This window comes from Paenibacillus sp. GCM10027629, assembly GCF_042676425.1.
Taxonomy (GTDB): domain Bacteria; phylum Bacillota; class Bacilli; order Paenibacillales; family Paenibacillaceae; genus Paenibacillus_K; species Paenibacillus_K terrigena.
The window spans coordinates 1803135-1860805 of sequence record NZ_JBHTGZ010000009.1 but is presented as its reverse complement, the minus strand read 5'-3'; the positions used below and the strand labels follow the sequence as shown (position 1 = coordinate 1860805).

The window sequence follows — 57671 nt, the reverse complement described above, 5'->3', positions numbered from 1 at the left end:
CGGTCGGCGTCTTCGTCTCTTGTGCTTCCTCAACGAGATGAAGTATGCGAGAGAGGGAAGAATCCGCATAAGCTTTATCGATTCGAACTTTCAAGACCCCTTCATTGTTGATGCTGCCGCCAAATACTGATTCGCCGACACGCTTATCAACTGGCAGCGACTCACCGGTGATGGCTGCTTCATTCACTGAACTGTGACCTTCCATGATCGTGCCGTCCGAGGGGATCTTCTCACCAGAGCGGACGAGAACGATATCTGAGACCTGAAGCGCTGCGATCGGAATGATGGATTCAACACCATCACGAATGCGTGTGGCTTGCTTCGGTGCGACTTGAAGCAGCGCCTCCATCGATCTACGAGCTTTCTCCATTCCGAGTCCTTCAAGCCACTCATTCAGACCGAATAGGATTGCAACGAGCGTCGCTTCTTTCCATTCCCCAATGGCAATAGCCCCGATTAACGCAATGGTCATTAATGTATCAATATTGAACTTCAAACGAAGGAGATTTCGAGCGCCTTGCATAAAGGTGCTGTATCCGCTGAGTACGATGGCAATCAGGTACATCCCGATGGATACGGCATTTCCCATGGCGCTGCCCCAAATTGCACTGATACCAAATAACAACGTAGAAGTAATGAGGATTATCGGTAAGCGTTGTCCGCCCGCATGCGAATGATCGTGATCATGTGCGTGGTCGTGCCCGTGATCATGACCTTTGTGATTAGGGGCATGGCCTGGATGTTGATGGTCTTCTCCATCTTCATGAGCATGGTGCTGATGATGATGTTCATGATCATCATGTTCCTTCGGTTCGATATGACTCGATGAATGTAGCGGCTCCATTCGTGCACCGTCACGACGTAGAATCTGCTCAACTTGATCGAGCGCTATATTCGAATTGACGGTTAATTTACCTGTGTTATAGCTTAGTGTCGCTTCAGCGCCATGCTCGAGCTTACGTATTTCTTCTTCCATTTCACGTGTGCAATTCACACAGCTAAGTCCACGTATGCGAAATTGTTGTTGTTCCATAACAGCTCACCTCTCATGCTATTCTTGGTTCTAGCTAGTCATGACATGCATGGTGTATCGCTTCAGATAGTAAATCCATGACGTGCTGATCATCATGCGAGTAGTATAGGGTTGTTCCGGCTCGGCGAAATTTGACGAGTCTTAGATTTTTGAGAAATCTTAATTGATGGGACACAGTTGATTGAAGTAAGGATAATTCTTCAGCGATTTCATTGACTGAGCATTCGCGCTGTGAGAGTAAATGGAGAATTCGGATTCGTGTCGTATCGGACAGCGCTTTGAATGTCTGAGACACCATGAATAGCGTTTCCTCATCCAAGGTCGTGCAGGGAAGGGATTCTTCGGAACGTTGATTAGGATCATGCATGGGTATGTACACCACCTTAATGAATATGTGAGTATCTATACATATAATGTAATACATCTTCTCGATGGATGCAAGAGATTAAGTGACTAGATTTCAACAACAATTACCATACTAAGGGTACACTTGGAACGAAATCCGAAAAAAGGAGGATCATTTTTGGATGGAACTTCGATCCCCCCCTACACTATATTTACGTCTTCGAAGACGTGTTTCACTTCAGCGAGGAAAATCGATAACCCTTGGCCATATCGCAGAGCTGCTCATCGATCCCATTTGGTACGACAGGCTGTCAGGGCTCGTGTTATATCATCCTCGGAAAGAAGATGGCAATATCATTATGATTGATATGTTGCGCATTGTGCGCGCCGTACATCAGATAGAGCCAGGAATGATAATTGAGTATTTTGGCGAGCCTCATGTGTTGATCGATATTGTAACCCAACCGAAGAAGCCAAGCGTTCTGCTGTTCATTCTAGTGTGGTTATTGCTATTCTTCGGCTCTGGACTCGCTATAATGAATTTCCATGCGGATGTGAGTATGCTCGAAGTACAACAACGCATTGTCGAGCTGATCTCGGGACAGAAGACGCAGCGGCCTATCTTGTTCCAGATTGCTTATTCGATTGGGATAGGTTTTGGTATGGTTGTGTTTTTTAATCATGTATTTAAGAAGAAATTTAATGAGGAGCCGACACCGCTTGAGCTTGAGATATTTCTGTATCAAGAAAATTTGAATCATTTTGTTGTGAGAGGAGAATATGATCGGCTTCAGAAACAAGGTGATTCGCGTGATTGATGCGCTTGTGATATTCAGTAATCTATTCATCGGATTGGCTGGAGGTATCGCAGTGGGAGGTGGGCTTGTTGCGTTATTTATCGTGCTGGATATTATACCGAGGCTAGCCCAACTAACGCGCTCTTACGATAAAGTACATTGGTTCGAAGGGGCGATGGTCTGCGGTTCATTATATTGGACAGTCGCTGACTTCTGGGATTTCAAATTCGGAATTGCGTGGCTCACACCGATATTGTCTGGATCGATAGGCCTTCTCCATGGATTATTTATCGGATTGCTCGCTGCAGCTCTAACAGAGGTACTAAATGTACTCCCGATTCTAGCCAAAAGACTAGGTATCGTACGTTACATGTTCGGATTATTAATGGCAATGGTACTTGGTAAAGTAACTGGGTCATTATTTGATTGGTTAATTTATCACTAAACAAGATTGAGATGAGGATAAAGGGAGATTTAGCATGCAGACGAATAACAACACACCCCATGAAAATGATTTTCCGAATGAAGCCATGAATCTCATGGGGAAAGATGCAGACCCGATTCCAGAACATTTGCGTTCCGACCACCACCGTAGCCAGGATATGCAAGGTCATGATCAAGGGAACCAGGACCAGAATAATGATCAGACTCATCATCGGAATAGCGAGAAATCGGATACCATTGAGGAAGCGATTATTTATTGGCAATCGGATGATCAAGTTGCAAAAAGGCTTGAACAAATAAAGAATACATTGCAGCATGTCGTTGGCCTTAATAAAAGCTTTGATGTCATATTTCGGGAGATGACCTTCGGAGATCGTCGAACGGGGCTATTCTATTTGAATGGATTTGCTAAAGACGAAGTGATGACCTTGGTATTGGAACGATTAACGTATCTTATGCCCGAACAATTGACCGCGAATGCGGTAAAAACAATTTTCGAACGCTATATCCCTCACATTCAAGTAGAGAAAGTGCATAAGATGAGTGAAACCATTAACAAAGTGCTTGCGGGTGGGAGTGCACTGTTCATCGAGCATGAATCTATTGCAATAGTGATGGATGTAAAGAACTTCCCCGGCAGAGGGCCGGAAGAGGCGTCACTGGAGCGGGTCGTACGCGGTGCGCGTGATGGGTTTACAGAGACACTGCTAACCAATGTCACGCTCGTGCGCCGCAGACTTCGGGATCCAGGACTTCATTACGAGCTTATTCAAGTGGGCCGAAGAACACGGACGGATGTTGCTATTGCCTTTATCGATGATATTGCCAGTTCCAGAGATGTGGAATCGATACGCAACAAGATAAAAGAGCTTGACATTGACGGTCTGCCGCTAGCTGATAAACAGCTGGAGGAAGCGATCATTAACAAGAGCTGGAATCCCTTCCCCCTCGCAAGATATTCGGAGCGACCCGATGTTGTTGCAGCTCAACTATTAGAAGGCAACATCGTCTTATTCGTGGATACTTCCCCTTCTGTGATGATCCTGCCAACGACCTTTTTCGATTTGTGTCAACATGCGGAAGAGAACCGGCAGACGCCATTTATGGGGACCTATTTGAGGTTGGTGCGATTCATTGGTATATTCGCGTCACTTTTCGTGCTGCCGATGTGGTTGCTGATGGCCACGCATCCTGAATTTAAACCAGCTGTGTTTGATTTTATTGGAGCGCAAAAAGCGAGTAAGCTGCCTTTAATAGTCCAGTTTCTCATTGGAGAAATCGGGGTAGACCTGATGCGGATGGCTGCCGTTCATACGCCAACACCGCTTTCGACAGCGATGGGGTTAATGGCGGCGATTCTCCTCGGTGATGTCGCGGTGAAGGCAGGGTTGTTCGTTCCCGAAGTTATCTTATACATGGCCGTCGCCGCCATCGGGATGTTCGCGACACCGAGCTATGAATTGTCCCTTGCCAACCGGATTGTTCGATTGCTACTGTTGATCGCAGTGGCTATTTTTGGAGGAGCTGGATTCGTTGTCGGATCAACAATCGTCATCTTGTTTCTTGCGGTGCATCGGTCTTACAACTCATCGTACCTGTGGCCGTTCATACCATTTAATGCAAAGGCGATGCTCAATATTATCATCCGTAAGCCTGTGCTAAATATGAAAAAACGCCCGAGTTACAACCAAACTGTCGATAGTACGAAAATGAGAAAGCAAAAATCCGAATAAATAAAAATACAAATGATCTGCAAATTAGTCCATTCTTCTTCTACAGATTATTTGCTATAATGTTGTAAAATTTGGAACGTAAACATTTCCAATCCGACATATAGATGAAAAAGTAGAGGAGATATGATATGTACTTACATGGCACAAGTCAGATTAATTCCCAAGGACATTTAGAGATCGGCGGATGCGACGTCACGGATTTAAAAGCGCAATTTGGAACCCCCTTATATATTGTGGATGAGGAATTAGTTCGCAAACGTTGCCGTGAGTATATTGCAGCTTTCCGTGAATCCGGATTGAATTTTCAGGTTGCATATGCATCCAAGGCGTTCTGTGTCATGGCGATGTGCCGTCTAGCTGATGAAGAGGGCTTGTCCCTTGATGTTGTATCTGATGGTGAGCTCTATACAGCGCTTCAAGCGGGTTTCCCTGCACACCGTATTCATTTCCACGGAAATAATAAGACGGTCGAAGAGATCGAGATGGCGATTGATGCACGTATCGGTTGCTTCGTCGTTGATAATTTCATCGAATTGCATTTGCTCAATTCCATCGCAGCTGAGAAGGGTCAGCGTGTGAACGTTCTCTTGCGTGTAACACCTGGCGTTGAAGCACATACCCACGAATATATCTCGACTGGCCAGACGGATTCGAAGTTCGGATTTGATATTGGTAATGGGTCTGCGTTTGTTGCTGTACGTGAAGCTTCAAGCCTTACGAATCTTGATTTGTTGGGCGTTCATTCGCATATTGGCTCGCAGATTTTTGAGGTGGAAGGATTCCAGATGGCGGTTGAACGTGTTGCGCAGTTCGCGCTTCGAGTGCGTGATGAACTGAATAAGATTTTTAAAGTGGTGAACCTCGGCGGAGGTTTTGGGATTCGTTATGTGGAAGGGGATACGCCTCTTCAAGTTTCGCAATATGTTAAAGCCATCACGGATGGCGTGAAGACGCATTTCGCTGCATTAGGCGATACGCTTCCTGAGATCTGGGTCGAACCAGGCCGCAGTATCGTCGGGGATGCAGGGACGACGTTGTACACCGTGGGTACGAGCAAAGAGATCCCTGGTGTACGTAAATATGTCGCTGTTGATGGCGGCATGACGGACAACCCGCGCCCAGCGCTGTATGAATCCAAATATGAAGCGATTCTAGCGAATCGTGCTAATGAAGAGACGGTTGAGACCGTATCAATCGCTGGGAAATGCTGCGAGAGCGGTGATATGTTGATCTGGGATTTAGACCTGCCAAAAGTGAACAGCGGGGATCTGCTTGCTGTTGCTTGTACAGGAGCGTATAACTATGCGATGGCGAGCAATTATAACCGGATTCGTCGTCCGTCTGTTGTGTTCGCGAAGGATGGGCAAGCAGACATCGTGGTTGCGCGTGAATCGTTCGATAATATCGTCGGGAATGACATGATTCCTGAGCGGATGAAGAAAGTAGCTCTAACGAAGTAATCGTAATTGAGAGCTTGCAGGGTCTCCCTTCGGTAGAAGGGAGGCCGTTTTATGTTTTTCAATGGAACTTTCATAGAAGTTTTGCTTCTCCAGCATTTTCATAGTACACTAGGGTTTAGTTGTTGACATAATGATAAGGAGTGTTCTATACAATGGCTAAACAAGCAAACATCAAAATGGCGAATGGCGCAGAAGTTGTAATTGAATTATTCGAAAAGGATGCACCGAATACAGTAGCGAACTTCGAAAAATTAGCGAATGAAGGGTTCTATAACGGACTTACGTTCCACCGTGTTATTCCTGGATTTGTCGCGCAAGGCGGATGCCCAAAAGGAACAGGAACAGGCGGCCCTGGATACACAATCAATTGCGAAATTAATCCGAACAAACACGAGCGCGGTGCCCTTGCTATGGCCCATGCAGGCCGTAACACAGGCGGCAGCCAATTCTATATCGTGTATCAACCACAACCGCATTTGGATGGACAACATACTGTATTTGGTAAAGTTGTATCAGGTATGGAGCATGTCGATACATTCAAAGGCCAAGACCGTATGGAAACGGTTCAAGTGACTGAAGTCTAAATTTTACGCATACATAAGATCCCGTAGGCATTGGCCTGCGGGGTTTTTGTTTTATATGGAGGCTTGAGGATCAGCTCTCTATAACATGGTTCAGGCCTTCAAGCAGTGATGGATGTGCTTGCTTTTTGTAAGCGCAGATGATAAGCTGTGTGAGAAAATGTGATGTTCCTTCGGGGTAGGGTGAAATTCCCAACCGGCGGTGATACGAGCGTAAACCTCGTGAAGTCCGTGACCCGGATCCATGTCTTGGCAGCAAGACGGGTGAAGGCTGACTCGGTGTAAATCCGAGACCGACAGTAAAGTCTGGATGGGAGAAGGAAACGAAAGACACAGAATCGAATCTGCGGGAGTTCACGCGCTTTTTTTATAAAAGGCTATTGCGTTGACTCTATTTGGTGACGTCTATTTAAAGATGAATCAGGATTCGTTTCATAGGTATGAGTCTGACGTTGAACCGAACTTCTAACCCCTTGGGCATGCACCAAGGGGTTTTTTGCCATGCTAAGAAGAGAACTGGAGAGAGAAAGGTGGGGATGAGGGTGGAAGTCATGAATGATGCATTCTATATGCGACTTGCACTTCAAATGGCTGAGAGAGCCGTTGGCCAGACGGGAATTAATCCGGTTGTTGGATGTGTTGTTGTCAAGGACGGGCGTGTTGTCGGGCTCGGTACACATCTGCAGCGCGGCACGGGGCATGCTGAAGTCCATGCACTGAATATGGCGGGAGCAGAAGCTGCAGGAAGTACCGCATATGTGACGCTGGAGCCTTGTAGTCACTATGGGAAGACGCCGCCTTGCAGTGAACGGTTGATCCGTGAAGGCGTGAAACGCGTCGTTGTCGCTTGTCTAGATCCGAATCCACAAGTTGCGGGGACAGGGATCGAAATGCTACGTTCGCAAGGAATTGAAGTTGTAGTGGGTATCTTGGAAGCTGAAGCGATCAAACTCAATGAGAAATTTATTAAATATATAACGACAAGACGTCCATTCGTAACGCTGAAGACAGCGAGCACATTAGATGGCAAAGTTGCATCAAAGACTGGCGATAGCAAGTGGATCTCGAACGAGGCCGCTCGCGAAATCGTACATACACTTCGCCATCAGCATCAAGGCATTATGGTCGGGATCGGAACCGTACTCGCGGACGATCCAAGTCTAACGACTCGACTGCCCGTACCAGGTCTGCATCCAACACGAATCGTTGTAGATTCGAAGCTTCGTATTCCGAAGGATGCTAAAGTCCTTCAGGATGGAGTTGCGGCAACGATAATTATTACAACGGATCAGGCAAATCCTGAACGAGTACGAGAGATTGAAGCGCAAGGGGCTACCGTGCTTCGCTGCGGCACAGGAGACCATGTCGATGTGGCACTAGCGATGGATCGATTGGGCGAGCTGGAGATCAGCTCGATATTGCTCGAAGGCGGCGGACGCTTGAATGGCTCGATGCTTGAGGCAGGTTGTGTTGATAAGGTCATGCTCTTTTTTGCACCGAAGATTGTTGGGGGCTTCACAGCACCTGGAAATATCGTCTTCGATGGATTTGAGAAGATGAGTGAGGCCATCACATTAAAGGAAATAACGGTGGAACAGCTCGGAGATAATGTATGTATTACAGGATACCCTGCTCGCGGTTAGTCTAACGAATTGAATGGAAGGGAGGGAGAATACGATGTTTACAGGATTAGTCGAAGAGATTGGAACTATGAGGCGCATCTATCGCAAAGGAGAAGCCATGATTCTACACATTGAGGCATCCAAGATTATGGATGACGTGCAGCTCGGGGACAGTATTGCTGTAAATGGGGTTTGCCTGACGGTGATCGCTTATGATCAGGCGTCCTTCTCCGTGGATGTGATGCCACAGACATTCCGACATACGAACTTGAGTCAGCTGAAACCAGGGAGTCGGGTTAATCTGGAACGAGCGATGAAGGCGAATGGCAGATTCGGCGGCCATATCGTTCAAGGACATGCGGATGGAATAGGAACGATTATCGGTCGGTCTGAAGATGCGAATGCGGTCGTATTCGAGATCAAGCCGGATGAAGATGCGATGTTCAAATTTATTATCCCGCAAGGCTCCGTTACATTGGATGGCATTAGTCTAACGGTGGTCAAGGCTGACCCAGCGGATAGCGTCTTCTCCGTATCAATCATTCCTCATACCTTGGCAGAGACTGTGCTGCAAGAGAAGAATTCCGGGTCAACCATCAATATCGAATGCGATGTGCTCGGCAAATATGTCGATCATTTGCTGCACTACCGTTCAAGTGGAGAACAGACTAAACCTGGTAGCCGAGTGACCGAACAATTTCTAGCAGAGAATGGGTTCATATAAATCTGGAAGAAAACGAAGGTGATTGGAAGATGAGTGAAGAACGCTATCGGTTCGATCCAATTGAGGAAGCCATATATGATCTGATGATGGGTAAGGTCGTTATTGTCGTAGATGATGAAGACCGTGAGAATGAAGGGGACTTCATTGCGCTTGCGGAGAAGGCGACCCCTGATGTGATTAACTTTATGATTACGGAAGGGCGTGGTCTTGTCTGTGTGCCGATTACGGAAGAGCGTGCAGAGGAACTAGACTTGGCACCGATGGTATCTCATAATACGGACTACCATGGCACAGCCTTTACGATATCCGTCGATCATATCGATACGACGACAGGGATTTCGGCTTTTGAACGTTCCAGTACGGTGAAAGGTCTGATCAATCCAGCGTCAAAGCCGGAAGATTTCCGCAAGCCTGGTCATATGTTCCCGTTGGTTGCGAAGAAAGGCGGGGTTCTGCGTCGTGCCGGGCATACGGAAGCGGCTGTTGATTTGGCCCGTCTATGTGGATCTTACCCTGCAGGTGTCATCTGCGAAGTGATTAAGGAAGATGGCACGATGGCAAGGCTGCCGGATCTCGTAGAAATCGCGAAAAAGCATGACCTGAAGCTCATCACGATTGAAGAACTGATCCATTATCGGAATGAGAAGGATAAATTGGTTAAACGTGAAGTTGAAGTGAAGCTCCCAACAGATTTCGGTGAGTTCCATGCAGTTGCCTACACGAATGAAGTGGACAGTAAAGAACATGTCGCGCTCGTGAAAGGCGAGATTGATCCCTCGAAACCCGTGCTCGTGCGCGTGCATTCGGAGTGCCTGACCGGCGATGTATTCCATTCCCATCGCTGTGACTGCGGACCGCAATTCGAAGCGGCAATGCGTCAAATCGAACAAGAAGGACAAGGGGTATTGCTCTACATGCGCCAAGAGGGCCGTGGGATCGGGCTCATTAATAAGTTCCGTGCGTATAAACTGCAGGAGCAAGGGCTGGATACCGTGGAGGCGAATCTAAAGTTAGGCTTCCCTGCCGACCTTCGTGAGTATGGTATTGGCGCACAAATTCTGAAGGACCTGGGAATCCGCCAAATTCGTCTTCTAACGAATAATCCACGCAAGATTAAAGGTCTGGAAGGGTATGGCCTTGAAGTCATTGAGCGCGTTCCTATTCAGATGCAAGAAAACAAAGATAACACCAAATATCTGCATACGAAGCAAGCGAAGCTAGGGCATATGCTAAATTTCGATGATGTCGAGCAGAATGAAGTGAAATAATATAAAAATCGGAGACAAAGAAAGGAATGTTGGAGCATGGCGAACATTTTCGAAGGACATTTAGTATCTAGTGGATTAAAATACGGGATCGTTGTAGGACGGTTCAATGAATTTATTACGACAAAACTGTTAAGCGGTGCGTTAGACGCACTGAAGCGTCATGGTGCAGAAGACAATGAAGTTGATGTTGCTTGGGTACCAGGCGCATTCGAGCTTCCATTAATTGCACAGAAAATGGCGGAGAGCGGCAAATATGATGCGGTGATTACCCTTGGTACCGTTATTCGCGGTTCTACACCCCATTTTGACTTCGTGTGCAGCGAAGTAGCGAAAGGTGTAAGTGCAATTAACCTGAAAACAGGTGTTCCTACAATCTTTGGTGTCATCACAACTGACAGCATAGAGCAGGCTATTGAGCGTGCAGGTACCAAAGCAGGGAACAAAGGTTGGGAAGCGGCTGTGACTGCGATTGAAATGGCGAACTTGACGAAACAGTTCAAATAATGCTTATCTATTAATAAGAAGATAAGCGGGAGGAAGTCATTTTGACGACGGTAACGTATAAGCTGGAGACATTTGAAGGACCGCTCGATTTGCTGCTGCATCTCATTGATAAAGCGGAAATTGATATCCAGAACGTGTCAATCAGTGAAATTACGGATCAATATATGGAATATTTAAATACGATGCAGGAGCTGGAGCTCGATGTGACGAGCGAATTTCTTGTGATGGCGGCGACGCTCCTCTCCATGAAAAGCAAGCTGCTGCTACCGAAACCTCCGGTTATTGAATGGGATGAAGAGTTTTATATGGATCCTGAGGATGAGCTTGATCCACGTGCGGAATTGATTCAGAAGCTGATTGAGTATCGGAAATACAAAGGAATTGCAGATCATCTCCGGGAGAAGGAGCTCGAGCGGAGTCTGATCTTCTCGCGTGAACCCGAGGATTTGACGCCTTTTATGCCGACGGTGCAAGAAAATCCAGTCGAAGGTCTTCATACAGCGGATCTGATCAAGGCCTTTCAAAAGGCATTGCGCAAAGCAACGCGCCGAAACACCGTTGCAAGAATCCATCGTGATGAAATTTCGGTGAAAGATCGCATTCGAGATGTCGTTTCTACTTTACATCGGGTAGGCAGAGGCGGTAAAGTATTATTCTCGAAGCTGCTAAATGAAGAGATGGACCGGCATGAGATAGTCGTAACCTTTCTAGCCATCTTAGAGCTGATGAAGATGAAACAGATCCGATGTTATCAAGATCAATTATTTGATGATATTGTGATCGAATGGAAGGGGGACGAGAGCATCGATGGACTTCAAGTTAATGAAATCAATTATTGAAGGACTATTATTTGTTGCAGGCGACGAAGGGTTAACAGCAAGGCAAATCGCCGAAGTCGTCGAACAACCGCTTGATTTAGTGCTTGATGTGATCCATGATTTAAAAGGGGATTATAAGCGTTCCAAGCGAGGTATTCAGATTACAGAGATCGCAAATGCCTTTCAATTGACGACAGTACCGGAGCATGCACCTTATTTCGAACGATTGGCCTATTCGCCATCGCGTTCCACATTATCCCAAGCGGCGCTGGAGACGTTATCCATTATTGCGTATAGGCAGCCGATTACACGTGTAGATATTGAAGAGATCCGTGGTGTGAAATCCGATCGTGCACTGCAGACCTTGATGTCTAAAGATCTAATTGAGGAAGTAGGGCGTGCTGAAGCCATTGGCCGTCCAATCCTCTACGGGACGACGAAATCATTTTTGGATTATTTTGGACTCGATAGTCTCAAAGGGCTGCCGGATTCTTCTCAATTTGAGAGTGACATGGATCTGGATGAAGAGACACAATTGCTCTTCGAGAAGCTCGATGGTCGTCAAATGACGATTGATGATATGAAATAGCTTATAACACCCAAGACAGTCTATCTCGGTTGAACCGAGATAGGCTGTTTTTGTCATGAAAAGAAGTAATATCAGCCATACTATCCGAAGGGAAAAAGAGTCAGGGGGTTCTTGCTTGTGTGGATCTGGATTGTACTAGGAATAATAGGCTGTATCCTTATCGCCGTGCTGATTGCAGCATGTACATATATCGATATTAAAATTTTGTTCAATAAGGTGGACAGAGACGACTATCTTTCGATTAAAGTACGAATGCTCTTCGGTCTTGTAAAATTCAATTATCAAATTCGACAAATTAAGTTCAAGGGGTTCGATCAAGGATTCCTTATGAAGCGGGAGAAGAAGGATAACGTGTTAGGGCACTCCCATGATCATATTCATCTAAATATTGATTTCATTCAGAATATCTACAATCATATTTTGCTAATCATTCGGTTTACGGCGGATTTTAGACGTTGGGTGCAAAAGCTGCTTCGACGTGTGCATTGTGATGTTCTCACCTGGGAGACGCATATCGGGTTTGAGGATGTCGTCGAAACCGGGATGGCTACAGGGATCATTTGGGCCCTAAAAGGAACGATTATGGGGTGGTTGTCGCATACGATTCGGTTAGAGCATATGCCTGGGCTAAAGGTGAATACGCATTTCAATGACCCGCAATTTACCACTGAGTTGCGTTGCATAGCGAAAATTCGCTTCGGACACGCTATGATTGCAGGCGTTGTTCTTCTTGTACGCATTGTGAAAGTGAAAGGAGGACTCAAGTTATGGCAGAACATCCTATTCAAGGTTTGATGCAAACTTCGATGGAAAATATTAAGAAAATGGTGGAAGTGAACACCATCGTAGGAGAGCCGGTTCAGACACCGGATGGCAGTGTTATTCTTCCGATCAGTAAGGTTGGATTCGGATTTGCTGCAGGCGGTAGTGAGTTTCAAACAGAGGATCGTGCAAAATCCAAATCAAATGATCCAAAGAATGATCAAGCCGATGTAGCGCTTCCTTTTGGTGGCGGTAGCGGCGGTGGTGTATCCATCACACCAATGGCCTTCCTGGTCGTAGGGACACATGGTGTACGTATCGTATCGCTGGATAACCAGACACATCTTGTTGAACGGGTTATCGATTCAATTCCGCATGTTATGGAGAAGTATAAGACCATGACGGAGAATAAATCGAACGCGAAGTCGAGTGCGGATTCAACGACGAGTCCACCCGAACCAAGCGGATATATGCCTCCGAATTTCTCGAATTAACAAGAACACCGCTTCGCGGCAAAAAGATCGCGAAGCGGTTTTTTTGTACCATGAGCTTCCATTTTTAAGGATACAGTTCTTTTGAATAGGACATACTCTGATGTGGATAAGCATATAGATGAGAAGACAAGGAACCTATAACACGGAGGGCGAAAATGAGAAAGGCCATAAGTTTACCGAAGATGATGATATTCTTCGTATTGTTCTGGGGAATTACGAGTGGCTCTGCTTGGGCGACAGGTAACCGGACAATAGAAACCGAAGTACGGACGAATGCAAAGGCAGCTGCGCTCATTGATGTCACGTCGGGGCGTATTTTATGGAGCAGTCATGGCGATGAATCCATGCGTATTGCAAGTTTAACGAAAATTATGACAGCGATAGTTGCGATTGAACATGGACGATTGTCTGATAAGGTTGAGGTCAGTAAACGCGCATCAGGCAAGGAAGGATCATCGATCTATTTGAGAATCGGTGAGGAAATGTCCCTAGAGAACATGTTGTATGGGCTCATGCTTCGTTCAGGAAATGATGCAGCCACAGCGATCGCGGAGCATATCGGTGGCTCTGAAGAAGGATTTGTACTGATGATGAACCAGAAGGCAGAAATGTTAGGGCTGCATAACAGCCACTTCATGAATCCGCATGGTTTGGATGCGGAGGGTCATTATTCATCTGCGAATGACTTAGCTGTATTAACGGCATATGCGCTTAAAAATCCGATCTTCCGCGATATTGTAAAAACGAAGGTGAAAAAAGCGCCAAATCCGAATGATAATTGGGATTATAGCTGGCTGAATAAGAACAAGATGCTGCAAATGTATGAGGGTGCGGATGGTGTAAAAACAGGGTATACCAAAAAAGCGCTTCGCTGCTTGGTCAGCTCTGCTACCCGCCAAGGACAACAACTTGTTGCTGTAACACTGAATGATGGTACGGACTGGGTTGACCATAAGCATATGCTCGATTACGGGTTTCAACACTTTCCGCTCAAGGATATTTATCAGAAAGGACAAGGGGTACAGAATTACCCTTATCAAATTGGAAAGTCATTCTCCTATCCTTTTGCAGAAGGGGAACTGGAGCAACTTCGGACGAAGCTCGTGGTAACGGTCCGCTCATCGATGGATTACACCCTTGGGGAACGCGGCAAACTGTATGTATTGTTAGGTGATAAACAATTAGGGGTCATTCCACTATATGAGAAGGACAGTACGCTGTTAATGACGAAGGATCGATCTGTGTTCGCGAATGAGCAAGTGAATGCAGCCTATGCAAGCCGTTCATCCCATCAAGCTCGGGGAAGCTTGGTTGATGTTGCTAGAGCGGTGTTCAACGCATTGTTCACAGCGTTCGATTGACGGATTGGGGGAGAGGAAGACGTGGTCAATTTTATTTGGTTATTTTTTATATTGGTTGGATTTATAGTTGCCGTACTGCAGGGCCGAGTGGATGATGTGACCAAGGCGCTGTTTACGGGGGCTGAGACAGGTGTAACGGTTTGTTTTGGACTCATTAGTATTCTCGTCTTCTGGCTCGGTATCATGCGCATCGCGGAAGATGCAGGGTTACTGCAGAAGATTGCGAAATTGTTAGGTCCTATTGTCCGTTTTCTATTCCCTGATGTCCCGAAGAACCATCCGGCGCTCGGGTATATCATGTCGAATATGAGTGCCAACTTGCTCGGGCTCGGTAATGCGGCGACGCCGATGGGGATCAAAGCGATGCAGGAGCTTCAGAAATTGAATCCGGACAAGGATGCTGCTTCGCCAGCGATGTGTACATTACTTGCCATGAATACGTCAAGTATTACATTAATTCCGACGACCTTAATCGCGATTCGATTGAAATTCGAGTCTTCGAACCCCGCTGAGATTGTCGGTACAACATTGATTGCCACGATGATTGCGACTTGTGCCGCGATGTTAATCGATCGTTGGTACAGGCATCGATATTATAAATCTAGACCGATCCCACCGCTACCGAAGACGCCACCACCACCACCGAATCGGTCTGCCCCGACATCGACGACATGAAAGGGTGATCTGACATGTATTCGATTATTTCAACGATTTCAACGTGGGCCATTCCTGCCATTATTGTGTTTATCCCATTATACGCGTTTTTCCGTAAGGTGCCGGTCTATGAGACCTTCGTAGACGGTGCGAAAGATGGATTCGATACAGCGATTCAGATTATTCCGCATTTGGTTGGGATGATGGTGGCGATTAGTGTATTTAGAGCCTCAGGTGCCATGGATTTGATGGTTGGATTCGTGCGTCCCTTATTCGATGCGATCGGTATACCGAGCGAGGTGCTTCCGCTTGGACTGCTTCGACCGATTACAGGTGCAGGCTCTCTCGCTTTTACGACGGATCTTATTCAACAATTCGGACCAGATTCTTTAATTGGACGTATGGCTTCGACGATCCAAGGAAGCACGGATACGACGATCTATGTCCTTACCGTTTATTTTGGCGCGGTAGGCATTAAGAAAGGACGGTACGCCCTTAAAGTCGGTTTGCTGTCCGATCTGATCGGCTTCGTTGCAGCAATATTAGTCTGTTTCTTGGTGTTCGCTTAGAGCATCAAGAGACGGGACACCAATAGATCATATCAACCATATACTGTAGCAGTTCTACTTCACGTAACGCGAGAAAAGAGGCGGACTGTATGCAGATTCAAGGATTTATTATTCATCATTCCGTTTGCCCCTCGATTAATGGCAAAGGGTTTGATTTTTTTATTTGTGCGGATGCCACGATTATTCCTGCTACCATTCCCATGGATGAGGAATACATCCATATTTGTTTTGAAGGTGATTATTCCAAGATCGTTGATCTGGCTCCTGCCCATCAGGAGCAGCTTTTTGTTGCCCAGAAACTCCTGGTCACGCTTGCCTCATTGTATCAGATTGATCCCACTCAGCTCTTTTCGCATACCGAATCATGCCCCGGATCCATTTTCCCATGGAATGAACTTGTGATTTCGGAGCAGGATAGGTATCATTAGATCGAGGTGAAGGATAAAGCATGGAAAGATTACAGAAAATTTTAGCAGCTGCCGGGGTTGCATCTCGTCGTAAATGCGAAGAATTAATCCTAGAGGGCAAAGTAGAAGTGAATGGCGAGACGGTAAAAACACTTGGGGTCAAGGCTGATCCAACGCAAGATGTGATTACTGTGAATGGACGAGCTATTCAATCCGAGAGTAAAGTGTATTTAATGATGAATAAGCCGAAGGGTGTCATTACGAGTGCTACCGATCCGAAAGGACGCAAAGTCGTTACGGATTACGTGACGGGGATCAAGGAGCGGGTATACCCTGTAGGCCGTCTTGATTATGATACAGAAGGTTTGTTATTGCTGACCAACGATGGAGAGTTTGCGAATCTGCTCACGCATCCGAAGCATCATGTACCTAAGACTTATCTCGCAACGGTTGAAGGCATTCCTCATGGCGATAAACTCGAGAAGCTTAAGGAAGGCATTATGCTGGAGGATGGCATGACGGCGCCGGCCGAGCTGGAGTATCAGGATATCAATGTTGAAGAGAAGCAGGCGACGATTCGGATTACGATCTACGAGGGTCGGAACCGTCAGGTGCGCCGGATGTTCGAAGCGATCTCTCATAAAGTCATCAGGCTCAAGCGGATCAAATTCGGCGATTTGTCGCTGATGAATTTGAAGCGCGGTAGAACGCGCCCGTTAACGCCGAATGAAATCAATGAATTGAAGCAGTTAGCCTTATCGAAAAAGAATAAAGAACGCCGGAAGTAACCGATCTCGTACACATAAATTTCAAAATTCCCCAGATGTCGATAACCGAATTTTAGCTATAATGTTCATAGGATATCTAATTAATACATCGCAAGGTGTGATGTACATCATTGAAGGGGACGTCAGATGAAGAATTCGAGAAGAATCGTACAGATTGTTATTTTGCTTGGCGTTTTCATATTGGGTGGTTATGCTATCGGGTCTGCCGTATTCAAATCGGATGATAAACCTGGACGTGGCAGTGAACCGCCCGCTTTTTCTTTAGTTGGTCTGGATGGCAAAGTACATAAGCTGGATGAGTACAAAGGGAAAGGCCTTGTCATCAATTTCTGGGGCTCTTGGTGTGAACCGTGCGTCAAAGAAATGCCGCTGCTCGAGAAAACGTGGAAAGCTATGAAAGATAAGAACGTTGAGATTATCGGTGTAAATGTTGGTGAAGATGAGCTCACGGTCAAAAATTTCGTTGGGCAATTCGGTGTAGATTTCCCGATCCTATTAGACAAGGAAAAGCTCGCTACGAAGAAATATGCGATCGGTCCAATGCCGACGACGTATTTTGTAAACAGCAAAGGGAAGATCACGGATATCTACGTCGGGATGCTGGACGAAAACACGCTTGAAGAGCGACTGAAACAGTTAAACTAAGCGGTAATTCAAAAAATCATCTTATGATCACGAAGAATAGTCGAGAGGTGGATTCGGCTTCGAATCTTGCACTCAATTTCGAACTCCGGTGCTCATTTAGGTTTCTCCTAAACTCCGCTCCTCTTTCTTCAATTTCATGCAACCTTCTTGGTGCTAATAAGCCGATTTTTTGAACATAGATTTTAACTGTTTCTTTGGCATGTTTTGAAAGGGTGTACATCATTAGTTCGAGTTATGGATAAGTAGGAGGTCTTCACAGTGTTTCAAAATACGAAATGTGAGTGCGGGCATCAGAATCATGTTGGCACGGTGCTCTGCGAATATTGCGGTAAACCGCTGAATGATGCGGAGGATGCGAATGAACCGCTGGAAATGCGCTATGACGGCGTCGCACGGAAATCTCAGAAAGCTAACCCGTCGCTTATCGACAAGGTTTGGAATTTCTTCTCATCGGTTAAGATTGCGGTCTATTTAATTATTACTACGCTGCTTGGTGCGACGCTCGGAACGATTTTCCCTCAAGAGAGCACCTTTATTAACGGGGATCCATCGACGTATTACGAAAAAACCTACGGGACGATCGGGAAAATTTATTACACGCTCGGTCTATCACACACGTATACGTCCTGGTGGTTCGTTGCGTTGCTGGTAATGATTGGGACTTCGCTCGTGATCTGTAGTCTGGATCGCGTTCTACCACTTTATCGCGCACTTAGCAAGCAGCAGATTCGTAAACATATGCGATTCTTAACGAGACAGAAGGTCGTCTATCAACAAGAGATCGCACTAACAGGGTCCGCTGAGGAATGGGTTGCACAAGCGGTGAAGCCGCTTCGCAAAAGACACTATCGCGTACATACAGATGGCTCTGCGCTGCTCGCAGAGAAGTATCGTTTTAGCCGTTGGGGTCCTTATATCAATCATATTGGACTGATTATTTTCTTATTAGCGGTACTCGCACGAGGAATTCCAGGCTGGTATATGGATCAATATATCGCTTTTCCAGAAGGGGAAGTGAAGCGGATTCCGGATACGAACTATTATCTGAAGAATGAGAAGTTTACGGTCAAGTATTATAAGGATTCCGAACTTCCGAAAGAAATGCAGGGCGAGAATCGGTTGATCGCCGAATTGTATGAGACGAATGCAGTGCTCTACGAATGTGTGGAGCAATGTGACGATCCGTCGAAGAAGCCGGTGCTTAAGGAAGTGACTCGTCATAATATCGAAGTGAATAAACCGCTGGATTATAATGGGTTTATGGCGTATCAGACGGATTATGATCCGACGCTGCGCCTGCGATCGGTCAAACCGGAATTCCGCAATAAGGAGACCGGTGAGGTCTATGGCGAATTCCAATTGGAAATGCGTGACTCCGCGCTATCCTATGACGTAGGGCCATATCATTTGGAGCTGAAAGAGAAATATCTCGATTTCGGATTAAATGAGGAAGGACAACCAGTGACCAAATCGCAGGAACCAAATGCGCCAGCCTTCTTGTTCCTCATTACAGGACCTGATCTCGCGAAGGAAGGTGAATTGTATTTCTACTTCCCGCTTCAGATTGACAAGGAACGGTTCGATCAAGAGGCTCTCAATGCCAAGTTAAGCGGAGATTTCGCCAAGAAATTCGAGATCAAAGTCAATGGTATGAAAAATGTTGGACTAAGCACGACGTCGTTCTTAACGATCCGCGTGGATAGTGCGATGCCTTTTATTTGGGTGGGTGCTGCGATCTCTATGCTCGGTCTCGTGATGGGCTTCTATTGGAATCATCGTAGAATTTGGCTGCGTTTTGACGGGAAGCAGTTAACACTCGGAGGACATACGAATAAGAACTGGTATGGCATGCGAAGCGATGTGGCGAATTTGCTGAAGCAAATGAATATCGAAGTGGATGCAAAATCGCTAGATAACGGAGGAGAAAATCGATGAAATCTTTATTAGACTTTAGTGGTGATGCTTTTTTAGCGGCATTTTTCTTATATTGCTTGGCCTTCGTATTCTACGTGATTACAATCTCCGGGAAGATGTGGAAGAAGTCGGATCCGGCAGCACATTTGAAGCGCTGGAAAGTGATATCGTTTACAACTTCAACGCTTGGTACGATCGCGCAAATTACTTATTTCTTTACGCGTTGGATTGGCGGAGGCCATATTCCGACCAGTAACATGTATGAATTCATGTCATTCCTCTCCATGATGATCATGGTTGCATTTACGATTGTGTATTTAATTTACAGAACTGCGGTATTAGGCGTGTTCGCAGTACCTGTTGCGATTATCGTCATGGCTTATGCGTCGGTGTTCCCGCAAGAAGTACAGCCGTTAATTCCAGCGCTCAATAGTATCTGGCTCAAAATTCACGTGACGACGGCTGCAACAGGGGAAGCTTTCTTCGCGGTTGGTTTTGCTGCAGGACTGATGTATCTTCTACGTACGGTGGACTTTGCTTCGAAGACCAAAAAAGCGGTTAGAGCGCAGCGCTGGGTAGAGATCACATTGTTGTCAGTACTCATTATTATTGGTTTTATCGCCTCTGTATTTACGTTCAGAGCGATGGGTTATGAAGCTGTCTTCAAACAAACGATTGTAACAGTTGACAGCCAGCAGCAGGAAAGTAGTAAAATAGAAGAGGTCAAATACAAGCTGCCTGCCATTGTAGCCCCTTATGATAGCGAAACCGTGAAATTCGACTCCTTCCTGGGGATGAGCAAACCTCTATTCGAAGCTCCATCTTGGATGAATGGAGCAAATGCGGGACGGAAGCTTAACACAGTCGTTTGGGCCGTAATCTCAGGTCTTGTCCTGTATGGTCTGCTACGACTTATTGTACGCAAATCGCTTGGTGCAGCGATTCATCCTGCGATGGACGGCATTGATCCGGAAGATTTGGATGAGATTAGCTACCGTGCTATTGCGATTGGATTCCCGCTCTTTACCTTAGGAGCACTTATCTTCGCCATGATCTGGGCGCAAATCGCTTGGTCGCGCTTCTGGGGATGGGATCCGAAGGAAGTATGGGCGCTTATTACTTGGTTGTTCTACAGTGCATATTTACATTTGCGTTTATCGCGCGGCTGGCAAGGAACGAAATCATCATGGCTTGCCGTCATTGGTTTCTTAGTCGTCATGTTCACACTTGTCGGCGTCAATCTTGTTATTGCTGGTTTACATTCTTACGCAGGAGTATAGAGGGGATAGGTCGAATATACTCCAATGCAGATAAATAGAGTTCTACATAAATTGTTGGAGGAGTGCCTACATGACGGATCAATTGAATCGGATTTTGGTAGTCGATGATGAAGAGCGGATTCGCCGCTTGTTGAAGATGTATCTGGAGAAGGAAGGTTATATTATCGAGGAAGCCGAGGATGGCGAGACGGCATTGCAGAAATCGCTCGACTCTGACTTTGATCTTATCTTGCTCGATGTTATGCTCCCAGGGATCGATGGGGTAGAGGTGTGCACACGTCTGCGTCAATCCAAAGCGACTCCGGTCATCATGTTAACTGCTAAAGGAGAAGAAATTAACCGTGTGCAGGGGTTTGAAGTGGGGGCAGATGATTATGTTGTCAAGCCTTTCAGCCCGCGAGAGGTCATCTATCGTGTGAAGGCCATTCTGCGCCGTTCTTCCGCAACTGCATTCTTATCGAAAGAAGCGAATTCAAGCAACAATATCGTATTCCCGCATTTGCTAATTGAGCATGATGCGCATCGTGTAACGGCAGGCGGACAAGAGGTCGGCCTTACACCGAAAGAATATGAGCTTCTGCATTACTTGGCGGTTTCCCCGGATAAGGTATTCTCACGGGAAGAGCTGCTTAAGGATGTATGGAATTATGAGTTCTTCGGCGACTTACGGACAGTGGATACCCATGTCAAAAGGTTGCGTGAGAAATTGAATAAAGTATCTCCTGAATCTGCAGCAATGATTACAACAGTCTGGGGCGTCGGTTACAAGCTTGAGGTGCCGAAATAACGTGATGTTGTGGAAAAGTGTCGTAGGTAAGCTATGGATGACCATCATTGGTCTTGTTGCACTGATTCTTATGATTTTGGGTGTCTTTCTGTTACCTTATATCGATGTGTATCACTTTAAGAATTCCTATGATGTTAAGCGGCTATTTATTTTTACAGGGATCGTCGGGTTTTCACTCACGACGGTCTTTGCTTTTTTCTTGTTCTATAAAATTACGCAGCCTCTACGGATGCTTAAGAAAGCTGCGGATCGGATTCGAAAAGGTGAGTATAACACCGATGGTCTGAATATCCGTTCTACCGATGAAATCGGGGAGCTGGCGCATACGTTCAGTCATATGGCGAAAGAAATGCAAGTCACCATCCAGGACTTGAACCATGAGAAGGAGCATTTGTCGAGCATTCTACGGAGTATGACTGATGCGGTCATTACCTTCGATGCTGAAGGCAAAGTCGTATTAGCAAATCCGAGGGGCGAAGATATTCTTCGCGCTTGGAACGACTTATCTTGGGATGGAGACATGGCGGAACGGGAAGATGATTCATTCCATATTCCTGAACCGTTGATAGCGTTATTCCAAGCCGTACTTGAGACGCGTAGTGATCTGACCGACAAGGTTCATGTGCAGCAAGGCGTGTTCTCCGTTGTCATGGCGCCACTTCATTCGCAGGAAAGTGTTCGTGGAGCCGTTGCTGTGCTCCGTGATGTAACCGAGGAAGTGAAGCTTGAGAAGTTACGTAAAGATTTCGTGGCAAATGTCTCTCACGAGATCCGAACACCTCTCTCTATGCTCCAAGGCTATAGTGAGGCATTGATGGATGACATTGCTGCATCGCCGGAGGAGCGCCAAGAGCTGGTCCAAGTCATTCACGATGAATCGCTGCGGATGGGAAGACTGGTGAAGGATCTACTCGATCTAGCGCGTATGGAAGCAGGACATATCGAGATGCAGCACGAGAGCGTCCAAGTGGATCAATTGATCCAGCGCGTATACCGCAAGTTCGCGGTACTCGCGAAGGAGCGTGACATCCAATTGCTGCTTGAAGCGCCATCGGTGCCGATGATCTTGGAGGCTGCTGACGAGGATCGATTAGAGCAGGTACTGACGAACTTACTAGACAATGCATTTCGTCATACGAATGCAGGGCTTCAGATACTTCTCTCGGCAGGTTATACGGAGACGTCGAAGGGCAGAATGTTGGTGCTTAAGATAGCTGACCAGGGACAAGGGATTCCTTCGGAGGATGTGCCGTTTATATTCGAGCGTTTCTATAAGGCTGACAAAGCTCGTACGCGCGGAGCGAATGGGGGAACAGGGCTTGGACTTGCAATTGTCAAAAATATCGTGGATGCACACCATGCCACGATTGCGGTTCAGAGCACCGTTGGTCAAGGCACGACATTCACAATTACGTTTCCTGTCGAAATCTAATTTGAAATGACAAACACTCTCGTTATGAGGGTGTTTTTTGTGTTTTTTGGTGAAGGAGGCAATAAAATCTTGTTGTTCGTGGAACATCGCGAATATAAGAAATGCCCTCCGACACCAGGGAGTGGTGCGTGGAGGGCATTGTATTAAGAACCTATTTAATTAAAGTGTAATTTCTTTGGCTTTCAGAATGCCGTCAATTTGAAGCAATTGTCCGATCACGTCTTTTGGTAATCTGCGATCAACAGACAGCGCCATAATTGCATTACCGCCAGCCTCAGAACGACCTACTTGCATGGTTGCGATGTTGACATCGTTATTGCCTAATGTTGTACCAACGCTGCCGATCATACCCGGTTTATCGGTGTGAGAAATCAGGATGAGCGTTCCTTCTGGAGCAACGTCTACGGTAAAGCGATCAATTTGAACAATGCGCTCACCATAACCGTTCAGTAACGTTCCGGCAACGAGACGTTCTTCCGTAGAAGACTTCAACGTAACTTGAAGCAGGTTCGTAAAGCCTTTTGTTGCTGCAGACTTCTGTACGACGACGTTCACATCACGGACTTTGGCAAGATGCATGGAGTTGATGATATTCACATCCGAACCGAGATGGAAAGATAGTACACCTTTAATAATATGACGTGTGATTGGTTGTGTATCGAAATCTGCCAAATCACCGGAGTATTTCACGTGAATTTCTTGTACTGGACCATGGATCATTTGGGCAACGAATACGCCCAGCTGTTCACCAAGCTTGAAGTATGGCTGCAACTTATTGAGCACGTTCGCAGGAACTTGCGGCATGTTTACGGCGTTCTTGTACGGCTCATTGCGTAGAATATGGAGTACTTGCTCCGATACATCGATGGCCACGTTCTCTTGCGCTTCGATTGTCGATGCACCTAAATGCGGTGTGACAACGATTTTCGGATGCTTCAAGAATGGATGATCAGCACGAGGAGGTTCTTCCTCGAATACGTCGAATGCGGCTCCAGCTACAATTCCTTGATCGATCGCTTCAACGAGAGCGAGTTCGTCAACTACGCCGCCACGAGCACAGTTGATGATACGCATTCCTTTTTTCATGACCTCAAATTGAGGTCCCGAGATCATATGGCGTGTCTCTGGTGTCAATGGTGTATGCACCGTCATGAAGTCTGCATTACGGATGATGTCATCCACTGTTGCAAGAGTCACTTGTAATTTCTCTGCACGCTCTTCCGTGAGGAACGGATCGTAAGCAAGGATCTCCATCCCGAAGGCTTTAGCGCGTTTGGCAACTTCACTACCAATGCGACCCATACCAAGGACGCCGAGTGTCTTGTTACGAAGCTCAACGCCGAGGAAGGACTTACGGTCCCATTCGCCTTGAACAGTCTTCATGTAAGCTTGCGGAATATGACGGGACAAAGCCATCATCATGGCGAAAGTGTGTTCACAAGTTGTAATCGTGTTGCCGTCTGGTGCATTGATGACGATAATTCCTTGTTTGGTTGCTGCTTCGAGGTCGATATTATCGACGCCGACGCCTGCGCGACCAACCACTTTTAAATTTTTGCCTGCGTCCATAATGCGAGCAGTGACCCGAGTTTGGCTGCGAACGAGTAGGGCGTCATATTCCCCAATAATCGCGACGAGCTCATCTTCACTGAGTCCCGTTTTCTTCTCTACCGAAATGTCGGCGGCGTCAACCAATTGCTGAATACCCATGTCACTGATCGGATCCGATACTAATACTTTGTACATTGTGTAAACCTCCCTTTATTGGTTAAAAAAAATAAAAACTCTCAATCCGCATACTACTACCGTAGTAAGGGACGAGAGTTCAATTCGTGGTGCCACCCTAATTCGCTGCTAATTCATCTAGCAACCTCAATCGGTCCAAAGACCATGAACGATAACGGATTCTGCCGACTGCACCTACTTCGATTCAATGCAATAACTCAGGACTGCTGAACTGACTGTTGCATACCGCCGATTTCCACCAACCATCGGCTCTCTGTAGGCTGCACTAGCGTTCGTTCCATCAATGCTTTTCACAATTTATTTCCAATAATGTATCATCGGAACTGAATAGTGTCAATAGGAACTTCCCGAACTGTGATGTTTGTCACACAATCTTCGATATTGGTAATGATATGTACCGTGAAGCCTTGATTCGAAGCGAACTTGAATAGTGATTCCTAGGTTTGTTATGATGCTATTACTGTGTTTCCCACTTATTCGTAGAAGAATGGGAGCTGTGGCAGCAGTTCATCTTTATAGTACCGGTTTTTATTTTTCTTAAACTCATTAGCTTTTATCGCATCGGTACGAAGTAGTAAATCGACGGATTGATGAATGTATTGGACATTCAACTCACCACTTTGTCCATTTTGAATCATTTGATCGATTTTCGTCGTAATATCTTGTGGGTAGTAAGGTTGATACATATTCTTCTCTAGCAGTATATTGGTGATGAGAAGATTCTTGACCGCAATCGGATAACTCTTCCACTCTGTAATCGAGACTTTCGGTTGGAATACGACTTGCTTAGGAATTTCCGAATTCATGGTAGAACTCCATTTTAATATGGCAAAATACATTTGTTCTTGAGCTCGTAAGGTGTAATTCATAGCGCTTTTGATATATTCGTCCTTCGCGAGTTGCTCTGCTACAAGTGACCCGGGGATGGAGTTCGCCTTGCTAATGTATTTTGATGTACCCGTACTGAATAATTTTAATGATTTGAGATAATTGGTCTGTGCATCTTGAAGTAATGGAGAAGTGCCATTGATCGCACTTTGATTCGCTTGTTTATATTGTTCGTCGGCAAGTTTGCCAAGTGCGCGAACGATCGAAGCATTATCCGTTGTTGGATCGCCTGCATTTAATTGGTCCATATCCTCGAACCACGTATTCTGAAATTCTCGATACGGCAGTAGAACTGTGTGATAGAATGATACTAGATCTTGCTGCGGATACGTTCCGACTCGCTTTATTTGCTTGGTGGCAGCCGTCTTCGCGTCAAATTTGGCTTCCGTCCGATCGGTCCCAACTTTCAAGCCATAAAAGAAGGATCCAACCGCACAAATGAGCATGAAGATGAATCCGAGACTGAAAAAGAGATAAATTCTAGAGGGTCTTTTTTCCATGTGAAGCGCTCCTTCGATTACTTTGAGTTTGATTAGAATACAATACTTAGAACAGGCAGGACAGTGATGAAAAAAATCAACTTTAAACGCTTCAAGCTCAGACAAGTCACGGTGAATGATCTCAATGACCGCTTATTATTGATTAATTTGTATATCACGCAAGCTCTTACTCTTATTATCGGTATTATATGGCTCATTTTTCAGAGAAGAAATCCGTTATCTCTATTATCATGGCCAGAGGGCATCGAATTTCTATATTGGGGTGTCGGTCTCTCTGTTCTTGTCTTGGCTGCAGATCTTCTGGCGGGGCGATTTGTCCCGGAGGAGGCCATGAATGATGGCGGGATTAATGACATGCTCTTCAAGAAGCGGCCGCTCTGGCATATTTTCATCATTGCGGCGGTCGTATCGATCTGTGAAGAATTGTTATTTCGTGGTGCGATTCAGCATACCTTAGGTCCTTATTGGACGAGTATTCTATTCGCTGTGATACATGTACGTTACTTGAGACATTGGATTCCGACAGGGCTCGTGTTCGCGATCAGTTACGGAATGGGGTACATTTACATCCAAGCAGGGACCTTATGGGCACCCATCATCACACATTTCATCGTCGATTTCGTATTAGGACTGATCATTCGTTACCGGAGGGATTCATGATTCATGAGCAAGCAGTTAAGTCGAATTGAAAAGTACGGGCGTCGTAGTACGCGCAAAGTTAATAGTGAGCGGAAAAAATCAAAAATAGAGCGTCCGTTAGATTCGGAACAATCCGCAGAAGTTGGATCGAGACGGGAACTTCATCCCTCGTATCGCGGGAGATTAACGCGGCTCTTCTATCACTCGCTTATCGTACTTTTCATTCTATTGTTAATTGGTTTACTATATTGGGGACGCAAGATGATGGCATAATCAAGAGCGAGGGGAAGAAGTTATTGTGTTCTGGGTAATCATTGCGATATTCATCTTATTGATCGTGTTCGTTCTGATTCGAATGAGTTATGAAGCAACACATACGGTGATTCAACAGGAACATATTGCGCTGTCCGACCTACCGGAACATTGGACCGATACGACGTTCATGTTCATCAGCGATATTCATCGACGCAAAATCTCGGAGGAATGGGTAAAAGCTTTGATTGTGAAGCATCCGCAGATTGAACTGGTGCTGATCGGAGGCGATTTGACCGAGCGTGGGGTGCCGCTTGAACGAGTGAGGCATAATATGCAGTTACTACGGAAGATCGCACCTATTTATGCAGTGCATGGCAATCATGATTACAATGCCGATTACAGACAATTGGATATTGTGCTTCGGGAGTGCGGCGTTCAAGTGCTTGATAATGAGGCGATATGGCTGGAAAAAGAAGATCAAGGTGTGTGGCTCGTCGGTTTAGATGATCTGCTCACGGATCGGGCGAATTTGAGGCTAGCTTTTGCTGAGCCGAGATTACAGCCTGCCTTTACGATCATGCTCGTTCATGATCCTGGCATCATTCAGCAATTGCATGACGAACCGATTCATCTGATACTGGCGGGGCATACACATGGAGGACAATTTCGTTTGCCTGGGATCGGACCACTTGTAACACATGGGATATACCGTCAATATTCGTGTGGATTATATACGCTAGACAGAATTATTCGTAAGGGAAGCGACAAGCTTATCCAGGTATTCATTAGCAGAGGGTTTGGTACATCCCATCTTCCACTTCGTTTATTTTGCCCTGCAGAGGTTCATATCATTACGCTCCACCAAGAAGAAAAGCAATCCAAAACACCTTAATAAGAGGTTCTGGATTGCTTTTTTTTATTTCATGTCCTTCTCGAAATCAATGGCTAGCGGGTTGACGAACGTGTAGCCCTTGTCTTCTAGTTTGGTCAGTAATTCATCCAAGGCTTCAACGGTCCAAGGCAATTCGTGCATCAGAATGTTGCTGCCAGGATGGAGCTGCTCTAATACATTTTTAATTACTGCATCAGGTTTGTTTTTGTTCTTCGAATCCCAATCGAGGGATCCATTCGACCATGTCATGAACAACATCCCGTTGTCCTTGACAATTTTGCGTACCGTGTCGTTACCGATACCGAATGGGGGGCGGAAGAACTTCGGTGCTTCTCCGATCGTATCTTTTACAATTTTCTGTACATCTTCAATTTGTTTTTTGATATTGGCCTCGGATTCCTTCTTCAGATTGATGTGATCCCAGCTATGATTGCCGATGATTTGTTCCCGGTCGTGGATTAACTTTAACAGCTCAGGATGTGCTTTGACACGATATCCATTGACAAAAAATATAGCTTTGGCTTGATGTTTGTCCAATGTATCAATCAGACTATTGATCATTTTCTCATCTTTTGGACCATCATCGAAGGTCAGCAGAACCACCTTCTTCTCAATCCCTTCCTGTGCAGGAACAATGTTATAGACTTTGTTCATGACGTAAGACTTGGCGATTGAGACTTCTGTGCTTGCAGGCTCGTCAGTAGGCTTCTCTGATGATGGGGTTTGGGTATCGTTCGCGGGTGCTTTAGTTTCAGTACTGGCAATTGGCTGCACCGGAATATTGTCTTGTTCAACACTTTTTTGGCCGCAAGCCGTGAGGCTGATGACGAGGGTGAGCAGAATGAACCATTTTGAGGTTGTAGGCTTCATATTTGTTAGCTCCATTTCCTTATTTTAAACGGGATGAGTTTTATCTGAAGGGTCACAATATGTAATGATCTTATCATAAAGAGGAGGTTTTCGTCGTGAAAATGACAGCTTTTATGATTGGCGGTGTGCTTGGTGCGGCTGCTGCCGTATATATTAGCAACAACAAGCAGATGATGATGGCCAAAGCAGGTGATATGGGTCAATCCGTGAATGACTGGATGAGTAAAGCGAAGGATAAAGTAATTGAAGTGACGCTAAGCCCAGCGTTTGGGGATGCGACAGCTTCCTCAACAACTTCAACAATGTCATCCTCAAGCCAAGCCCCAAGTAGCTTTGCATCGTCTACACCTTCATCATCAGCCACTTCCAGCTTTGCATCCTCAACTATGTCTGATACCGAATTCGGTTCAGATCAGTCGTCAGGAGCAAGCGCAAGCAGCCATACTCAGCTGAAGGATCTGATTAATAAATCAGCTTCTGTCAAACGTGAAGTGGACGCCATTCTTAAAGAAAATAACACCTCCTTATAAGATGCACCAAGAAGATACGCTTATCAGCCTTAGTCAGGCGATAAGCGTATCTTCGGATTTATAAGAACAGTTTATTCGTGCGTTGCGTAAAATCATATAGGTTGAAAAAGAATCATGTTGCACATGAGAAATGTGTGATATGATTCTTTTTTTGTGCGTTTTTATTTTATCCTCGGATCGAACTTAACTAGTGCAAACGAGGAAATTTAGTGTTACCATGATATCTGAGGGCGTTTGTAAGCACACATTATATGTAATTTCATAAGCTGTTATAACCGATGCTTTCAATGGTATAATGGAAGATACATTTAATGATTTCTATATTATCAGCATGATTGTTTAAGGAGGATCCTGTCATGAAAATAGAACGTCTAAGTACAAATAAGATACGGATTTTCCTTACGTTCGATGACTTGTCAGAGCGCGGAATCCAAAAAGAAGATATGTGGAGAGAAATCCCCAAAGTTCATGAATTATTCAGCGAAATGATGGATCAAGCCTATACAGAGCTTGGATTTGATCCAACAGGACCGTTGGCTGTTGAAGTGTTTGCACTGCCTGCACAAGGAATGGTGGTCATCGTGACCCGTGGAAAATATGATGTCCCTTCACTAGGTGTGAATTTAGAAGATGAGTTAGAAGAGGAAGTCTATGAGATGGAAGTAACCATGGAGCAAAGCGATACCATTATGTATGCATTCGCCGACTTCGAGCACCTCATCGATCTAGCCCATTTGATAGCGTCGCATGTCGAGGAGGAAGGAAAGTTATATTATTACAAAGATCGTTATATTCTACATCTAGAGCCCAAGGATTTAGAACAAAGCGCTTATAATGCGCTTATTGCTCTTCTCGCGGAATATGGAGAGGCGACTTCTGTGACCCCAGCGGTACTTGATGAATATGCCAAAGTCGTTATGCCTTCCAATGCGATTGGTACGATTTGCGCTCATTTCACACCGCTGCAATAATCTTACGAAGTCAGTTTTGCTTCGCAAAACTTGGCTTATGCTTACGAAGTCAAAGTTTTACTCTGTAAAACTAAGCTCATGCTTACGAAGTGAGTTTTACTTCGCAAAACTTTAGGAGGTCATATTCGGTGCCTTTGTTCTCAATTCTAACGGCAGCAATCGCGCCGGGTATCGCATTGCTTGTATATTTTTATCTCAAAGATCGATATGACAGTGAACCGATCTCCATGGTGGTCAAAATATTTTTACTCGGATTTCTCATTGTACTGCCGATTATGGTGATCCAACATGGTATGCAGCTGTGGTTAGGAAATAATCCTTACTTATTCTCCTTCGGTATTTCAGCCGGGGTTGAGGAAGCTGTCAAATGGTTCGTGATCTATCATATTGTCTATAATCATACGGAATTCGATGAACCTTATGATGGTATCCTCTATACTGTCGCGGTCTCGCTCGGATTTGCAACCATAGAGAATTTACTGTATGCATGGTATAGCCATCCTTCGTTTGGTACCTTGCTCGTTCGCGCTTTGCTGCCTGTTTCTGGACATGCACTTTTTGGTGTCATGATGGGGTATTATTTCGGTAAAGCGAAATTCTCAGAAGGAAAACGCAAGAGACGGTACTTACTCTATGCGGTGCTCATCCCGCTCTTCTGGCATGGTGTGTATGACTACGTCTTACTCACCGTCAAAACGTATTGGATTTGGTACATCGTTCCTCTCATGGTGTATCTATGGTATCGCGGAATGATGAATGTGAAGAGTGCGAATTCGCGTTCGCCTTTTCGTCTATTAAAACGTGAAGAAATACAAGATTAAACGATTAAAATCCGGTTATACTTCATAATGAGGTGATCGGATGCGGGTCAAAGTTAGAATTCGGTGCAAGAACTGCGGAGAGAAATTTGTCCTCCGAGGGAAGAAAGAACGCGGCCGTATTGAAACAGGATTCAAACAATGTCTTTGTAATAATACCCAAGATTTTGAAATCGAAGAAGACCGTTATTAGGGCGATCGATCGGGAAATGCATAAAGCTTCCTTTTTTGAATCACACTAACGTCAGTTTGTGATGAGAAAGGAGCCGTTTGTACAATGTATAAGCGAATAAGTGCAGTGTTATTTCCGATTGTCGCCCTTATTTTGATTGCGACTGCTTACTGGGGATATCAACAGTATAAGCAGAAAAATGCGGTCATTTTAAAGGCGGAAAGCCAGTATCAGAGAGCGTTCCATGATCTCTCGTATCATGTTGAGAAATTACATAGCGAATTAGGTAATGCACTCGCAGTAAATTCAGCTTCTCAAGGGATGCATCGTAAGAGTTTGGCTAATGTGTGGAGAATTACAAGCGAGGCGCAGAGCGAAATCAATCAACTTCCATTGACACTGCTGCCTTTTAGTAAAACGGAAGATTTTCTGTCCCATATTTCGAACTTCTCGTACAAGGCTTCGATGCGTGATATGACCAAGGAGCCTTTGACGAAGGATGAAATGAAAATGCTCAAGACACTCTATAGCAATTCGGAGGAGATCTCGAACGATCTTCAAAAGGTGCAGGCAACGGCGCTGAAGAACAATCTGCGCTGGCTGGATGTGGAGGAAGTCATGGCGAGCAAGACTCAGAAGCTGGATAATTCCATCATCGATGGATTTAAAACCGTTGACAAAAAGGTTGGAAATTACCCTGAGATTAACTGGGGACCAGCGGTGGCCAGCGTCTATAGCAAACGTTCCGTGAAAATGCTGTCTGGGCAGAACGCGACCACAGAAGAGATTAAGAAGAAGGCATCCACGTTCCTCGGCGATCATAAGATCACGGATGTCAAAGTGGTTGAGAACGGGGCAAAGACAGAATACGCCTCTTACTCGGTTACAGGGAAACGCAAAGATACGCAAACGGTCGTTCATTTGGATTATACGAAGCGTGGCGGACATTTGATCAGTTATATGGATACACGAGACATTGGCGCGAAGAAGATTTCGAAGGATCAAGCGATGGAAGCCGCACAGAAATTTTTGAATGAGCATAATTATCCGGAAATGGTGCCGGTAAGCTATGACGAATACGATAATATTGGCAGCACGATCTTTGCGCGCAAACAGCAAGGGATTATATTCTATCCAGAACGTATTACGGTACGTATTGCGCTGGACAATGGCGAAGTGACAGGGATTCAAGCGAGTGACTATGAATACAAGAAGCATGTATTTGATAAGAAAAATACGAAGCCGAAGCTAAGCGTCGAACAAGCGCGGAAATATTTGAACCCGGATCTCAAGGAGAGGTTCAACCGCTTGGTGATGATTGAGAACGAGCTAGGAAAGCCGACCCTCTGCTATGAGTTTGTCGGCGATATCAACAGCGCCACCTACCGGATCTATCTCAATGCGAATACAGGCATGGAAGAGAACATTGAAGAACTTAAAGGGATGAAACAGAAAAATCCCGCTTAATAAAAAGATCCTATAGAGCCTTTCGACAATCCTGTCGAAGGGCTTTTGCTATTGACGCAATATGTTATAATATGGCTAGATTTTTGTATTCATTGATCGAGGGTTAGACGAGAAGAAATTTAGATATGGCAGGTGATTCGGTTGTTACCTCGAGTAAGTGATCTGGTTTATATTCAAGTGGCTTCAACAGATGAACAGGAAGCGAACCACGAATATAAGTCCCGCATTGTAGAAATGGATGAGACGAATCTATTCATTGAAATTCCGTTAGATGAGCGAACGGGGCGATATAAGCCGCTTCATCTAGGCGATGAGCTCTCTGTATATTTTCTTACGGAAGGCGGCGTTAAGAACTACTTCAATACTTATGTGTGTGGGACACGTCAGGATGTTGTCCGAATGGTTGCCATTAAGAAGCCGGAACTCGAATCCATTTCGAAGATTCAACGTCGTAATTTCTTGCGCGTAACAGCTGAATTAGAGCTTGCCGTAAAATTAATGGATCAAGTGCAGTTCATCGCGATTACGGAAGATGTGAGCGGGGGCGGTATATCGTTTCGCTGTGACGCGAAATGGAATGTGAAGCCGGGTCAGCAAATATCTTGTTGGTTATTGATTCCTTATCGTAATGGCGCGGTTGAACACGCACAGTTCACTGCTGAGACCGTACGTGTCAAGCCACTCACGCATGACAAGCAGCTCGTGATGATGAAGTTTAGTGAAGTCAGCGAGACGGAACAGCAGAAGATCATTCGTTTTTGTTTTGAGAAACAATTTGATTATCGTAAAAAATAACAGGCATAATTCATACATAATTTGGAAACAATAGCCTCCAATTCGTGTTGGAGGGTGAATCAGATGCGTAGGAATAAAGATCAGCAAGCGGAACAATATGTGCAATTATTTATTCTATTTGCGAACCGTATTGAGAAGCATTTGAAAAGATGGCTGTGGATATGCTGCTGCTTGCTCATCGTGTGTCAAATTCTGCTTCGAATCCCTATGGTACGCGGGTTTATCTCAGGTGTCGATCGTTTGGAAGGGGTTCCGATTTCAAGCCAAAAAATACCGGACAAATCGCGTCCATAGCGGATTATTTTTTGCATCTCTCTTCTTTGTGTGGTATAATTTTCACGTCGCAGGCAACGCCTGCTTTTTTCTTGAAATTTAAGGATGAATGAAGTCGTTTCGACCTGAGGAACGTTTTGAGGAGGAGCAACCTGTTGTTGAATGCGCAGCAAGGTACACTAGACAAGATCAACATTGCAATTGATGGCCCTGCAGGAGCAGGGAAAAGTACGGTAGCTCGTCAGGTCGCGAAGAAGCTTTCTTATGTGTATGTTGACACAGGAGCGATGTACAGAGCTGTAACATGGTTTATGATGGGCCATGGCATTTCAGCAAGTGATACCGATCGTGTTCTTGGTGCCATGAAAGAGCTACATATTGAATTAATTCCCGGTGAACTGACACAACAGGTTATCGTGAATGGTGAAGATGTAACAAGCTATATTCGTACGAACGAGATTAGTCAGCATGCATCCAGTTATGCGAAGATTGGTCCGCTTCGATCCGTCCTCGTCGACATGCAGCGCCAGATGGCTGCGAGCAAAGGCGTTGTGATGGATGGCCGAGATATAGGTACACATGTGTTGCCACAAGCTGAACTGAAAATTTTCCTCACAGCAAGTGTTGAGGAGAGAGCTCAGAGGCGCTATCAAGAGATTAAAGATAGTCAACAGATTACGCTGGAGCAGCTCATGCATGATATTGCTGCACGTGATCGCCAAGATGAACAACGCGAAATTTCACCGCTCGTCTGTGCTGAAGATGCGATTTCATTGGACACAACCTCTATGAACATTGATGAAGTTGTGGATCAGATTATTGACTATTGCATAACCAAAACGGATGGAGCGAAGTAAATTATGTTGTATAATTTTTGTAGAGGCCTTTTACGCGGATTATATCGATTATTATTCCGTCTCGAAGCTATTGGCATAGAACATGTGCCGTCTGAAGGTGGCGTATTGCTCTGCTCGAATCATGTGAGTCTATTCGATCCGCCAACGGTGGGGATATGTTTGGAGCGCAAAGTGCATTTCATGGCCAAGCAGGAATTGTTCAAGATTCCGTTACTCGGGAAATTAATTCATGAGCTAGGTGCGTTCCCAGTTAAGCGTGGTGGAGTGAGTAAAGAGTCGATCAAGATCTCGCTCAATATCCTACGCGATGGCAAAGTAATGGGGATATTCCCAGAGGGTTCTCGGCATTCTGAAGGTGAAGGGAAGAAAGGGGCTGCAAGCTTTGCACTTCGAAGCGGCGCCGCTGTCGTACCTGTAGCTATTATCGGGAGCTATCGGTTATTCGGTAAAGTGAAGGTGGTATACGGCAAGCCAATTGACGTTACTCCTTTCCAGGAAGATCCGAAGACTGCAGTGGATACACTTACAGATGAGATCATGAATCGAATTGATCAATTAAAGCATCAATATCGATGATTTCATGCATGATTTTTTAATTTGGAAAGATACTACATTTTAATGGTTTTGAACGCTGCCCACTGTGGCAGGTTTAAATAAATGGGGCTTTGAACTGAGGAGGTATAACGAATGTCGGAAGAAAATGTGCAAGTTGAAGCAGTTGAGAATCAAGCAGATCTCGACAACATCGTATCCATCAAAAAAGGGGACACGGTGAAAGGAACAATCGTTAAGATTGAGGATAACCAAGCCATTGTTAGCTTTGGATATAAATATGATGGTATTATCCCGATTCGTGAGTTGTCTTCTGTACAAGTTGACAATGCAGCGGATGCGGTACAAATTGGCCAAGAAGTGGAGTGTAGAGTTGTGACAATTGATGATCAAAACGAAAAAATGGTATTATCCAAGCGTCAAATCGATAGCGAGAACGCATGGGAGCAATTGCAAGCAAAGCTTGACAGCGGAGAAGTCTTCGAAGTTGTTGTAGCAGATGTCGTAAAAGGTGGCCTTGTTGCTGATGTAGGCACACGCGGATTCATTCCAGCATCGATGGTTGAGCGTCATTTCGTTGAAGATTTCAGCGATTACAAAGGTAAGACGCTTCGTGTGAAAGTTAAAGAATTGGATCGGGAGAACAACAAAGTGATCTTGTCTCAAAAAGACGTATTGGATCAAGAGTTCGAAGCGAACAAATCAAACATCATTGCAAACATTAAAGAAGGCCAAGAAATTGATGGTACAGTACAACGCTTGACGCAATTCGGCGCATTCGTTGATATCGGCGGCGTAGACGGCTTGGTTCACGTGTCCGAGCTTGCTTGGACGCATGTTGAGAAGCCTGCTGATGTGGTTCAAGAAGGTCAAAGCGTTCGCGTTAAAGTATTGAAAGTAGATCCTGCGAACGGCAAAATTAGCCTAAGCATCAAAGCTGCTCAACCAGGTCCTTGGGATACAGCAGCTGGACAATTCAATATTGGCGATATCGTAACAGGAACAGTTAAACGTCTTGTGAACTTTGGTGCATTCGTAGAAATCGCTGCAGGCGTTGAAGGCCTTGTACACATTTCTCAAATCGCTCACCGTCATATTGGTACTCCGCATGAAGTATTGAAAGAAGGACAAAGCGTTCAAGTGAAAATCTTGGATCTGAACGTTGCTGAGAAACGTGTAAGCCTCAGCATCAAAGAAACAGAAGAAGCTCCTGCAGAAGCTCCTAAAGCTGAGAAGCAACCAAGATCTTCGGCTAGAGCGCCTAGAGAAGAAATTAAATTGAACAACCCTAACGTATCGCTTAGCAACGAAGGCATGAGCTTCTCTCTTGCAGAGAAATTCGGCGACAAACTAAGCAAATTCAAAAACTAGAACAATTCATACGGGGGGAATGGAGAGATGCGTGTTTCGCGCAAAGTTGAGCATTTGCAGCATGCGCTGCAAACGGGCCAGAGCGGAAAACACGGACTTTCGGATATCCGGTTTGTGCATCAATGTCTGCCTGAGCAGTCTCTCTCTTCCGTGTCACTCGAATCGTACATCGGCGAGCTCAAATTGAGTTCGCCGATTGTTATTAATGCGATGACTGGAGGAGCACGTGAGACAGAGTCAATTAACCGTGATCTAGCAATAGCGGCGAGAGAGACAGGTATTGCCATGGCGGTCGGTTCGCAAATGTCTGCGATTAAGCATCCGGAAGTACGGTCTAGTTATACGATTGTTCGAGAGATGAATCCGAGTGGTCTGGTATTCGCCAATTTGGGAAGTGAGGCAACCGTTGAGCAAGCGAAAATGGCTGTCGATATGCTTCGTGCGAATGCCTTGCAAATTCATATCAATCCGATGCAAGAGCTCATTATGCCGGAAGGGGATCGGGATTTTCGAGGTGTCCTTGAACGCATTGCTCAAATTGTGCGCGCCATCGATGTTCCTGTCATCGTGAAGGAAGTTGGATTCGGAATGACCGTTGAAGCGGGCAAGAAGCTTCATGATGCGGGGGTATCCGTGATCGATATCGGGGGATTTGGCGGAACGAATTTCGCTGCGATCGAGAACGCTCGGCGTGAGGAGTCGATAGGATGGCTGAATGACTGGGGAATTCCGACAAGTTGCGCTTTGTTGGAAATAGGACAGGCTATTCTACCGAACCGGATTATCGCTTCCGGAGGCATTAACAATGCACTTGATCTATGCAGAGCGCTGTCGATTGGAGCCGGAGCTGCAGGACTTGCAGGAACGTTCTTAAAGACATTGAACCAAGAAGGAATAGATGCGGTAATTCAGCAGATTACCAATCTTAATGATCAGCTATCGCTCATCATGACCGGGCTCGGCGCATCAAGAATCTCCGATTTGTGGCATGTACCGATGATCATTGGCGGGGAAACAGCACATTGGTGTTACGCACGAGGAATCGATATTAGGGCTTACGCCCAAAGGCAGGATCCTCGGTTAAAATAGACTCGATTGACAGATAATAGGAGCAGTTGAGGTGATCCTATTGAACGCTGGTACAATCGCGTTATTGGTGTATTTAATTGTTCTGATATTACTTAGCAGTGGTTGGAGAGAAGTATTTATTTCATCATTGTCCTATCGATCTTGTTTGTTGTTTATGATTTTTTTTCCCATTGCTGCGTTATTTACGATACCTATTCACTCTACCTTGACCTTGAATATGGGGGTGATGGTTCTGCTTGTAACAGCAGTATATTGCTTGGATAAGCTGGACCCATGGTATCGTAAAATCTATGTCATAACGGTTACCTTATTAATTGGCGTCGTATATGCGTTGTTCGGGCATTTCGTCATCTTGGATCCGATCTTCATCTGGGTGTCATCGCGATGGGATCCCGTTATCGTATCGGTGGCTTGCGTTCTTCTTGCGGTACAAACCATTGAAGAACAGCTAGTCATTATCACGGTTGGTTTCTTGTTTGGTGATGCTATTATGCAAGGATTGACAGGTGGGGCTGGAATCACATTGGGGACGGCTGCATGGTACGATCAATGGTGGATTTCAATCATAACAGCAAGATTATGTGCGTGGTCTTTGGAGAGCGTCATGCTGCTCGGTAAGAATACGGCTGGTTTTTTCTACGACCGGCTTAAGAGCTGGAAGAAATAAAAAAAGACCCATCAAAGTGAAGAGAAGCTTTGCAGTTGATTCCGAATACTTTGGCGTGGATCAGAAAATTTAGAAGGAATTTAGCTTCATGATAACAGTGAAGCATTCGATATAGGAGGAAATGGATTATGTCTAGACCCGTAGTAGCCATCGTAGGACGTCCTAACGTTGGTAAATCGACGATTTTCAACCGAATTATCGGGGACCGTCTTGCAATCGTTGAAGATAAGCCTGGGATTACACGTGACCGTATTTACGGTACTGCGGAATGGAATGGTGTTCCGTTCAGTGTAATTGATACAGGTGGTATCGAAATCGATGGCGAGGATGTTATTTTGAAGTCGATTCGTGTACAAGCTGAGCTTGCGATCGAAGAGGCTGATGTGATTGTATTTATGTGTGAAGCGAAGAGTGGCCTTACGAATGCAGATGAAGAGGTAGCTCAGCTATTGTTCCGCTCCGGTAAGCCAATTGTTTTGGCCGTTAATAAAGTCGATAATCTAAGCCGTATGGATGAGATTTATGAATTCTACAGCCTTGGATTAGGCGATCCTGTTGCACTATCGGGTTCGCATGGAACCGGGCTAGGCGATTTGCTCGATGTCGTTGTAGAGCTTCTACCTGAGAAAGAAGAAGAAGTATATGAAGAGGATGTCATCCGCGTCGCATTGATTGGGCGTCCGAATGTCGGTAAATCATCGCTCGTGAATGCAATTCTAGGGGAAGAACGCGTTATCGTTAGTGATATTGCGGGGACTACTCGGGATGCGATTGATACACCATTTGAACGTGATGGACAGAAGTATGTTCTTATCGATACGGCAGGTATGCGTAAACGAGGTAAAGTCTACGAATCGACAGAGAAATACAGTGTCATGCGTGCGATTAAAGCCATTGAGCGAGCGGATGTTGTACTCGTCGTCATCAATGGGGAAGAAGGAATTATCGATCAAGATAAGCATATCGCAGGATATGCGCATGATGCGGGGAAAGCGTCAATCTTTGTCGTGAATAAGTGGGATGTTGTCGAGAAGGATGATAAGACCATGCAACAATTTACGCAAAAGATCCGTGATCATTTCCTATTCATGACGTATAGTCCGGTTGTCTACTTGTCCGCGCTGACGAAACAGCGCCTTCACAAGCTTCTGCCTGTTGTTCAGCATGTATCCGAGCAGCATGCACAGCGCATCCAGACGCATATTCTGAATGATATTGTCTCAGATGCGATTGCGATTAACCCTCCACCGACAGATAAAGGTCGCAGAATGCGGATTAATTACGTGACACAAGTGGCCGTGAAACCACCGACCATTGTCGTCTTCGTCAATGATCCTGAACTTATGCATTTCTCATATGAACGGTACCTTGAGAATAAGATTCGGGCTGCATTTACGTTCGAAGGCACACCGATTCGTATCTTTACACGGCGGAAGACCGATCAAGAATAGAGGATTAAAGGGAGGAGAACCGTGGTTCTAGCGATTATCTCAATCATTCTAAGTTATCTCATCGGTGCGATTAGCTTCAGTGTCGTCATTGCCAAATGGCTGAAAGGCATTGATATTCGCCAGCATGGCAGCGGCAACGCAGGTGCAACAAACACGTTACGAGTCCTTGGTAAAGGGCCGGGAATTTGTGTATTATTGTTGGACATGGCCAAAGGTGTCTTAGCAGTATGGCTAGGCAAGTGGATGGGCGATATTTCGGCCTGGGTTCCCGTTCTATGTGGTATTGCGGCGATTGTCGGACATAATTGGCCTATCTATTTTCGGTTCAAAGGCGGGAAAGGAATTGCGACGACGATTGGTGTCATGGCAACCCTTGCCTTCTTGCCATCCTTATTCGCGGGAATTACGGCGATTATTGTCATTGCTGTGACAAGGTATGTATCACTTGGTTCATTAATACTCTCCGCGGTATTGCCTATTCTACTCATTGTGATGAATCGTCCGTATGAAATATTATGGGCGAGCCTACTCTTGTGTGTATTCGCATTCGTCAGACACCGTTCGAATATCGTGAAGATTGTTCAGGGGAAAGAGAACAAGCTGGGTGCGAAGAAAGGGGAACGTCGCGTTGTCTAAAAAAGTAGCTGTCCTTGTAGCAGGAAGCTGGGGTACTGCATTAGCCAGCGTCCTTGCCAATAACGAGCATCATGTCATGTTGTGGTCGCGAAATGCCGATCAAGTGAACCAGATTAATGAACAGCATCGGAATGAACGTTATTTGCCCGGGGTTGATTTATCGCCTCGGATCGAAGCGACGACTTCGATGGAAGAAGCTGTTCGTGATGCGGAGGCTGTCTTGATTGTTGCTCCGTCATCTGCGATGAGAGCTGTGGCACGTGAGTTGAAGGCTTATCTTCAGGCTGATACCTTGGTTATTCATGCGACAAAAGGCTTCGAGACGGAGACGCTGAAGCGTATGTCTACCGTGATAGCTGAAGAATTAGAATGCGATGCTTCAGATATTGTTGTTTTATCCGGGCCAAGCCATGCGGAAGAAGTCGTACGGTTGTGTCCGACAACAGTTGTCGTCGCGTCGGCGAATCTTCAAGCAGCTGAAGAAGCACAAGATTTATTCATTAACTCCTTTTTCCGCGTCTATACGAACCCGGATGTGCTAGGAGTCGAGTTATCGGGTGCGCTCAAGAATATTATTGCGCTCGGAGCAGGTCTTTCAGATGGACTCGGTTATGGAGATAATGCGAAGGCAGCGCTGCTAACACGTGGATTAGCTGAGATTGCAAGACTGGGTCTAGAGATGGGTGCGAATCCGATGACCTTCGCAGGACTTGCTGGTGTCGGAGATCTTGTTGTGACATGTACAAGTCAACATAGTCGAAATTGGCGGGCAGGGTCGAAGATCGGGCAGGGCAAATCGATTGATACCGTGCTGCAGGAGATGGGTATGGTCGTCGAAGGCATTCGAACCACCAAAGCTGCTTACGCGTTAGCTCGTGATTATCATGTGGATATGCCAATCACAGACCAACTCTATCAAGTGCTGTTCGAGAATAAACCAGGCAAACAAGCTGTGGAAGCGCTCATGGGTCGTGTGCGTAGGCATGAGATCGAGGAAATAGCGAAGACACAGAAGGAAGATTGGCTTAGAAATTCGTAGGCTCTGTTCGTACGCCTACACCAAGCAGCTTTCCCCCTCATATGATGTGTAGAAGTTAACGTCAGAGGAGGGGTACGATGGCCAAAAATGTGTCTAAGGATATATTAAATAAAGTGAAAGAGAAGACCGGTAAAAGTATAACCGAGAATCAAATCAAAAAATTAGCCAGCAATGTGAAACCTAGTACGATGCAAAGCGAATCCCAGCTGCGGGAACTCATTAAGCAAGTATCGAACATGGCTAAAATTCCAGTATCGGAAGCAACCGTCAATGACATCATTAAATCCGTAAAGAACAGCGGCGGCTTGAGCAATATGGAGTCTGTGATGAAGATGTTGATGAAGAAGTAGGTTCCGAAGAACAAAAGTGGACTCTGAGATTGGAAGAGTCATCTTTTGTTCTTTTTTTTTGAGTGCTATAATGTTGTGAAGCCTGTATGATATAAATAGTTGACAGCAGAGAAATGGGGGCTATTATGGGACAAGCAATACAGTTAATCGGTAAAAAAATCACAAAATCTATCGAAGCGGAAGTTGGGAAGTCGATCCTCGACTTGGCGATCAAGCATGATGTGGACTGGGGTTTCTCCTGTACACGGGGTACTTGTGCACGCTGCCGGTGTTCTATTGAGACAGGTACAGAGTTCCTGGAACCACCGACGGATGCGGAACGGAATCGTCTGGATGACGAAGAGATCGAAGAGGGTTATCGACTCGGCTGCCAAGCGATCATTCGTGAGGTAGGCGCCATTACCGCCAAGAACAAAACATACTTCTAGAAGGAAGTTCAAAAAATCACCTTATGATCACGAAGAATTATCGAGAAGCGGTATCGACATCGAATCTTGCATTCAACTTCGAAGTCTGGTGCTCATTTAGGTTTTGCCTAAACTCCGCTCCTCCTTCTTCAGTTTTATGCAACCTTCTCGATGCTGATAAGCCGATTTTTTGAACAACTATTTAACTCAAAAGTGAGGCATAACCGATGCAGTGCGAAGTAACATTTGAACCGGAACATCGAAAAATACAAGTGAGACCTGGCATTTCCATATTAGATGCAGCACGACGCGCTAAAATCGCCATTCGTACGCGATGTGACGGAAGGGCTTCTTGCCTAATGTGTAAAGTTGAAGTGCTGAATCAAGAAGGGCTAATGCCTCCGACGAAACAAGAAAAATTAAAACTGGGCTCGCTCGTCGAACGTGGTATTCGGCTTGGTTGTCAAGCGCGAGTTAGCGGTGATACGTCGGTTAACGTCCCGGAAGATCCGCTCAAAGCAGCGATTCGGAAGCAGCTTGCCCGTCAGAAACAGGAGGATGACTGGTTGTGATTGCAAGAGCACGTATCAAGTACATACGAACAGCCGGGATCATGGTGGTGCTCATCATGCTGGCCTTATCAACAACGGGATGTCTGTATCCCAAGGAACTCCGCGCGGAGAACCAGGTCTCTTATCGTGAGACGGTTTTGCTTGTGCAGAATGCAGTAGAGGCATATCAGAAAGAGAAAGGTATATTACCCATTATGACGAGCGGTACAGATGTTCCGAAGTTCGAGAAGTATCGGATTAACTTCGAACCCCTGGTGGATGGGAAATATTTGAGCGATGTGCCGAATGCTTCTTACGAAAAGGGCGGTCCAGGTTACTTCATCATTATCAACGAGGAAACCAAGCCAGCAGTAAAATTGATGGATCTGACGGTCTACCAACATATGAATGATATTCAGAAGCTCGTCGATCAGTTCGCGAAAGCGCATCCAGGTACCTTGCCGCTGGGGAATGAATTGTATCCAGATTTCTATCAAATTGATGCAAAGCAGCTAAACGGTAAAATGCCAGAGATCAAGAGCGTCTATTCCGGGGAAGCGGCACCAATCATGATCGACAAGAAGGGGAAAGTCTATGTCGATTATGCTGCAGATATTGTAACTGCAATCCAGAAGGCAGGGGGAAATGTGAATGCTAAGGTAGAGGATTTACGTGAATATTTGGTCGAGGCGTCCTTCTATTCACCGGTAAAATCAACAGCATATCATTGGGTGAATGAGCAGCCCGTTCCTGTGCGAAGTAAAGAATAAATCATTGGAGAGGTGACCAAGATGGGCGAGAGCAAACTTAAGAAAAATTCGTCAACATATAAGGGAAATAAGTCAAAGTCGAAACCGAACAACAAATTTTTTGGATGGTTTCTAGGGATTGTCGTTGTGTTACTAATTGGAGCATTAGCAGCCATGAATGCCCTCTCCCCATCCAAAGCGGATGAGCCGCCAGTCGAAGGTAAAAAGTATGAGATCTCGACTGTAGGGCAGCCGGTCTTAGGAAATAAAGATGCCAAAGTAGAAATTGTGGAGTTCGGTGACTTCAAGTGTCCATCCTGCCGACAGTTCGAAACGGATGTGTTCCCGAAACTGAAAGAGCAATATATCGATACGGGTAAAGCGAAAATAAGCTTTATCAATTTCTCGTTCATGAGTGAAACATTTAAGCTGTCAGATAACGATTCGAAGCGTGCTTCACTGTTCGGTGAAGCGGTATATAAACAGAACCCAGAGGCATTCTGGACGTACTACCAACATCTATACGAGCAGCAAGGTGATGAACGTGAAATATGGGCAACAGAAGAGATGCTCTCGAATATCGTGAAGGATATCCCGGGCATTGATGTGGAGAAAGTCAAGAAAGAGGTTAAAGAAGGGCTGTACGATAAAGAATTGGAGAACGATCATAAGATTGTAGATCAGCTTGGCATTACGTCAACCCCGACCATTTTTGTCAATGGTCAACCGATTGACAAACCATCTCTAGAGAGTGTCTCCAAATTGATTGAAGCCGAGCTGGCGAAATAACGGAGGGCTCCTCATGAGACAATGGATGCTGAAGTATGGGCTCTATGTTGCGTGGCTCATTTCCATCATTGCAACCGTAGGAAGTCTATACATGAGTGAAGTGCTGTTGTATGAACCGTGTCGATTGTGCTGGTTCCAGCGCATCTTGATGTACCCGCTCGTCATTATTCTAGGGATTGCCGCTTATGAACATAATACTCGTATCACCCGATATGCACTGCCGCTTGTCCTGATTGGCGGCTCCATCTCGACTTGGCATATTCTCGAACAGAAGATTCCTGGATTTGCACAGCTGGCACCATGCAAAGTGGGTATTCCATGTAATTTTGACTATTTGAATTGGTTCGGATTTATTACGATTCCTATGCTGGCTTTAACAGCATTTGTTCTTATTGCTGTCGTACTTATCATCATCGGACGCGGAGCGCAAGACCAAGCGTCTGATCATTAATATTTAGTAAGTCCTTCAAGCGGGTAACCGTGTTGAGGGGCTTTTTATTTTGTTAGAGGCAAATAAGATGAATATGGTTGCCATTCCGCTCATATATCATACTTGGAAGGCTTCATGGACGGTAACACCTCGAAGAGAGAGATGACGAGAATCTATTTTTTTACAAACAAACGTCATATTTTTTCCACTCGCTCATAAGATGTTACTAGTCCAAATGCATGTACGAGTTAACGTCGCATTGCGCGCATTTCGCATAGTTGATTCCTGGCGGCGGCAAACACTGGCGACAACGGCAACAGCTCATACGTTGCAGTGAATAGTGATCAAGTTTTCTGGTAGATTCGTCTATCAGAGAAATTTTAGGAGGGGATATCAGTGGAAAAAGTGGACATTTTTAAGGACATTGCTGAGCGTACCGGCGGGGATATTTACCTCGGGGTCGTCGGTGCGGTCCGCACGGGAAAATCAACCTTTATCAAACGGTTTATGGAGACGGTTGTTTTACCCAACATAACAAGTGATGCAGACCGCGCTAGAGCGATTGATGAGTTACCTCAGAGTGCTGCGGGCAAAACGATTATGACGACTGAACCGAAATTCGTACCGAACAATGCGGTACAAATCCGGGTCGCTGAAGGCCTTGATGTGAATGTGCGTGTTGTGGATTGTGTGGGCTACGCGGTATCGGGTGCCAAAGGATATGAGGATGAGAATGGACCTCGCATGATCTCTACGCCTTGGTTCGAAGAACCGATTCCATTCCAAGAAGCAGCAGAGATTGGTACGCGCAAAGTCATCCAGGAGCATTCGACGTTAGGCGTTGTCGTAACGACAGATGGTACGATTGCTGAAATTCCTCGCAGCTCCTATGTTGAGTCCGAAGAGCGAGTCATCGCTGAATTGAAGGAAGTCGGCAAGCCGTTCGTCTTAATCATTAACTCCACGCGCCCTCGCAGTGATGAGGCATTGCAATTACGCACCGAACTCGCTGCCAAATACGATATTCCTGTTATGACGCTCAGCGTCGCCACGATGGGTGAAGAAGATGTGATGGGCGTACTGCGCGAGGTACTCTACGAGTTCCCAGTGCATGAAGTGAACGTCAATCTTCCGAGCTGGGTGATGGTGCTGAATGATAACCACTGGCTCCGGAGCAACTACGAGAACTCTGTTCGCGATACGGTGAAGGACATTCGCCGGTTGCGTGATGTAGATCGCGTTGTGGCTCAATTTATGGAATATGATTTTATCGATCGTGCAGGACTGAGCGGAATGAATATGGGTCAAGGAGTTGCCGAGATTGACCTATATGCACCGGATGAACTGTATGATCAAATCTTGATGGAAGTCGTCGGCGTTGAAATTCGTGGGAAAGACCATCTCTTGCAGTTGATGCAGGAATTCAGCCATGCGAAGCGGGAATATGACCGTTTCTCCGAAGCGTTGGAAATGGTCAAGACGACGGGTTATGGAATCGCAGCGCCGACGCTTGCTGAGATGCAGCTCGATGAACCTGAGCTCATCCGTCAAGGTTCAAGATTCGGTGTACGCTTGAAGGCAACTGCACCGTCCATTCATATGATCCGTGTGGATGTTGAATCAGAATTCGCACCGATCATCGGTACCGAGAAACAGAGTGAGGAACTGGTACGTTACTTAATGCAAGACTTCGAGAACGATCCGATCAAGGTATGGGATTCAGATATGTTCGGTCGCTCTTTGCACTCCATCGTGCGCGAAGGCATTCAAGGCAAAATTGCGATGATGCCGGATAATGCCAGATATAAACTGCAGGAGACACTTGGACGAATCATCAACGAAGGCTCAGGCGGTTTGATCGCAATCATTTTATAGGACCATTTCATTCTATATTTAAGCAAAGAGGCGCTTACATAAGCGTCTTTTTGTCGTTTTCCGGGAAAATTAGCCAAAAACTTTCATAAAACCAATTTACAAGGTCGGAATTAAAGGTTATAGTATTGCTTAACGAATCTATGGAAAATGGTTCCTGTAGATTACTAGATTAAGAACTTGTTACGGGGGGAAATGAAAATGAAAGCAAAGCTTGGAACAGTAAGTAAAAAGTTGACGTTAATTTCCTTGATCTTGATGCTGTTTATCATCAGTGCATGCGGTGCAAAGGATACAGCAAGTGATGTCAAAGCAGATGCCGGCTCAGAGAAGACAGCAGATGCATCGAAGGATCTACCGCTTAAAGGAAAGAAAATCGCACTCGTGATGCAATTTAACATCGGTACATTCTCGCAGCAATATATCGAAGGCGTGAAGGAAGAAGTGAAGAAGTTCGGCGGTGAAGTGAGCGTATTCGCTGCAGATAGTGACTTGACGAAAATGGCTTCGAATCTGAATGTTGCGATTACACAGCAGTTCGACGGGATTCTAACGGATCACGGAACGGCTGAAGCGCTTCAGGCGGGTATTCAAAAAGCTGTAGATAGCAAGATCCCCGTGGTTGCTTTTGACGCGGATGTCAAAATTCCAGGTGTCACTGTGCTTCAGCAAGGCGATCAGAAGATGGCAGAAATGACGCTTGAGCAAATGGGCAAAGATATCGGCGGTAAAGGTAATATCGTTAAAGTATGGGTTGCAGGTTTTGCTCCAATGGAACGCAGACAAGTCGCTTATCAAGATTTCCTGAGCAAAAATCCGGATATTAAAGAGGTTGCGACGTTCGGTGCAGCGTCCGCGAATACAGCGCTCGATACGCAAGCTCAAATGGAAGCGATATTGAAGCAATACCCGAACAAAGGTGACATTTCAGCGGTATGGACAGCTTGGGATGAATTCGCGAAAGGTGCATCACGTGCCATTCAACAAGCAGGCCGCGATGAGATTAAAGTATATGGTATCGACATGAGCGACGAGGATTTGCAGATGATTCAAGACAAAGCGAATCCATGGGTAGCATCCGCTGCAGTAGATCCGAAGGATATCGGCCGCGTCCAAGTTCGCTATCTCTATCAGAAACTGCATGGTGACACGACAGATGATACGGTAGTACTTGACCCTGTATTCGTTCACCGTGATGCGCTTCCTGCGGAGCAAGTATCGACGACTGATCTGTCCAAATATATTAAAGGTTGGGGCAGCAGTTCCCAAGGATTACAAGATTGGATGAAAGATTACGAGAAATAAGGAATAGTACATTGAACAACAGAGCGAAATGAGGTTCGAATGCGATGACTGCAAACCAAGAGACGTTACGTCTAACGCGCATCACGAAGTCGTTTGCGGGAATTCCGGCGCTCAGCGAAGTGGATTTCACCGTTCATTGCGGTGAAATTCACGCGCTTCTCGGCGCAAATGGAGCTGGCAAAAGTACATTGATGAAAGTATTGTCCGGTGCCTACACCCTAGATTCCGGATCGATCACGATTGGTTCACAAGAGATTCAGATGCAGTCGCCATCGGATGCGAAACGACAAGGCATTCATTGTGTATACCAAGAGGTAGATACCGCGCTTGTGCCGCAGATAACCGTTGCTGAGAATATCCTACTAGACCGACTTTCCAACAGGGAAGGCGGTTTATGGCATTCTTGGGGACAAATCTATCAGGAAGCAGAAGCAGCGTTAGCCAAATTAGGCGCATCGATCGATGTTCGTCAAAAAGTAGAAGGACTGAGTCTTTCCGAGAAACAAATGATTTTAGTCGCGAGAACGTTGGTGGAGAAAGCGAAGTTTATTATTTTCGATGAGCCAACGGCGCCGCTCAGCCATGAAGAGACGAATAATCTATTCCGTGTCATGAAGCAAATGAAAGAGGATGGGATTGGTTGTATCTTTATTTCTCATCGATTGCCGGAAGTATTCGAGCATTGTGATCGCGTGACGGTTATGCGCGATGGCAAGCATGTGTATACGGAATCCACGTCGAGATCTTCCATTGATGAGGTGATCGGGCAAATGTTGGGCAAATCCTTCGATGAAGAGTTTCCGAAGCGGACGGTACCTATCGGTGAGGTCTTGCTCAAGACTTCTCAATTGACTTCGGGAAACAAGGTCAAGCAGGTCAATCTTGAGGTTCGTGAAGGAGAAATCGTGGGCGTGGTCGGACTTGTCGGTGCAGGAAAGACGGAGCTGTCGAATGTGTTATTCGGCTCATTGCGAAGTGATAGTGGACACGTTCAGTTACGCGGGACTTCACTTAGGCTGAAAGATCCTACAGATGCGATAGATGCAGGGATCGTGCTCGTACCTGAAGAGCGTCGCAAGCATGGGATTATGGTTGAAGACTCCGTACAGCACAATCTAAGCTTGCCGCTGCTCAAGCAGCTTAGCCGATTCGCCTTCGTTCGCAGCGCGATGGAACAGGCACATGCAGGTCGCCTTATTGAGCGTCTGGGTGTGAAGACTTCCTCCATGAAGCAGCAAGTGAAGTTTCTAAGCGGCGGTAATCAGCAGAAAGTTGCGATTGGGAAATGGGTAGAGACCAAAGCGGATGTATTTCTCTTCGACGAACCAACGAAAGGTGTCGATATTGGGGCGAAGAGCGACATTTTCCGATTGATTGGGGATCTTGCCGAGCAAGGCAAAGGCATTCTGTATTTCACTTGTGAATTTGCGGAAGCCATCGGTATTGCGGATCGGATTTTTGTGATGTGTGAAGGCAGAATTGTGAAGGAATTCCGTCAAGAAGAGGCAACACAAGAGAAACTATTGTATTACGCAAGTGCAGGTCGGGAGGAACAGGCATGAAGAACAATGTGCTGCAATTATTATTTCGGTATGGATCATTATTTGTCATTTTTGGCGTTATACTCTTTTTCTCTTTAACGCTTCCACACTTTTTCAGTTATGCGAATTTGGCTGATATTCTACGTTCGATTTCAATCGTGACCTTCGTAGCTATCGGGGTAACCCTTTCGCTAATTGTGGATGGATTTGATTTATCAGTAGGATCGACCGTTTCGATCTCGACCGTCGTTGCGGCATCCTTGATGGTATGGTACGAGCAACCACTCTATATCGTCATTTTGGTTCCGCTGTTGATCGGGGCCGTCATTGGTTGTGTCAATGCTTTCTTTATCGTGAAAATCCGCATTCCAGACTTACTCGCGACGCTTGCGGTCATGTATATCGTATCTGGATTGCATAAGACATACACGTCCGGCTACTCCATTTATAACAACATGCAGTTCCAAGATGGCACGAAAGCGCCGGGTAAATTCAGTGAATCGTTCTTATGGCTAGGACAAGGCGAATGGCTTGGGATTCCGATTCCCGTCATCTTGCTTATTATCGCTGTAGCCGTTGTTCATATTTTCTTGACGTACACGCGCTTCGGCAGACAAATGTATGTCACTGGTGGGAATGAAGAGGCTGCACGGTTGTCTGGGATTAAAGTCAAAAAAGTACGTACGCTTGCTTATATCGCTTCCGGTATGTTCGCAGCATTTGGGGGTGTCCTGTTCGCAGCACGGATTGGATCGGGGCAGATCGATGCGGGTGCGCCACTCCTGATGGAAGCTGTTGCAGCGGTATTCGTCGGATTCTCCGTAATGGGCGCGGGGAAACCAAATGTGATCGGGACATTTTTCGGCGCTGTCTTGATTGGGGTACTTGTGAACGGATTAACGATGATGAACGTGCAGTATTTTATGCATGATATTATTAAAGGTATCGTCCTTGTCCTCGCCCTTGCAGTCACGTTCTATTACCTGCATCGGACCAGATCAGGGAAGAATTAAGCAAAGTTTTGGATTTTTCAATCGTATTATGCGCTAAAACGGCCGTGGGCACTTGAAATTCTGGGCACAGTGTATTACTATAAGTTTGTTCCTGCCTGCACGAAGGTGCCGGGCCGTTTTGAGAAAGACGAATATCCAAGCAATATGTATAATTTTTAGCGAAACGGTAAAGACAGTATGATATTGGAGCATAATCCTTCTGGGGAGGTGAAAAGAGCATGAACAAATCTGAATTGATTGCACAAGTAGCTGAGGCAACTGAGCTTTCGAAGAAAGATGTGACTAAAGCAGTAGATGCAGTATTTGATGCCATTTCTGCAGCACTTCAAAGCGGCGATAAAGTTCAACTCGTTGGCTTCGGTAACTTCGAAGTACGTGAACGTTCCGCTCGTAAGGGTCGCAATCCGCAAACGGGTCAAGAAATCGAAATTCCAGCTAGCAAAATCCCAGCGTTTAAACCGGGTAAAGCACTTAAAGACGGAATTAAATAAACGATTGTACATATTAGAGTGTTTTAGAATTAGTCCGTGACTGTTGTTCACGGCTTTTTCTTTTCTATTCGATGGATGAGGGAGTAGAACCGAAGATTCGAAGGGAGCGTCATGCAGGTGGAAGAGAAAAATAATAGCAACGCCGAGTATATTATCGTCAAGGCTAAATCCCAAGGCGTCCAAGTCATTGGCTTAACGCGTGGACAAGATACAAGATTCCATCACACCGAGAAGCTAGACAAAGGTGAAGTGCTTATCGCGCAGTTTACAGACCACACTTCAGCGATCAAAATTCGCGGCAGTGCAACGGTATTGACCAAATACGGTACGGTGGAAACAGACAGCTAGAAAATTTGCAGGCATAGCCTGCTTTTTTTGATTGTACAATGCAGTAGGGGTTATTCATGGACGAACAGTTCCATGCGAAAGGGGCGCTATTTATGCGTTTAATTAGACCAATCTTACTTGCATGTACAGGATCACTGATTGTTACACTAATGATTTCATTGCTCGTACACGGGTATATGCAGCCTCCTTCTGATCATAAGACGTTGCCGGTATTTTCCGAGGCAGCGCCGATCGACATTCATTCGAATAATCTGGTTGATGTCCTTGCAGAGCTTCCGCTTCAAATGCATATTAGTCGTGTGGTCTGGAGCGGAACTACGCTTACACTTGATCTAAATGTGAGGAATACACCGGATGCGGCTCAAGACATCTATAAGCATATGCATCAGATTATTTTATTCAGTTTCACCCAAACAACGAATGTGAAGCAGCTCTTTCTACGATTTGTAACGCCGGATGACGGATCCACCTCGACGAAGCGTCTACTCCTTGCAGCGGATGCTAGCCGAGATGATTGGGATCGTGCGGACTTGGAGATGCTTCGTACATTAACGATCGGACTTTCTCCTGAAGTTGAAGACAAGCTGCATTTACGATATACCGCATTATGGAATAAAAAATTCGGATCTACGGATTAATTTCTGTCAAAAAAAGCGAATGAGATTCAGTGCGTGGGTAAATAACTTATGCTATAATAATTTAGATTGCTCGGTCTAGAGAATTTTGTACTCGCAGTATGCTCGGAGGCATCTTAATGAAACGATATCGGATTCCAGAATTGGCCGAAAAGGCTATGAAACATGATATGATCAGCAGCAACATGGAGGTGCCCGATTTCCCGGACGCTCGCATTCGTCTGTTGTTTGTTTACTTGGATAAAAACCCAACTATCAAGCGAAATAGCGAGCTATATGCACTCGCTTCTTCTTTGGTGCAGATGGGTCTTGACACCCATGACTTGATCGATACCGATGACGAGAAGAAATCGGAGCGAGAGATGCGAACGCGTCAAGTTAACGTACTAGCAGGAGACTTTTTCAGTAGTCGATTTTACCAGTTGCTCGCACAAGCGGGTGAAGTGAATATGGTGAGACAATTAAGTGAAGCCGTGTGTGAGGTGAACCGGCAGAAGATGAATTTGTACATGCGTGTGAAGCAATTACTGCTCTCAACCGATGAATATTTATCACTTCTCATTCAGCTCAAAATGTATTTGTTCACTGCTTTCCAGTCCGTCATAGATGAGGTAAATCAGAAGACTTGGCCTGACATGCTCCGTGCCTTTACACAATGTGAAATTGTTCGTGAAGAAATGAACAAGAATAACGAATTACGTTCGTTCAAAGGCTCATGGGCCTATTGGCATATCCTGCAAGAGGGAACAGAAGAAGACCAACTGTTGCTGCGGGATAACAAAGTAGAAGTTCGTCATATCCAGTCCTTATGGACGAAATATAATATACACAATTTATTATTAGATAAGCTTCGTCAGACCATTGCTGATATTCAGAACATGCTTCGCGAGCCCGTCTCAGAGAAGATTCATCGAGACCTTATGAGTATTGCAGAGCCATTCCTTCGAATAACGCATGAGCCTCTGACAGTCGTGAAGGAAGGTTGAGGAAATGATGGATACGAATTCATCCAAAACAAAGGAACAATTCGTTCACGCCGTCTTCGAGAATATTGCACCGAAGTACGATATGATGAACGATGTCCTGAGTTTTAGGCGCCATAAGGCGTGGCGTAAATTTACGATGAAGAAGATGAATGTGAAACCTGGGGATACGGCGATTGATCTGTGCTGCGGTACCTGCGACTGGACCATTAGTATTGCAGAGGCTAGTCAGACAGGGAACATTGTCGGTCTTGATTTTAGTCAGAATATGTTGGATGTAGGTAAAGTGAAAGTGGATCGCGCAGGAAAAACCCGGCAGATTGATTTGGTACAAGGAAATGCGATGGAACTCCCGTTCGAAGATAATCAATTTGACTATGCGACGATCGGCTTTGGTCTACGCAACGTCCCGGATTTGAAACGGGTACTTAAGGAGATGCAGCGAGTTGTTAAGCCCGGAGGGATGGTCGTATGTCTCGAATTATCCAAGCCGACCTGGCAGCCATTCAAAGGCATTTATTATTTCTACTTCCAAAAGGTTCTTCCACTCATTGGCAAATTTCTTGTGAAGCGTTATGAGCAGTATAAATGGCTTCCAGATTCCTTAGTTGCTTTTCCAGGTCGATATGAACTAGCGGAAATATACCGCGAGATTGGACTGCATGATGTTCAAGCTTATCCACTGACCGGTGGTATTGCTGCGCTTCATATTGGGATGAAGGAGCGTAACAATGTTTAAGAAAATTGCTATATTTCTAGAAATGATCAAGTTCGAACATACATTATTCGCATTACCCTTTGCATTCATGGGCTCCATTCTTGGCTCGGTTGTCGTGCATCATCATTTACCTTCCTGGGCGCAGATTGGTTGGATCTTACTCGCGATGGTAGGGGCAAGAACGGCAGCGATGTCTTTGAATCGTCTGATTGATGCAGCGATTGATAAGAAGAATCCGCGTACGGAAGGTAGAGCTATTCCAGCGGGGTTGCTCAAAATCGGAGAGGTCGTATTATTTACCATCGTTTCATTCGGATTATTATTTTGGGCGGCAGCTGAACTCGAACCGCTTGCAATGCGCTTATTGCCAATTGCGGTCTTTTTTCTTGTGTTCTATTCTTATACGAAACGCTTTACTTGGCTATGCCATGTGGTACTTGGACTCACCATCGCACTCGCTCCTTTAGGCGGATGGGTGGCTGTTACGAATAGTGCTGATTGGTCGGCCATAGTATTCTATCTTACCGTCGCATTCTGGACAGCGGGCTTTGATATTATTTATGCGTGCCAGGACTATGAGTTTGATAAGTCGCAGGGTCTTCATTCTATACCTGTACGCTTCGGGCTGAAAGGTGCACTATGGATCGCGCGCGGTTTTCATATTCTTACAGCAATTGGATTCATCTCGTTATACCTGATGACAGATTTGAGCTGGATGTACTTTGCCGGAATGATTATTGCCTATGCGATTCTTTTCTACGAACACAAATTGGTGAAGCCGCATGATTTAAGCAAAGTGAACACGGCTTTCTTCTCGATGAATGGAATCTTAAGCGTCGTCGTATTTGTGTTTACATTCCTTGATTTGGTGGTGTTCCAATAAGATGAACATCATGCCGCAATCGAAGCGATGGGCTGTCGGAATCACGGGTGCTAGCGGCTCGATTTATGGAATTCGGTTGATCGAGGTCCTGCTTGCAGCGGGGTTCGAAGTGCATATCATCATCACGGATGCCGGATGGCGTGTGATCAAAGAAGAGCTCGGGTGGGAAGTTGTTAAGCGCCAAGATGTATTGAACCAGAAGTTCGGACATTATGAAGGCCATTATATCTATCACCCGATTCAAGATATCGGCGCGAGCATTGCAAGTGGATCCTTCCGCGCTGCCGGAATGTTCATTATGCCTTGCTCGATGGGGACGTTATCGTCCATCGCTCACGGAGCATCAGATAATCTGATGGGACGAGCTGCTGACGTGATGCTCAAGGAAGGGCGTCCGCTCATCATCGTGCCACGTGAGACACCACTGCACGCAATACACTTAGAAAATATGTTAAAATTGGCACGGCTGGGCGTTCGAATCGTACCGGCTATGCCAGCATTCTATTATGGGCCTCAGACCTTGGACGACATCGTGAACTTCCTTGTTGGCAAGGTGCTCGATCAGGTCCATATCGACCATGAATTGTACATCAGATGGGGGGATTCGGATGAGCAGCAAGTCAAGCAGTCCGATTCGCATCGGAGAGATTAATTATACGAATGTCTGGCCGGTGTTTTATCATTTTAGTCCAGAGCAACTAAGAATTAACGTGGAGACGATGCATCAAGTCCCTGCACAGCTCAATCAAGCAATGCTCGAAGGAAGAATCGATTTGGGCCCGATCTCGTCGTTTGCCTATGGCGCATCTTGGGAGAAATATGTTCTTTTCCCTGATTTATCAGTAAGCGCATTTGGTCCTGTTCGATCGATTCTATTGTTCTTGAAGAAACCGCTTGAAGAGGTGCTGCATGGTACGATCGCACTAACGAATACCTCAGCAACATCGGTAAATTTACTCAAGATTATTATCGAGAAATTCTATGGCGGTTCACCCACTTATCTCGTGATGGATCCGTCGCTCCCTGAGATGATGGAACAAGCAGATGCGGCCCTCCTCATTGGAGATCATGCGATTCGAGCAGATTGGCAGCATACCGATTATGAAGTAATGGATCTTGGTGAACGTTGGAATGCTTTTACGGGCGAGTGGATGACTTTTGCGGTCTGGGCTGTGTCTCGTCAAGTGACGGAGAACTATCCAGAAGAGATGCGTTCGATTCTGCGAGCATTCCATGACAGCAGAGCGCGAATTAAGCAAGATGTTGAGCCGATCGTACGTAAAGCTACCATTGAAATTGGAGGTACACCAACTTACTGGCGTCGATATTTTGGAGGATTATGCCATGATTTTGGACAATCGCAGCAAAATGGGTTAGAATTGTATTTCCGATATTGCAAGGAACTCGGGCTTATCGATAAGGAAGTTGAAATCTGCATTTGGTCAGATAATACGGTCACACAGGTGAAAGAATGAAACTAATGGAACTCTATACGACGATGAAGAAAGACGTGCAATTCATCGAGAATCAGCTTGAGTCGGAGATTCGCTGTGACCATGAGTTGCTGAGCGAAGCGTCATTGCATTTATTTAAGGCAGGGGGGAAACGGCTTCGCCCTGTCTTCGTACTGCTGTCTGGCAAGTTCGGGACCTATGATCTGGAGCAGCTGAAGTATGTTGCTGTTCCACTAGAGATGATTCATATGGCTACGCTCGTTCATGATGATGTGATTGACGATGCGGATACAAGACGGGGACAGCTTACGGTCAAATCCAAATGGGATAATAAAATTGCCATGTATACGGGGGACTACCTCTATGCGAAAGCTTTGACCATTGTCACCCAATTACATAATCCAAAGATTCACCAGATCTTATCGAAGGCTATCGTGCAGATGTGTATCGGTGAATTGGAGCAGTTAAGAGATTTCTTTAATACAAATCAATCGATACGTAACTATTTGCTCAGAATACGGCGTAAGACAGCCTTGTTGATCGCAATAAGCTGTGAGCTAGGAGCAGTAGCTTCGGGCGCTTCTGAAAAAATTAGTGCAGCTTTATATCGATTCGGTTACAATGTAGGAATGGCTTTCCAAATCCGCGATGATTTGCTCGATTTATGCGGGACGGAGAAGCAAATTGGCAAACCGCCTGGCAGTGATATGCGCCAAGGCAACATTACATTGCCAGTCTTGCTCGCGCTGCAAGAAGACAAGCTTCGAGAACCATTGCTGTCCGAGATCGCAGAGATACAGCGACAGGAAGGCAATTATGATGCGTCCACCGCGATTCGAATGATTCGTGGCAGTCAAGGTCTTGAGCTGGCTGAGCAAATGGCGGATCGATATATCGCCAAGGCATTGCGTGCTTTGGAAGGATTGCCAAATAGCAAGGCGAAGAAGAATTTAACCGACATCGCTCACTTTGTTGCGAAGCGTTCCTACTAACATGAAGGTAGTGAACGATTGCATATATAGTTTTTTTGACTAATTTGAGGGGTGAAAGTTGTGGAGAGAACATTTTTAATGGTTAAGCCAGATGGCGTACAACGCGGTCTCATTGGGGAAATCGTAAGTCGTTTTGAGAAGAAGGGGTTTCAACTTGTCGCGGCTAAATTAATGGTAATTCCGCGCGAGAAGGCCGAATTTCATTATGCAGAGCATGCGGCAAAACCGTTTTTTGGAGAACTCGTCGATTTTATTACGTCTGGCCCTGTTTTCGCCATGGTATGGGAAGCAGATCAAGTCATTCCATTAGCTCGTGCAGTGATTGGAAAGACGAATACATTGGATGCGCTTCCAGGGACGATTCGCGGAGATTTCGCTGTCCACACGGCTTTCAATTTAATCCACGGCTCCGATTCACCAGACAGTGCAGAGCGTGAGATTAACAACTTCTTTGAACCTCATGAATTAGTCAGCTACGAGAGAGCAATTAAACCTTGGATCTAGTCCGAAAGGTGATGTTTGGATGGAGAACCTATTAGAGAGAGATGAAGACTATACTGTATTTATACGTAAGATTAAGGAGAAATCCGGTATTGATCTTGCGCAATATAAAGAGGCACAAATGAAGCGTCGTCTAACGACGCTTCGCCTTAAACATGGATACAACACGT

General features: G+C 45.6%; 66 protein-coding genes, 1 riboswitch and 1 other annotated feature (2 of these 68 cut by a window edge). Of the genes, 61 read left to right on the top strand and 5 right to left on the bottom strand.

Features of this window, described 5'->3' with window-relative positions; translation table 11 throughout:
- Positions 1-1033, bottom strand: the 5' portion of a protein-coding gene (locus ACFQZR_RS18160; RefSeq protein ID WP_379348313.1) for a heavy metal translocating P-type ATPase. 1184 nt of this gene lie to the left of the window's left edge; 1033 of the gene's 2217 nt are visible here — the first part of the coding sequence; the start codon lies at positions 1031-1033; its stop codon lies beyond the left edge, outside the window.
- Positions 1034-1067: 34 nt separating this feature from the next.
- A complete protein-coding gene (locus ACFQZR_RS18155) occupies positions 1068-1400 on the bottom strand; it encodes an ArsR/SmtB family transcription factor (protein ID WP_018755255.1) in 333 nt (110 codons plus the stop codon).
- A 160-nt stretch (positions 1401-1560) separates the two neighbouring features.
- Here ACFQZR_RS18155 and ACFQZR_RS18150 point away from each other — a divergent pair, with 160 nt between their 5' ends.
- From ACFQZR_RS18150 to ACFQZR_RS18040, 23 genes are all read left to right on the top strand, one after another.
- Entirely contained in the window at positions 1561-2196 is a 636-nt protein-coding gene (locus tag ACFQZR_RS18150) for a stage V sporulation protein AA (protein WP_379348311.1), read from the top strand.
- Positions 2159-2620: a stage V sporulation protein AB gene (locus ACFQZR_RS18145; protein ID WP_379348309.1), complete on the top strand. Its 462-nt coding sequence runs from the start codon at positions 2159-2161 to the stop codon at positions 2618-2620. Before ACFQZR_RS18150 ends, ACFQZR_RS18145 begins: the two co-directional genes overlap by 38 nt.
- Positions 2621-2777: 157 nt before the next feature.
- On the top strand, positions 2778-4352 hold the full coding sequence (locus tag ACFQZR_RS18140; protein WP_379348901.1) for a spore germination protein: 1575 nt from the start codon (positions 2778-2780) through the stop codon (positions 4350-4352).
- 128 nt (positions 4353-4480) lie between these two features.
- Positions 4481-5812 (top strand): diaminopimelate decarboxylase, encoded by a 1332-nt coding sequence (lysA, locus tag ACFQZR_RS18135; protein WP_379348307.1) that lies wholly within the window; start codon positions 4481-4483, stop codon positions 5810-5812.
- A 152-nt stretch (positions 5813-5964) separates the two neighbouring features.
- Positions 5965-6396: a peptidylprolyl isomerase gene (locus tag ACFQZR_RS18130; protein ID WP_018755260.1), complete on the top strand. Its 432-nt coding sequence runs from the start codon at positions 5965-5967 to the stop codon at positions 6394-6396.
- A gap of 162 nt (positions 6397-6558) precedes the next feature.
- A riboswitch (FMN riboswitch) is annotated at positions 6559-6719 on the top strand.
- Positions 6720-6935: 216 nt separating this feature from the next.
- Entirely contained in the window at positions 6936-8036 is a 1101-nt protein-coding gene (gene ribD / locus ACFQZR_RS18125; RefSeq protein WP_379348304.1) for a bifunctional diaminohydroxyphosphoribosylaminopyrimidine deaminase/5-amino-6-(5-phosphoribosylamino)uracil reductase RibD, read from the top strand.
- Positions 8037-8070: 34 nt separating this feature from the next.
- Positions 8071-8739 carry a riboflavin synthase gene (locus ACFQZR_RS18120; protein WP_379348302.1) on the top strand — a complete coding sequence of 223 codons (669 nt, stop codon included), beginning with the start codon at positions 8071-8073 and terminating at the stop codon, positions 8737-8739.
- Positions 8740-8768: 29 nt separating this feature from the next.
- Positions 8769-10007: a bifunctional 3,4-dihydroxy-2-butanone-4-phosphate synthase/GTP cyclohydrolase II gene (locus tag ACFQZR_RS18115; RefSeq protein WP_379348300.1), complete on the top strand. Its 1239-nt coding sequence runs from the start codon at positions 8769-8771 to the stop codon at positions 10005-10007.
- Between the two features lie 36 nt (positions 10008-10043).
- Entirely contained in the window at positions 10044-10511 is a 468-nt protein-coding gene (gene ribH / locus ACFQZR_RS18110) for a 6,7-dimethyl-8-ribityllumazine synthase (RefSeq protein ID WP_314585341.1), read from the top strand.
- Between the two features lie 41 nt (positions 10512-10552).
- A complete protein-coding gene (locus ACFQZR_RS18105; RefSeq protein ID WP_018755265.1) occupies positions 10553-11350 on the top strand; it encodes a segregation and condensation protein A in 798 nt (265 codons plus the stop codon).
- Positions 11319-11918: an SMC-Scp complex subunit ScpB gene (gene scpB / locus ACFQZR_RS18100; RefSeq protein WP_379348297.1), complete on the top strand. Its 600-nt coding sequence runs from the start codon at positions 11319-11321 to the stop codon at positions 11916-11918. Before ACFQZR_RS18105 ends, scpB begins: the two co-directional genes overlap by 32 nt.
- A 117-nt stretch (positions 11919-12035) precedes the next feature.
- Entirely contained in the window at positions 12036-12713 is a 678-nt protein-coding gene (locus tag ACFQZR_RS18095) for a DUF2953 domain-containing protein (RefSeq protein ID WP_379348295.1), read from the top strand.
- Positions 12686-13174, top strand: coding sequence for a GerW family sporulation protein (gene ytfJ / locus ACFQZR_RS18090; protein ID WP_379348293.1), 489 nt, complete (start codon positions 12686-12688; stop codon positions 13172-13174). The genes ACFQZR_RS18095 and ytfJ overlap by 28 nt, the downstream gene beginning before the upstream one ends.
- A gap of 155 nt (positions 13175-13329) precedes the next feature.
- Positions 13330-14535 carry a D-alanyl-D-alanine carboxypeptidase family protein gene (locus tag ACFQZR_RS18085; RefSeq protein ID WP_379348291.1) on the top strand — a complete coding sequence of 402 codons (1206 nt, stop codon included), beginning with the start codon at positions 13330-13332 and terminating at the stop codon, positions 14533-14535.
- A gap of 21 nt (positions 14536-14556) precedes the next feature.
- Complete coding sequence (locus ACFQZR_RS18080) at positions 14557-15210, top strand: nucleoside recognition domain-containing protein (protein ID WP_379348289.1); 654 nt, start codon at positions 14557-14559, stop codon at positions 15208-15210.
- Between the two features lie 14 nt (positions 15211-15224).
- Positions 15225-15758: a spore maturation protein gene (locus tag ACFQZR_RS18075; protein ID WP_379348287.1), complete on the top strand. Its 534-nt coding sequence runs from the start codon at positions 15225-15227 to the stop codon at positions 15756-15758.
- 89 nt (positions 15759-15847) lie between these two features.
- The gene (locus ACFQZR_RS18070; RefSeq protein WP_379348285.1) at positions 15848-16186 is read left to right on the top strand and encodes a hypothetical protein; all 339 of its coding nucleotides are present in this window, start codon (positions 15848-15850) and stop codon (positions 16184-16186) included.
- A gap of 20 nt (positions 16187-16206) precedes the next feature.
- Positions 16207-16953, top strand: coding sequence for a pseudouridine synthase (locus tag ACFQZR_RS18065; RefSeq protein ID WP_379348283.1), 747 nt, complete (start codon positions 16207-16209; stop codon positions 16951-16953).
- 126 nt (positions 16954-17079) lie between these two features.
- A complete protein-coding gene (resA, locus tag ACFQZR_RS18060; RefSeq protein WP_379348281.1) occupies positions 17080-17598 on the top strand; it encodes a thiol-disulfide oxidoreductase ResA in 519 nt (172 codons plus the stop codon).
- A gap of 258 nt (positions 17599-17856) precedes the next feature.
- Complete coding sequence (gene resB, locus ACFQZR_RS18055) at positions 17857-19533, top strand: cytochrome c biogenesis protein ResB (protein ID WP_379348279.1); 1677 nt, start codon at positions 17857-17859, stop codon at positions 19531-19533.
- Positions 19530-20792: a cytochrome c biogenesis protein CcsA gene (gene ccsA, locus ACFQZR_RS18050; RefSeq protein WP_379348277.1), complete on the top strand. Its 1263-nt coding sequence runs from the start codon at positions 19530-19532 to the stop codon at positions 20790-20792. Before resB ends, ccsA begins: the two co-directional genes overlap by 4 nt.
- A gap of 70 nt (positions 20793-20862) precedes the next feature.
- Positions 20863-21579, top strand: coding sequence for a response regulator transcription factor (locus ACFQZR_RS18045; RefSeq protein ID WP_018755277.1), 717 nt, complete (start codon positions 20863-20865; stop codon positions 21577-21579).
- 1 nt (position 21580) lies between these two features.
- Complete coding sequence (locus tag ACFQZR_RS18040) at positions 21581-23011, top strand: HAMP domain-containing sensor histidine kinase (RefSeq protein WP_483874913.1); 1431 nt, start codon at positions 21581-21583, stop codon at positions 23009-23011.
- A 159-nt stretch (positions 23012-23170) separates the two neighbouring features.
- Here ACFQZR_RS18040 and serA read toward each other — a convergent pair whose 3' ends face one another.
- Positions 23171-24757: a phosphoglycerate dehydrogenase gene (serA, locus tag ACFQZR_RS18035; RefSeq protein ID WP_379348274.1), complete on the bottom strand. Its 1587-nt coding sequence runs from the start codon at positions 24755-24757 to the stop codon at positions 23171-23173.
- 64 nt (positions 24758-24821) lie between these two features.
- Positions 24822-25050 (bottom strand) — a binding site (T-box leader).
- A 180-nt stretch (positions 25051-25230) separates the two neighbouring features.
- On the bottom strand, positions 25231-26145 hold the full coding sequence (locus ACFQZR_RS18030; RefSeq protein ID WP_379348272.1) for a hypothetical protein: 915 nt from the start codon (positions 26143-26145) through the stop codon (positions 25231-25233).
- Between the two features lie 66 nt (positions 26146-26211).
- Here ACFQZR_RS18030 and ACFQZR_RS18025 point away from each other — a divergent pair, with 66 nt between their 5' ends.
- Genes ACFQZR_RS18025 through ACFQZR_RS18015 form a run of 3 tightly spaced genes read left to right on the top strand, consistent with a single transcriptional unit; the run spans position 26212 to position 27931 of the window.
- Positions 26212-26805, top strand: coding sequence for a CPBP family intramembrane glutamic endopeptidase (locus ACFQZR_RS18025; protein WP_018755281.1), 594 nt, complete (start codon positions 26212-26214; stop codon positions 26803-26805).
- A gap of 3 nt (positions 26806-26808) precedes the next feature.
- Positions 26809-27057: a hypothetical protein gene (locus ACFQZR_RS18020; protein ID WP_379348269.1), complete on the top strand. Its 249-nt coding sequence runs from the start codon at positions 26809-26811 to the stop codon at positions 27055-27057.
- A 25-nt stretch (positions 27058-27082) separates the two neighbouring features.
- Positions 27083-27931 (top strand): metallophosphoesterase, encoded by an 849-nt coding sequence (locus tag ACFQZR_RS18015; RefSeq protein ID WP_379348267.1) that lies wholly within the window; start codon positions 27083-27085, stop codon positions 27929-27931.
- 24 nt (positions 27932-27955) lie between these two features.
- Here ACFQZR_RS18015 and ACFQZR_RS18010 read toward each other — a convergent pair whose 3' ends face one another.
- Entirely contained in the window at positions 27956-28801 is an 846-nt protein-coding gene (locus tag ACFQZR_RS18010; protein ID WP_379348265.1) for a polysaccharide deacetylase family protein, read from the bottom strand.
- A gap of 95 nt (positions 28802-28896) precedes the next feature.
- Between ACFQZR_RS18010 and ACFQZR_RS18005 the strand changes: the two genes are divergently transcribed.
- The 35 genes from ACFQZR_RS18005 to ACFQZR_RS17835 all read left to right on the top strand — a co-directional run.
- Positions 28897-29331 carry a hypothetical protein gene (locus tag ACFQZR_RS18005; protein ID WP_379348263.1) on the top strand — a complete coding sequence of 145 codons (435 nt, stop codon included), beginning with the start codon at positions 28897-28899 and terminating at the stop codon, positions 29329-29331.
- Positions 29332-29687: 356 nt separating this feature from the next.
- Positions 29688-30302 carry a genetic competence negative regulator gene (locus tag ACFQZR_RS18000; protein WP_018755286.1) on the top strand — a complete coding sequence of 205 codons (615 nt, stop codon included), beginning with the start codon at positions 29688-29690 and terminating at the stop codon, positions 30300-30302.
- 128 nt (positions 30303-30430) lie between these two features.
- A complete protein-coding gene (prsW, locus tag ACFQZR_RS17995; RefSeq protein WP_379348260.1) occupies positions 30431-31123 on the top strand; it encodes a glutamic-type intramembrane protease PrsW in 693 nt (230 codons plus the stop codon).
- Positions 31124-31397: 274 nt separating this feature from the next.
- Positions 31398-32759 (top strand): germination protein YpeB, encoded by a 1362-nt coding sequence (gene ypeB / locus ACFQZR_RS17990; protein ID WP_379348258.1) that lies wholly within the window; start codon positions 31398-31400, stop codon positions 32757-32759.
- Between the two features lie 141 nt (positions 32760-32900).
- Positions 32901-33554 (top strand): flagellar brake protein, encoded by a 654-nt coding sequence (locus ACFQZR_RS17985; RefSeq protein WP_314585374.1) that lies wholly within the window; start codon positions 32901-32903, stop codon positions 33552-33554.
- Positions 33555-33617: 63 nt separating this feature from the next.
- A complete protein-coding gene (locus ACFQZR_RS17980) occupies positions 33618-33848 on the top strand; it encodes a hypothetical protein (RefSeq protein ID WP_379348256.1) in 231 nt (76 codons plus the stop codon).
- A 134-nt stretch (positions 33849-33982) separates the two neighbouring features.
- Positions 33983-34684, top strand: coding sequence for a (d)CMP kinase (gene cmk / locus ACFQZR_RS17975; protein WP_379348254.1), 702 nt, complete (start codon positions 33983-33985; stop codon positions 34682-34684).
- A gap of 3 nt (positions 34685-34687) precedes the next feature.
- Positions 34688-35260 (top strand): lysophospholipid acyltransferase family protein, encoded by a 573-nt coding sequence (locus tag ACFQZR_RS17970; protein ID WP_018755292.1) that lies wholly within the window; start codon positions 34688-34690, stop codon positions 35258-35260.
- A gap of 111 nt (positions 35261-35371) precedes the next feature.
- Positions 35372-36607, top strand: a complete 1236-nt coding sequence (rpsA, locus tag ACFQZR_RS17965) for a 30S ribosomal protein S1 (protein WP_379348251.1) — start codon at positions 35372-35374, stop codon at positions 36605-36607.
- Between the two features lie 27 nt (positions 36608-36634).
- Complete coding sequence (fni, locus tag ACFQZR_RS17960) at positions 36635-37696, top strand: type 2 isopentenyl-diphosphate Delta-isomerase (protein WP_379348249.1); 1062 nt, start codon at positions 36635-36637, stop codon at positions 37694-37696.
- 31 nt (positions 37697-37727) lie between these two features.
- Positions 37728-38363 carry a YphA family membrane protein gene (locus ACFQZR_RS17955; protein WP_379348247.1) on the top strand — a complete coding sequence of 212 codons (636 nt, stop codon included), beginning with the start codon at positions 37728-37730 and terminating at the stop codon, positions 38361-38363.
- Positions 38364-38491: 128 nt separating this feature from the next.
- Positions 38492-39814 (top strand): ribosome biogenesis GTPase Der, encoded by a 1323-nt coding sequence (gene der, locus ACFQZR_RS17950; RefSeq protein ID WP_018755296.1) that lies wholly within the window; start codon positions 38492-38494, stop codon positions 39812-39814.
- 21 nt (positions 39815-39835) lie between these two features.
- The gene (gene plsY / locus ACFQZR_RS17945; RefSeq protein ID WP_018755297.1) at positions 39836-40450 is read left to right on the top strand and encodes a glycerol-3-phosphate 1-O-acyltransferase PlsY; all 615 of its coding nucleotides are present in this window, start codon (positions 39836-39838) and stop codon (positions 40448-40450) included.
- Positions 40443-41489 carry an NAD(P)H-dependent glycerol-3-phosphate dehydrogenase gene (locus ACFQZR_RS17940; protein ID WP_379348244.1) on the top strand — a complete coding sequence of 349 codons (1047 nt, stop codon included), beginning with the start codon at positions 40443-40445 and terminating at the stop codon, positions 41487-41489. The genes plsY and ACFQZR_RS17940 overlap by 8 nt, the downstream gene beginning before the upstream one ends.
- A gap of 77 nt (positions 41490-41566) precedes the next feature.
- Complete coding sequence (locus tag ACFQZR_RS17935) at positions 41567-41839, top strand: stage VI sporulation protein F (RefSeq protein WP_018755299.1); 273 nt, start codon at positions 41567-41569, stop codon at positions 41837-41839.
- A 125-nt stretch (positions 41840-41964) separates the two neighbouring features.
- On the top strand, positions 41965-42267 hold the full coding sequence (locus ACFQZR_RS17930; RefSeq protein ID WP_379348241.1) for a 2Fe-2S iron-sulfur cluster-binding protein: 303 nt from the start codon (positions 41965-41967) through the stop codon (positions 42265-42267).
- Positions 42268-42473: 206 nt separating this feature from the next.
- Positions 42474-42818, top strand: coding sequence for a 2Fe-2S iron-sulfur cluster-binding protein (locus ACFQZR_RS17925; RefSeq protein WP_379348239.1), 345 nt, complete (start codon positions 42474-42476; stop codon positions 42816-42818).
- A complete protein-coding gene (locus ACFQZR_RS17920) occupies positions 42815-43567 on the top strand; it encodes a hypothetical protein (protein ID WP_379348237.1) in 753 nt (250 codons plus the stop codon). Before ACFQZR_RS17925 ends, ACFQZR_RS17920 begins: the two co-directional genes overlap by 4 nt.
- Positions 43568-43588: 21 nt before the next feature.
- Positions 43589-44335 carry a DsbA family protein gene (locus ACFQZR_RS17915; protein ID WP_379348235.1) on the top strand — a complete coding sequence of 249 codons (747 nt, stop codon included), beginning with the start codon at positions 43589-43591 and terminating at the stop codon, positions 44333-44335.
- Positions 44336-44348: 13 nt separating this feature from the next.
- Positions 44349-44786 (top strand): disulfide oxidoreductase, encoded by a 438-nt coding sequence (locus ACFQZR_RS17910; RefSeq protein ID WP_379348233.1) that lies wholly within the window; start codon positions 44349-44351, stop codon positions 44784-44786.
- Positions 44787-45161: 375 nt separating this feature from the next.
- On the top strand, positions 45162-46640 hold the full coding sequence (gene spoIVA, locus ACFQZR_RS17905; RefSeq protein WP_379348230.1) for a stage IV sporulation protein A: 1479 nt from the start codon (positions 45162-45164) through the stop codon (positions 46638-46640).
- Between the two features lie 198 nt (positions 46641-46838).
- Entirely contained in the window at positions 46839-47942 is a 1104-nt protein-coding gene (locus ACFQZR_RS17900; protein ID WP_379348228.1) for a sugar ABC transporter substrate-binding protein, read from the top strand.
- 44 nt (positions 47943-47986) lie between these two features.
- Positions 47987-49504, top strand: coding sequence for a sugar ABC transporter ATP-binding protein (locus tag ACFQZR_RS17895; protein ID WP_379348226.1), 1518 nt, complete (start codon positions 47987-47989; stop codon positions 49502-49504).
- Positions 49501-50496, top strand: a complete 996-nt coding sequence (locus tag ACFQZR_RS17890) for an ABC transporter permease (RefSeq protein ID WP_379348224.1) — start codon at positions 49501-49503, stop codon at positions 50494-50496. The genes ACFQZR_RS17895 and ACFQZR_RS17890 overlap by 4 nt, the downstream gene beginning before the upstream one ends.
- Before the next feature lie 218 nt (positions 50497-50714).
- Entirely contained in the window at positions 50715-50987 is a 273-nt protein-coding gene (locus ACFQZR_RS17885; RefSeq protein ID WP_018755309.1) for an HU family DNA-binding protein, read from the top strand.
- 111 nt (positions 50988-51098) lie between these two features.
- Positions 51099-51335: a trp RNA-binding attenuation protein MtrB gene (gene mtrB, locus ACFQZR_RS17880; protein WP_018755310.1), complete on the top strand. Its 237-nt coding sequence runs from the start codon at positions 51099-51101 to the stop codon at positions 51333-51335.
- Between the two features lie 56 nt (positions 51336-51391).
- Positions 51392-51973 carry a hypothetical protein gene (locus ACFQZR_RS17875; RefSeq protein ID WP_379348221.1) on the top strand — a complete coding sequence of 194 codons (582 nt, stop codon included), beginning with the start codon at positions 51392-51394 and terminating at the stop codon, positions 51971-51973.
- A 116-nt stretch (positions 51974-52089) separates the two neighbouring features.
- Positions 52090-52956: a heptaprenyl diphosphate synthase component 1 gene (locus tag ACFQZR_RS17870; RefSeq protein WP_379348219.1), complete on the top strand. Its 867-nt coding sequence runs from the start codon at positions 52090-52092 to the stop codon at positions 52954-52956.
- Positions 52957-52960: 4 nt separating this feature from the next.
- On the top strand, positions 52961-53692 hold the full coding sequence (locus ACFQZR_RS17865; protein WP_379348217.1) for a demethylmenaquinone methyltransferase: 732 nt from the start codon (positions 52961-52963) through the stop codon (positions 53690-53692).
- The gene (locus ACFQZR_RS17860) at positions 53685-54554 is read left to right on the top strand and encodes a UbiA-like polyprenyltransferase (protein WP_379348215.1); all 870 of its coding nucleotides are present in this window, start codon (positions 53685-53687) and stop codon (positions 54552-54554) included. Before ACFQZR_RS17865 ends, ACFQZR_RS17860 begins: the two co-directional genes overlap by 8 nt.
- A 1-nt stretch (position 54555) precedes the next feature.
- Positions 54556-55206: a UbiX family flavin prenyltransferase gene (locus tag ACFQZR_RS17855; RefSeq protein ID WP_018755315.1), complete on the top strand. Its 651-nt coding sequence runs from the start codon at positions 54556-54558 to the stop codon at positions 55204-55206.
- Positions 55163-56029 (top strand): menaquinone biosynthesis protein, encoded by an 867-nt coding sequence (locus ACFQZR_RS17850; protein WP_379348212.1) that lies wholly within the window; start codon positions 55163-55165, stop codon positions 56027-56029. Before ACFQZR_RS17855 ends, ACFQZR_RS17850 begins: the two co-directional genes overlap by 44 nt.
- Complete coding sequence (gene hepT, locus ACFQZR_RS17845; RefSeq protein WP_379348210.1) at positions 56026-57000, top strand: heptaprenyl diphosphate synthase component II; 975 nt, start codon at positions 56026-56028, stop codon at positions 56998-57000. Before ACFQZR_RS17850 ends, hepT begins: the two co-directional genes overlap by 4 nt.
- Before the next feature lie 60 nt (positions 57001-57060).
- On the top strand, positions 57061-57504 hold the full coding sequence (gene ndk, locus ACFQZR_RS17840) for a nucleoside-diphosphate kinase (RefSeq protein WP_379348208.1): 444 nt from the start codon (positions 57061-57063) through the stop codon (positions 57502-57504).
- 19 nt (positions 57505-57523) lie between these two features.
- A protein-coding gene (locus tag ACFQZR_RS17835) for a CheR family methyltransferase (RefSeq protein WP_379348206.1) crosses the window boundary here: on the top strand, positions 57524-57671 show its start. It continues 644 nt past the right edge of the window; only the first 148 of its 792 coding nucleotides appear in the window; it begins with the start codon at positions 57524-57526; its stop codon lies off the right edge, out of view.

What these genes read in the sequence shown, in the direction of transcription:
- ACFQZR_RS18145 (WP_379348309.1), top strand. Translation starts at nt 2,159, where the DNA reads ATGATCGGCTTCAGAAACAAGGTGATTCGCGTGATTGATGCGCTTGTG.
- ACFQZR_RS18000 (WP_018755286.1), top strand. Translation starts at nt 29,688, where the DNA reads ATGAAAATAGAACGTCTAAGTACAAATAAGATACGGATTTTCCTTACG.
- ACFQZR_RS17900 (WP_379348228.1), top strand. Translation starts at nt 46,839, where the DNA reads ATGAAAGCAAAGCTTGGAACAGTAAGTAAAAAGTTGACGTTAATTTCC.
- ACFQZR_RS18025 (WP_018755281.1), top strand. Translation starts at nt 26,212, where the DNA reads ATGAAAAAAATCAACTTTAAACGCTTCAAGCTCAGACAAGTCACGGTG.
- ACFQZR_RS17865 (WP_379348217.1), top strand. Translation starts at nt 52,961, where the DNA reads ATGATGGATACGAATTCATCCAAAACAAAGGAACAATTCGTTCACGCC.
- ytfJ (WP_379348293.1), top strand. Translation starts at nt 12,686, where the DNA reads ATGGCAGAACATCCTATTCAAGGTTTGATGCAAACTTCGATGGAAAAT.
- der (WP_018755296.1), top strand. Translation starts at nt 38,492, where the DNA reads ATGTCTAGACCCGTAGTAGCCATCGTAGGACGTCCTAACGTTGGTAAA.
- ACFQZR_RS18010 (WP_379348265.1), bottom strand. Translation starts at nt 28,801, where the DNA reads ATGAAGCCTACAACCTCAAAATGGTTCATTCTGCTCACCCTCGTCATC.
- resA (WP_379348281.1), top strand. Translation starts at nt 17,080, where the DNA reads ATGAAGAATTCGAGAAGAATCGTACAGATTGTTATTTTGCTTGGCGTT.
- ACFQZR_RS17875 (WP_379348221.1), top strand. Translation starts at nt 51,392, where the DNA reads ATGGACGAACAGTTCCATGCGAAAGGGGCGCTATTTATGCGTTTAATT.
- hepT (WP_379348210.1), top strand. Translation starts at nt 56,026, where the DNA reads ATGAAACTAATGGAACTCTATACGACGATGAAGAAAGACGTGCAATTC.
- ACFQZR_RS17935 (WP_018755299.1), top strand. Translation starts at nt 41,567, where the DNA reads ATGGCCAAAAATGTGTCTAAGGATATATTAAATAAAGTGAAAGAGAAG.
- ACFQZR_RS18020 (WP_379348269.1), top strand. Translation starts at nt 26,809, where the DNA reads ATGAGCAAGCAGTTAAGTCGAATTGAAAAGTACGGGCGTCGTAGTACG.
- ACFQZR_RS18045 (WP_018755277.1), top strand. Translation starts at nt 20,863, where the DNA reads ATGACGGATCAATTGAATCGGATTTTGGTAGTCGATGATGAAGAGCGG.
- ACFQZR_RS18115 (WP_379348300.1), top strand. Translation starts at nt 8,769, where the DNA reads ATGAGTGAAGAACGCTATCGGTTCGATCCAATTGAGGAAGCCATATAT.
- ACFQZR_RS18070 (WP_379348285.1), top strand. Translation starts at nt 15,848, where the DNA reads ATGCAGATTCAAGGATTTATTATTCATCATTCCGTTTGCCCCTCGATT.
- ACFQZR_RS17890 (WP_379348224.1), top strand. Translation starts at nt 49,501, where the DNA reads ATGAAGAACAATGTGCTGCAATTATTATTTCGGTATGGATCATTATTT.
- ACFQZR_RS17860 (WP_379348215.1), top strand. Translation starts at nt 53,685, where the DNA reads ATGTTTAAGAAAATTGCTATATTTCTAGAAATGATCAAGTTCGAACAT.
- ACFQZR_RS17930 (WP_379348241.1), top strand. Translation starts at nt 41,965, where the DNA reads ATGGGACAAGCAATACAGTTAATCGGTAAAAAAATCACAAAATCTATC.
- ccsA (WP_379348277.1), top strand. Translation starts at nt 19,530, where the DNA reads ATGAAATCTTTATTAGACTTTAGTGGTGATGCTTTTTTAGCGGCATTT.
- ACFQZR_RS18030 (WP_379348272.1), bottom strand. Translation starts at nt 26,145, where the DNA reads ATGGAAAAAAGACCCTCTAGAATTTATCTCTTTTTCAGTCTCGGATTC.
- ACFQZR_RS18085 (WP_379348291.1), top strand. Translation starts at nt 13,330, where the DNA reads ATGAGAAAGGCCATAAGTTTACCGAAGATGATGATATTCTTCGTATTG.
- serA (WP_379348274.1), bottom strand. Translation starts at nt 24,757, where the DNA reads ATGTACAAAGTATTAGTATCGGATCCGATCAGTGACATGGGTATTCAG.
- ACFQZR_RS17895 (WP_379348226.1), top strand. Translation starts at nt 47,987, where the DNA reads ATGACTGCAAACCAAGAGACGTTACGTCTAACGCGCATCACGAAGTCG.
- ribH (WP_314585341.1), top strand. Translation starts at nt 10,044, where the DNA reads ATGGCGAACATTTTCGAAGGACATTTAGTATCTAGTGGATTAAAATAC.
- rpsA (WP_379348251.1), top strand. Translation starts at nt 35,372, where the DNA reads ATGTCGGAAGAAAATGTGCAAGTTGAAGCAGTTGAGAATCAAGCAGAT.
- ACFQZR_RS17970 (WP_018755292.1), top strand. Translation starts at nt 34,688, where the DNA reads ATGTTGTATAATTTTTGTAGAGGCCTTTTACGCGGATTATATCGATTA.
- ACFQZR_RS17870 (WP_379348219.1), top strand. Translation starts at nt 52,090, where the DNA reads ATGAAACGATATCGGATTCCAGAATTGGCCGAAAAGGCTATGAAACAT.
- lysA (WP_379348307.1), top strand. Translation starts at nt 4,481, where the DNA reads ATGTACTTACATGGCACAAGTCAGATTAATTCCCAAGGACATTTAGAG.
- ACFQZR_RS18155 (WP_018755255.1), bottom strand. Translation starts at nt 1,400, where the DNA reads ATGCATGATCCTAATCAACGTTCCGAAGAATCCCTTCCCTGCACGACC.
- ACFQZR_RS18140 (WP_379348901.1), top strand. Translation starts at nt 2,778, where the DNA reads ATGCAAGGTCATGATCAAGGGAACCAGGACCAGAATAATGATCAGACT.
- ACFQZR_RS17855 (WP_018755315.1), top strand. Translation starts at nt 54,556, where the DNA reads ATGAACATCATGCCGCAATCGAAGCGATGGGCTGTCGGAATCACGGGT.
- mtrB (WP_018755310.1), top strand. Translation starts at nt 51,099, where the DNA reads ATGCAGGTGGAAGAGAAAAATAATAGCAACGCCGAGTATATTATCGTC.
- fni (WP_379348249.1), top strand. Translation starts at nt 36,635, where the DNA reads ATGCGTGTTTCGCGCAAAGTTGAGCATTTGCAGCATGCGCTGCAAACG.
- ACFQZR_RS18150 (WP_379348311.1), top strand. Translation starts at nt 1,561, where the DNA reads ATGGAACTTCGATCCCCCCCTACACTATATTTACGTCTTCGAAGACGT.
- scpB (WP_379348297.1), top strand. Translation starts at nt 11,319, where the DNA reads ATGGACTTCAAGTTAATGAAATCAATTATTGAAGGACTATTATTTGTT.
- ACFQZR_RS17885 (WP_018755309.1), top strand. Translation starts at nt 50,715, where the DNA reads ATGAACAAATCTGAATTGATTGCACAAGTAGCTGAGGCAACTGAGCTT.
- ACFQZR_RS18130 (WP_018755260.1), top strand. Translation starts at nt 5,965, where the DNA reads ATGGCTAAACAAGCAAACATCAAAATGGCGAATGGCGCAGAAGTTGTA.
- ACFQZR_RS17915 (WP_379348235.1), top strand. Translation starts at nt 43,589, where the DNA reads ATGGGCGAGAGCAAACTTAAGAAAAATTCGTCAACATATAAGGGAAAT.
- ACFQZR_RS17980 (WP_379348256.1), top strand. Translation starts at nt 33,618, where the DNA reads ATGCGTAGGAATAAAGATCAGCAAGCGGAACAATATGTGCAATTATTT.
- ACFQZR_RS17925 (WP_379348239.1), top strand. Translation starts at nt 42,474, where the DNA reads ATGCAGTGCGAAGTAACATTTGAACCGGAACATCGAAAAATACAAGTG.
- ACFQZR_RS18065 (WP_379348283.1), top strand. Translation starts at nt 16,207, where the DNA reads ATGGAAAGATTACAGAAAATTTTAGCAGCTGCCGGGGTTGCATCTCGT.
- ACFQZR_RS17850 (WP_379348212.1), top strand. Translation starts at nt 55,163, where the DNA reads ATGAGCAGCAAGTCAAGCAGTCCGATTCGCATCGGAGAGATTAATTAT.
- ACFQZR_RS18120 (WP_379348302.1), top strand. Translation starts at nt 8,071, where the DNA reads ATGTTTACAGGATTAGTCGAAGAGATTGGAACTATGAGGCGCATCTAT.
- ACFQZR_RS18075 (WP_379348287.1), top strand. Translation starts at nt 15,225, where the DNA reads ATGTATTCGATTATTTCAACGATTTCAACGTGGGCCATTCCTGCCATT.
- ypeB (WP_379348258.1), top strand. Translation starts at nt 31,398, where the DNA reads ATGTATAAGCGAATAAGTGCAGTGTTATTTCCGATTGTCGCCCTTATT.
- ACFQZR_RS17910 (WP_379348233.1), top strand. Translation starts at nt 44,349, where the DNA reads ATGAGACAATGGATGCTGAAGTATGGGCTCTATGTTGCGTGGCTCATT.